This window comes from Bacillus sp. FSL M8-0277 (genome assembly GCF_037975305.1).
GTDB classification, from domain to species: Bacteria; Bacillota; Bacilli; order Bacillales; family Bacillaceae; genus Bacillus; species Bacillus pumilus.
The window spans coordinates 2,016,237-2,073,907 of the sequence record NZ_CP150255.1; the positions used below are offsets into that span (position 1 = coordinate 2,016,237).

General features: G+C 40.7%; 60 protein-coding genes, 1 other RNA gene, 1 pseudogene and 1 riboswitch (2 of these 63 cut by a window edge). Of the genes and pseudogenes, 10 read left to right on the forward strand and 52 right to left on the reverse strand.

Annotation, left to right across the window (positions count from 1 at the left end; genetic code table 11):
- The 6 genes and pseudogenes from MKZ05_RS09975 to MKZ05_RS10000 all read right to left on the reverse strand — a co-directional run.
- Nucleotides 1-1,561: the start of a dynamin family protein gene (locus MKZ05_RS09975; protein ID WP_339159973.1), read on the reverse strand. The gene continues 2,039 nt to the left of window position 1, outside the view; 1,561 of the gene's 3,600 nt are visible here — the first part of the coding sequence; the start codon lies at nt 1,559-1,561; the stop codon falls past the left edge of the window.
- A gap of 133 nt (nt 1,562-1,694) precedes the next feature.
- Entirely contained in the window at nt 1,695-1,802 is a 108-nt protein-coding gene (fbpC, locus tag MKZ05_RS09980; RefSeq protein WP_306172627.1) for a Fur-regulated basic protein FbpC, read from the reverse strand.
- Nucleotides 1,803-1,866: 64 nt separating this feature from the next.
- The gene (locus MKZ05_RS09985) at nt 1,867-2,376 is read right to left on the reverse strand and encodes an isoprenylcysteine carboxyl methyltransferase family protein (protein WP_285859399.1); all 510 of its coding nucleotides are present in this window, start codon (nt 2,374-2,376) and stop codon (nt 1,867-1,869) included.
- The gene (locus MKZ05_RS09990; RefSeq protein ID WP_327839382.1) at nt 2,373-3,473 is read right to left on the reverse strand and encodes a 3-oxoacyl-[acyl-carrier-protein] synthase III C-terminal domain-containing protein; all 1,101 of its coding nucleotides are present in this window, start codon (nt 3,471-3,473) and stop codon (nt 2,373-2,375) included. Before MKZ05_RS09990 ends, MKZ05_RS09985 begins: the two co-directional genes overlap by 4 nt.
- Nucleotides 3,474-3,775: 302 nt before the next feature.
- A complete protein-coding gene (locus tag MKZ05_RS09995) occupies nt 3,776-4,282 on the reverse strand; it encodes a GrpB family protein (RefSeq protein ID WP_106032571.1) in 507 nt (168 codons plus the stop codon).
- Nucleotides 4,283-4,674: 392 nt separating this feature from the next.
- Nucleotides 4,675-5,443 (reverse strand): annotated as a pseudogene (locus MKZ05_RS10000) (transposase); the annotation flags it as partial.
- Between the two features lie 364 nt (nt 5,444-5,807).
- Here MKZ05_RS10000 and MKZ05_RS10005 point away from each other — a divergent pair.
- A complete protein-coding gene (locus tag MKZ05_RS10005; RefSeq protein WP_212045976.1) occupies nt 5,808-6,662 on the forward strand; it encodes a polysaccharide deacetylase family protein in 855 nt (284 codons plus the stop codon).
- A 50-nt stretch (nt 6,663-6,712) separates the two neighbouring features.
- Here MKZ05_RS10005 and pbuX read toward each other — a convergent pair whose 3' ends face one another.
- The 14 genes from pbuX to MKZ05_RS10075 form a co-directional block, all read right to left on the reverse strand.
- On the reverse strand, nt 6,713-8,032 hold the full coding sequence (gene pbuX, locus MKZ05_RS10010; RefSeq protein ID WP_003215893.1) for a xanthine permease PbuX: 1,320 nt from the start codon (nt 8,030-8,032) through the stop codon (nt 6,713-6,715).
- Complete coding sequence (xpt, locus tag MKZ05_RS10015; RefSeq protein ID WP_003215672.1) at nt 8,029-8,613, reverse strand: xanthine phosphoribosyltransferase; 585 nt, start codon at nt 8,611-8,613, stop codon at nt 8,029-8,031. The genes pbuX and xpt overlap by 4 nt, the downstream gene beginning before the upstream one ends.
- Before the next feature lie 118 nt (nt 8,614-8,731).
- A riboswitch (purine riboswitch) is annotated at nt 8,732-8,831 on the reverse strand.
- 136 nt (nt 8,832-8,967) lie between these two features.
- Complete coding sequence (locus MKZ05_RS10020) at nt 8,968-10,473, reverse strand: carboxypeptidase M32 (protein ID WP_212045975.1); 1,506 nt, start codon at nt 10,471-10,473, stop codon at nt 8,968-8,970.
- A 128-nt stretch (nt 10,474-10,601) separates the two neighbouring features.
- A complete protein-coding gene (locus MKZ05_RS10025) occupies nt 10,602-12,539 on the reverse strand; it encodes an ATP-dependent DNA helicase (RefSeq protein WP_050943879.1) in 1,938 nt (645 codons plus the stop codon).
- Nucleotides 12,540-12,613: 74 nt separating this feature from the next.
- Entirely contained in the window at nt 12,614-12,811 is a 198-nt protein-coding gene (locus tag MKZ05_RS10030) for a hypothetical protein (protein WP_050943878.1), read from the reverse strand.
- 106 nt (nt 12,812-12,917) lie between these two features.
- Entirely contained in the window at nt 12,918-14,072 is a 1,155-nt protein-coding gene (locus MKZ05_RS10035; protein ID WP_253622482.1) for a class I SAM-dependent RNA methyltransferase, read from the reverse strand.
- Nucleotides 14,073-14,182: 110 nt separating this feature from the next.
- Nucleotides 14,183-14,566, reverse strand: an RNA gene (gene rnpB, locus MKZ05_RS10040) — RNase P RNA component class B.
- A 61-nt stretch (nt 14,567-14,627) separates the two neighbouring features.
- The gene (gpsB, locus tag MKZ05_RS10045) at nt 14,628-14,933 is read right to left on the reverse strand and encodes a cell division regulator GpsB (RefSeq protein ID WP_003215578.1); all 306 of its coding nucleotides are present in this window, start codon (nt 14,931-14,933) and stop codon (nt 14,628-14,630) included.
- A 75-nt stretch (nt 14,934-15,008) separates the two neighbouring features.
- The gene (locus MKZ05_RS10050; protein ID WP_199800961.1) at nt 15,009-15,551 is read right to left on the reverse strand and encodes a DUF1273 domain-containing protein; all 543 of its coding nucleotides are present in this window, start codon (nt 15,549-15,551) and stop codon (nt 15,009-15,011) included.
- 49 nt (nt 15,552-15,600) lie between these two features.
- Nucleotides 15,601-15,840 carry a spore coat protein CotD gene (gene cotD / locus MKZ05_RS10055; protein WP_034661015.1) on the reverse strand — a complete coding sequence of 80 codons (240 nt, stop codon included), beginning with the start codon at nt 15,838-15,840 and terminating at the stop codon, nt 15,601-15,603.
- 951 nt (nt 15,841-16,791) lie between these two features.
- The gene (locus tag MKZ05_RS10060) at nt 16,792-16,983 is read right to left on the reverse strand and encodes a hypothetical protein (protein WP_050943875.1); all 192 of its coding nucleotides are present in this window, start codon (nt 16,981-16,983) and stop codon (nt 16,792-16,794) included.
- A gap of 72 nt (nt 16,984-17,055) precedes the next feature.
- Entirely contained in the window at nt 17,056-18,480 is a 1,425-nt protein-coding gene (locus MKZ05_RS10065) for an NAD-dependent succinate-semialdehyde dehydrogenase (protein ID WP_050943980.1), read from the reverse strand.
- A gap of 137 nt (nt 18,481-18,617) precedes the next feature.
- The gene (locus MKZ05_RS10070; RefSeq protein ID WP_050943874.1) at nt 18,618-19,796 is read right to left on the reverse strand and encodes an iron-containing alcohol dehydrogenase; all 1,179 of its coding nucleotides are present in this window, start codon (nt 19,794-19,796) and stop codon (nt 18,618-18,620) included.
- Between the two features lie 84 nt (nt 19,797-19,880).
- Complete coding sequence (locus MKZ05_RS10075) at nt 19,881-21,212, reverse strand: MFS transporter (RefSeq protein ID WP_050943873.1); 1,332 nt, start codon at nt 21,210-21,212, stop codon at nt 19,881-19,883.
- Nucleotides 21,213-21,499: 287 nt separating this feature from the next.
- Here MKZ05_RS10075 and MKZ05_RS10080 point away from each other — a divergent pair, with 287 nt between their 5' ends.
- The 4 genes from MKZ05_RS10080 (at nt 21,500) to MKZ05_RS10095 (ending at nt 26,672) form a co-directional block, all read left to right on the forward strand.
- Entirely contained in the window at nt 21,500-22,207 is a 708-nt protein-coding gene (locus tag MKZ05_RS10080; protein WP_050943872.1) for a FadR/GntR family transcriptional regulator, read from the forward strand.
- Nucleotides 22,208-22,230: 23 nt separating this feature from the next.
- Nucleotides 22,231-23,640 carry an FAD-linked oxidase C-terminal domain-containing protein gene (locus MKZ05_RS10085; protein ID WP_050943871.1) on the forward strand — a complete coding sequence of 470 codons (1,410 nt, stop codon included), beginning with the start codon at nt 22,231-22,233 and terminating at the stop codon, nt 23,638-23,640.
- A 1-nt stretch (nt 23,641) separates the two neighbouring features.
- Entirely contained in the window at nt 23,642-24,946 is a 1,305-nt protein-coding gene (locus tag MKZ05_RS10090; protein ID WP_050943870.1) for a (Fe-S)-binding protein, read from the forward strand.
- 607 nt (nt 24,947-25,553) lie between these two features.
- Nucleotides 25,554-26,672, forward strand: coding sequence for an NADH-dependent flavin oxidoreductase (locus tag MKZ05_RS10095; protein WP_268458300.1), 1,119 nt, complete (start codon nt 25,554-25,556; stop codon nt 26,670-26,672).
- 52 nt (nt 26,673-26,724) lie between these two features.
- On the opposite strand, the gene MKZ05_RS10100 is transcribed toward MKZ05_RS10095, so the two are convergent.
- Nucleotides 26,725-27,231: a PTS glucose transporter subunit IIA gene (locus MKZ05_RS10100; protein WP_003216086.1), complete on the reverse strand. Its 507-nt coding sequence runs from the start codon at nt 27,229-27,231 to the stop codon at nt 26,725-26,727.
- 167 nt (nt 27,232-27,398) lie between these two features.
- On the opposite strand from MKZ05_RS10100, the gene MKZ05_RS10105 reads away from it, so the two are divergent.
- Complete coding sequence (locus tag MKZ05_RS10105; RefSeq protein ID WP_003215994.1) at nt 27,399-27,818, forward strand: Hsp20/alpha crystallin family protein; 420 nt, start codon at nt 27,399-27,401, stop codon at nt 27,816-27,818.
- Between the two features lie 20 nt (nt 27,819-27,838).
- Here the strand turns inward: MKZ05_RS10105 and MKZ05_RS10110 are convergent, their stop codons facing one another.
- From MKZ05_RS10110 to MKZ05_RS10120, 3 genes are all read right to left on the reverse strand, one after another.
- Complete coding sequence (locus tag MKZ05_RS10110; RefSeq protein WP_137055056.1) at nt 27,839-28,291, reverse strand: YppG family protein; 453 nt, start codon at nt 28,289-28,291, stop codon at nt 27,839-27,841.
- A gap of 106 nt (nt 28,292-28,397) precedes the next feature.
- Nucleotides 28,398-28,778: a YppE family protein gene (locus MKZ05_RS10115; RefSeq protein WP_339159990.1), complete on the reverse strand. Its 381-nt coding sequence runs from the start codon at nt 28,776-28,778 to the stop codon at nt 28,398-28,400.
- A 48-nt stretch (nt 28,779-28,826) separates the two neighbouring features.
- Nucleotides 28,827-29,060 carry a DUF5446 family protein gene (locus MKZ05_RS10120; RefSeq protein WP_223251159.1) on the reverse strand — a complete coding sequence of 78 codons (234 nt, stop codon included), beginning with the start codon at nt 29,058-29,060 and terminating at the stop codon, nt 28,827-28,829.
- Nucleotides 29,061-29,256: 196 nt separating this feature from the next.
- On the opposite strand from MKZ05_RS10120, the gene sspM reads away from it, so the two are divergent.
- Nucleotides 29,257-29,361 carry an acid-soluble spore protein SspM gene (gene sspM / locus MKZ05_RS10125; protein WP_012010346.1) on the forward strand — a complete coding sequence of 35 codons (105 nt, stop codon included), beginning with the start codon at nt 29,257-29,259 and terminating at the stop codon, nt 29,359-29,361.
- Nucleotides 29,362-29,384: 23 nt separating this feature from the next.
- Here the strand turns inward: sspM and MKZ05_RS10130 are convergent, their stop codons facing one another.
- Entirely contained in the window at nt 29,385-30,341 is a 957-nt protein-coding gene (locus MKZ05_RS10130; protein ID WP_050943865.1) for a DUF2515 domain-containing protein, read from the reverse strand.
- 46 nt (nt 30,342-30,387) lie between these two features.
- Between MKZ05_RS10130 and recU the strand changes: the two genes are divergently transcribed.
- Entirely contained in the window at nt 30,388-30,999 is a 612-nt protein-coding gene (gene recU, locus MKZ05_RS10135; protein WP_044141132.1) for a Holliday junction resolvase RecU, read from the forward strand.
- A gap of 43 nt (nt 31,000-31,042) precedes the next feature.
- Nucleotides 31,043-33,757: a PBP1A family penicillin-binding protein gene (locus MKZ05_RS10140; protein WP_137055053.1), complete on the forward strand. Its 2,715-nt coding sequence runs from the start codon at nt 31,043-31,045 to the stop codon at nt 33,755-33,757.
- A 234-nt stretch (nt 33,758-33,991) separates the two neighbouring features.
- Here the strand turns inward: MKZ05_RS10140 and MKZ05_RS10145 are convergent, their stop codons facing one another.
- From MKZ05_RS10145 to MKZ05_RS10225, 17 genes are all read right to left on the reverse strand, one after another.
- The gene (locus MKZ05_RS10145) at nt 33,992-34,501 is read right to left on the reverse strand and encodes a YpoC family protein (protein WP_003215857.1); all 510 of its coding nucleotides are present in this window, start codon (nt 34,499-34,501) and stop codon (nt 33,992-33,994) included.
- On the reverse strand, nt 34,498-35,160 hold the full coding sequence (nth, locus tag MKZ05_RS10150; RefSeq protein ID WP_012010351.1) for an endonuclease III: 663 nt from the start codon (nt 35,158-35,160) through the stop codon (nt 34,498-34,500). Before nth ends, MKZ05_RS10145 begins: the two co-directional genes overlap by 4 nt.
- Nucleotides 35,161-35,177: 17 nt before the next feature.
- Complete coding sequence (locus tag MKZ05_RS10155; protein ID WP_034661036.1) at nt 35,178-35,882, reverse strand: DnaD domain-containing protein; 705 nt, start codon at nt 35,880-35,882, stop codon at nt 35,178-35,180.
- Between the two features lie 98 nt (nt 35,883-35,980).
- Entirely contained in the window at nt 35,981-37,273 is a 1,293-nt protein-coding gene (gene asnS, locus MKZ05_RS10160) for an asparagine--tRNA ligase (protein WP_088001079.1), read from the reverse strand.
- 115 nt (nt 37,274-37,388) lie between these two features.
- On the reverse strand, nt 37,389-37,874 hold the full coding sequence (tseB, locus tag MKZ05_RS10165) for a cell wall elongation/penicillin-binding protein regulator TseB (protein ID WP_050943862.1): 486 nt from the start codon (nt 37,872-37,874) through the stop codon (nt 37,389-37,391).
- Between the two features lie 12 nt (nt 37,875-37,886).
- A complete protein-coding gene (locus MKZ05_RS10170) occupies nt 37,887-38,057 on the reverse strand; it encodes a YpmA family protein (RefSeq protein WP_003215469.1) in 171 nt (56 codons plus the stop codon).
- Nucleotides 38,058-38,189: 132 nt separating this feature from the next.
- Nucleotides 38,190-40,982: an ATP-dependent DNA helicase DinG gene (gene dinG / locus MKZ05_RS10175; RefSeq protein ID WP_137055052.1), complete on the reverse strand. Its 2,793-nt coding sequence runs from the start codon at nt 40,980-40,982 to the stop codon at nt 38,190-38,192.
- 113 nt (nt 40,983-41,095) lie between these two features.
- Nucleotides 41,096-41,479 (reverse strand): aspartate 1-decarboxylase, encoded by a 384-nt coding sequence (gene panD, locus MKZ05_RS10180; protein WP_034620444.1) that lies wholly within the window; start codon nt 41,477-41,479, stop codon nt 41,096-41,098.
- Nucleotides 41,472-42,338, reverse strand: a complete 867-nt coding sequence (gene panC / locus MKZ05_RS10185; protein ID WP_106028768.1) for a pantoate--beta-alanine ligase — start codon at nt 42,336-42,338, stop codon at nt 41,472-41,474. Before panC ends, panD begins: the two co-directional genes overlap by 8 nt.
- Nucleotides 42,335-43,174: a 3-methyl-2-oxobutanoate hydroxymethyltransferase gene (gene panB / locus MKZ05_RS10190; protein ID WP_050943859.1), complete on the reverse strand. Its 840-nt coding sequence runs from the start codon at nt 43,172-43,174 to the stop codon at nt 42,335-42,337. The genes panC and panB overlap by 4 nt, the downstream gene beginning before the upstream one ends.
- 197 nt (nt 43,175-43,371) lie before the next feature.
- Nucleotides 43,372-44,355, reverse strand: coding sequence for a biotin--[acetyl-CoA-carboxylase] ligase (locus MKZ05_RS10195; protein ID WP_339160002.1), 984 nt, complete (start codon nt 44,353-44,355; stop codon nt 43,372-43,374).
- Nucleotides 44,328-45,530 (reverse strand): CCA tRNA nucleotidyltransferase, encoded by a 1,203-nt coding sequence (locus MKZ05_RS10200; RefSeq protein ID WP_339160004.1) that lies wholly within the window; start codon nt 45,528-45,530, stop codon nt 44,328-44,330. The genes MKZ05_RS10195 and MKZ05_RS10200 overlap by 28 nt, the downstream gene beginning before the upstream one ends.
- The gene (bshA, locus tag MKZ05_RS10205; protein WP_050943857.1) at nt 45,523-46,668 is read right to left on the reverse strand and encodes an N-acetyl-alpha-D-glucosaminyl L-malate synthase BshA; all 1,146 of its coding nucleotides are present in this window, start codon (nt 46,666-46,668) and stop codon (nt 45,523-45,525) included. The genes MKZ05_RS10200 and bshA overlap by 8 nt, the downstream gene beginning before the upstream one ends.
- A complete protein-coding gene (gene bshB1, locus MKZ05_RS10210) occupies nt 46,665-47,375 on the reverse strand; it encodes a bacillithiol biosynthesis deacetylase BshB1 (RefSeq protein WP_137055047.1) in 711 nt (236 codons plus the stop codon). Before bshB1 ends, bshA begins: the two co-directional genes overlap by 4 nt.
- Complete coding sequence (mgsA, locus tag MKZ05_RS10215) at nt 47,362-47,781, reverse strand: methylglyoxal synthase (protein WP_050943855.1); 420 nt, start codon at nt 47,779-47,781, stop codon at nt 47,362-47,364. Before mgsA ends, bshB1 begins: the two co-directional genes overlap by 14 nt.
- A 17-nt stretch (nt 47,782-47,798) precedes the next feature.
- Complete coding sequence (gene dapB / locus MKZ05_RS10220) at nt 47,799-48,602, reverse strand: 4-hydroxy-tetrahydrodipicolinate reductase (RefSeq protein ID WP_226803632.1); 804 nt, start codon at nt 48,600-48,602, stop codon at nt 47,799-47,801.
- Nucleotides 48,603-48,607: 5 nt separating this feature from the next.
- Nucleotides 48,608-48,943 (reverse strand): nucleotide pyrophosphohydrolase, encoded by a 336-nt coding sequence (locus MKZ05_RS10225; RefSeq protein ID WP_003215805.1) that lies wholly within the window; start codon nt 48,941-48,943, stop codon nt 48,608-48,610.
- 137 nt (nt 48,944-49,080) lie between these two features.
- Here MKZ05_RS10225 and MKZ05_RS10230 point away from each other — a divergent pair, with 137 nt between their 5' ends.
- On the forward strand, nt 49,081-49,953 hold the full coding sequence (locus MKZ05_RS10230; protein WP_003215598.1) for a YitT family protein: 873 nt from the start codon (nt 49,081-49,083) through the stop codon (nt 49,951-49,953).
- Between the two features lie 31 nt (nt 49,954-49,984).
- Here MKZ05_RS10230 and ypjB read toward each other — a convergent pair whose 3' ends face one another.
- From ypjB to MKZ05_RS10280, 10 genes are all read right to left on the reverse strand, one after another.
- A complete protein-coding gene (ypjB, locus tag MKZ05_RS10235) occupies nt 49,985-50,788 on the reverse strand; it encodes a sporulation protein YpjB (RefSeq protein WP_044141118.1) in 804 nt (267 codons plus the stop codon).
- 65 nt (nt 50,789-50,853) lie between these two features.
- Complete coding sequence (locus MKZ05_RS10240) at nt 50,854-51,447, reverse strand: DUF1405 domain-containing protein (RefSeq protein WP_003215758.1); 594 nt, start codon at nt 51,445-51,447, stop codon at nt 50,854-50,856.
- A gap of 100 nt (nt 51,448-51,547) precedes the next feature.
- Entirely contained in the window at nt 51,548-52,315 is a 768-nt protein-coding gene (locus MKZ05_RS10245; protein ID WP_003215888.1) for a menaquinol-cytochrome c reductase cytochrome b/c subunit, read from the reverse strand.
- Nucleotides 52,316-52,357: 42 nt separating this feature from the next.
- Nucleotides 52,358-53,032 (reverse strand): menaquinol-cytochrome c reductase cytochrome b subunit, encoded by a 675-nt coding sequence (qcrB, locus tag MKZ05_RS10250; RefSeq protein WP_003215804.1) that lies wholly within the window; start codon nt 53,030-53,032, stop codon nt 52,358-52,360.
- Nucleotides 53,033-53,034: 2 nt separating this feature from the next.
- Nucleotides 53,035-53,541: a ubiquinol-cytochrome c reductase iron-sulfur subunit gene (locus tag MKZ05_RS10255; protein ID WP_007500911.1), complete on the reverse strand. Its 507-nt coding sequence runs from the start codon at nt 53,539-53,541 to the stop codon at nt 53,035-53,037.
- A gap of 144 nt (nt 53,542-53,685) precedes the next feature.
- Nucleotides 53,686-54,132, reverse strand: a complete 447-nt coding sequence (locus MKZ05_RS10260) for a YpiF family protein (RefSeq protein ID WP_050943852.1) — start codon at nt 54,130-54,132, stop codon at nt 53,686-53,688.
- A 61-nt stretch (nt 54,133-54,193) separates the two neighbouring features.
- Complete coding sequence (locus MKZ05_RS10265; protein ID WP_003215573.1) at nt 54,194-54,733, reverse strand: ReoY family proteolytic degradation factor; 540 nt, start codon at nt 54,731-54,733, stop codon at nt 54,194-54,196.
- A gap of 75 nt (nt 54,734-54,808) precedes the next feature.
- Nucleotides 54,809-56,080, reverse strand: coding sequence for a tetratricopeptide repeat protein (locus MKZ05_RS10270; protein WP_339160007.1), 1,272 nt, complete (start codon nt 56,078-56,080; stop codon nt 54,809-54,811).
- Nucleotides 56,081-56,371: 291 nt separating this feature from the next.
- Entirely contained in the window at nt 56,372-57,658 is a 1,287-nt protein-coding gene (aroA, locus tag MKZ05_RS10275; protein WP_339160009.1) for a 3-phosphoshikimate 1-carboxyvinyltransferase, read from the reverse strand.
- Between the two features lie 10 nt (nt 57,659-57,668).
- Nucleotides 57,669-57,671 carry the final stretch of a prephenate dehydrogenase gene (locus MKZ05_RS10280; protein ID WP_137055041.1) on the reverse strand. The gene runs 1,113 nt beyond the window's last position, so the window shows 3 of its 1,116 coding nt (coding positions 1,114-1,116); its start codon lies beyond the right edge, outside the window; the stop codon is at nt 57,669-57,671.

Consider the following 57,671-nt stretch of genomic DNA (forward strand, 5'->3'; position numbering starts at 1 on the left):
ATATATCCCATACATCCTGAATATCTCGCTTCATTTGTTCATTTTTTCTGGTGCATTGCTCGAGTGTTTGGAGCTCTTTTGCAGACTGAACCCATTTTTCTTGCTGCTCTGCTTGATCTTCCATAAGCTTGGCTTTGAGCGACTCCACCATTTGTTCAATCAGTGGCATCGCTTGCTGCTTAGCCTGTCTTCTCAAGGCTTCGCCAGCATCTTTTGCATATTGCAGTACGTATTCATTGGAGAACGTTGCTCCATGATGAATCACACTTTCAAGAAGTGATTCTTGTACAGGTGTTTCAAACGCCATCACTTGATTTAATAACTCTTCACCAAGCTGATGTTTCTTGACTTCTTTTTTTAGTAGCTCAGCAATATGCCAGTCCACTTCTGCCTTCATTCTCGCTTTGACATCTGTTAAGAGGTCAGTTGCCCGTTTTTCTTTTTCCTGCTCAGTTTTATTTTTAGCAAAAAGCAGTCCCACTTTAAAGCCAGGTGCTTTTGATTCAATATAGTCGCTTGCGAGTTCTCTCATTTTAAATGGAGTTAGGTTGGCATTTTTCAAAATGCTCTCGACTTCAGTAGATACTTCTTCTTCTAACTGCTTGGCTCCATTTTCAATGAAGTGATTTTTCGCTTCCAAATCCTTTACTTCTTTTCTTTTTTCTTGGAGCTGTGACTCAAGCTCCTCACCTTGCAACTCTTCTTTTATCGAGTCAATGTGTTCTTTTAAGACATGCTCAATTTTCTGCTCCGTATAAGCCCGAAGTGAGGCTTTCGGCAACGTCTGTAATTCTTGCAGTTTTTTGATTAAACGAATCATTTCATTTCTTGGATGCGTCTCATCGGTTACAGATGTAAAGTATAGATGATCTTCTTCAATGCCTTCTTTAAGGAGCATGTCAACCACTTGATTTTTGTAGTCTTCAAATGCTGTCTCATGCTCATCATGCCGGTCCACTTGATTCACGATGAAATAGAGATTTGGCACTTTTTCTTTGATGGAGCGAATGAAACGAATGTTTTCTTCAGAATGAACATGGTTGTAGTGAACGACATAAAAAAGAGCATCTGCTTGATGAAGAATAGACGCAGCAGATAAAAAGTGGGCATGATCCGTGGAATCAATTCCTGGCGTATCAATCAGTGCCACTTTTTCTTCAAGGCCTCTATAGTCACCGCTAATTTCCACCATCTCAATCTGTTCTCCATCCTTACAGAAACGCTGTACTGCTTCTTTATCATAGGAGCCGCTCATTTTTGCAAAACGGCCATCAGAGGTGTGAAGCTGCACTTCACTTTCCCCTTTCCTCACGACGACCAAGTTTGCACTTGTTGGGATTGGACTCGTTGGCAAAATGTGATCATGAAGCAGATGATTCACAAGTGATGACTTTCCAGCAGAATAGTGGCCGGTAAATGCGATATATACTTCTTCTTCTGCTTCCTTTTTGATAATCGATGCAAGTTTGGCAGCGCGCTCATGATCATCCCTTTTGAGAAAGCTTTGATATAAAGCTCCTGTAGTTTGAACGAGCGAATCTCGAATAGACAAGTCTTTCATGACGATAAACCCCTTTGTTTTTAGAAAAGTCAGTTATGTATGTGATACCATTTTACACAAAATAAAGAGATTTTTCTTCTGATCTGAGGAAATAAAAAAAATCTGCTGCCCGATCAGTCGCAGTTGACTGGAATCAGGAAGCAGATTTTTTGGAGACACCTTTTAATACGAAGCCAATTAATAGGCTGTACACACACACCGTACCGAGTAAGAAAATCATTGTCATGTGATCACCGTCCATCCTTCATGATTGAGAATGCTTATCATTAATGAAAGTGTAGCACAATTGATAATGATTTTCAATATTAATTTAGCAAATACTGATTTAATGCTTTCTCCTCTGTTTGAATTCGTACAGCCATCATCCATGCATTTAAACATGTAAACAAAATGGCAGTGACATACGCATCAAACAATAGCGGGATCAGTAAAAGCTCAATCGCCACGACTACATAGTTAGGATGTTTCAACCAGCGATACGGTCCTTTTTTTACAATCATCGCGTTTGGTACGACTAAAATTTTCGTATTCCAGTACGTCCCAAGGGAGCATAATGCCCAGTATCGAATGACCTGTGTAGCCATGAGAAAAAGGAGCAGCACAAGAAAATACCCGGACGGCCCCTTATGTAAAAGCCCTATCTCAACTATAAGTGAGAGAAAAAAAGCCGTATGCATAGCGACCATATAGGGATAATGACTAGCACCAAATTCAATGGCACCTAGTGCTTTTACTTTCTTTTCATTTCTTTTGGCCACAAGCATTTCAATGAGCCGTTGACAAACGAAGAAACCGATGACAAGCCAAATGATCATGACAAGACCTCCTCCCACTTCATAAGCAGCAGCTCTGAGGAAAAGCCCGGACCAAGCGCCCCGCAAAGTCCCATCTCCCCCTCTTCAGCTGATTGATGTTCCAGGAAATGCTTGATGACATACAAAACTGTGGCAGAGGACATATTTCCGTGTTGTTTGAGTACTTCTTTTGAAGAAAACAGCTGATCCTCTCGTAAAGATAGACTTTCAACATAGGCATCAATCACTTTTTTTCCTCCAGGATGGGCTAGAAATACGGATAAGTCATTAGTTGAATATCCTTGCTCCTCTAAAAATTGATCCACCTGCTCTTTTAACCAGCCGGAAATCAAACTCGGAATGTCACGGGAGAAAATAACCCGAAAGCCGTCACTTGTAAATTCCCAGCCCATCACATCCTCAGAATCCTTCATCGTGACGGATTGCGTGCTTAGTACTTTAGGGACCGTTTTTAAATGGGCATATTCAAGCGCAGCTTTTTCCCCAGCTAAAAGAACCGCTGCCGTCCCGTCTCCAAACAAGGAGGTGCCGATTAAATTGCTTTTTGATTGATCTTGCGGCTGAAAGGTTAAACTGCACAGCTCACAGGCAACGACAAGTACCTTTGCTTCTGGAAATGCCCTTATGTATTCATAAGCTCGCGACAGCCCTGCCGCACCGCCCCCACACCCTAGGCCCCAGATCGGTACTCGTTTCGTATAAGGAGAAAAAGGAAGGACGTTCATGAGCTTTGCGTCAAGACTTGGGGTCGATAAGCCGGTACTTGAAATAAAAAACAATGCATCGATCTCTTCAACCGGGACTGGTTTTTTTAGAAACGCCTTCTCTTGAAGACAATGTATGATCGCTTCCTTTGCATGAGCCAGTGCCTTTTCCAAATAGATATTGTTTTTCTCTTCAAAAGAGTGGTGCGTCTGATACCATTCAATGGGCTGCACAAACTGCCTGCTCTGAATTTCTCCATTTTGAAAAGCTCTCAGCAGCCGGTCAATATCTTTAAACGATCGTTTAAATTGAGACCTAGCAAAATCAGCAGCTGTTTTCTGATCCACGTGATGCTTCGGGTGACTCGTTCCAACTGAAAGAATGTACGCCATCGGCTTCACCTCTTTTTTCGGTTAATATCCCCTATCGAAAAAAGGATATACATGCCGAACCGTCACAATTCAGTCAAAACATTTTCCTCCATCTAACTTTTTGTCTTGACGACAATTGATAAATATTGGATAATATAGGTGAAAACATGATGTAGTTTTCCTCCTTCACAGGTTCGTTCCAAGCCAAGCGAACCTGCTTTTTTTATGTAAGCTATGTTCAAGAATAATATTGATTCAGTAAAAAATAAAAGGACTCTCTTTGAATTTCCTCTCTTATCAACACCTAAAGCGCAAAACTTCACCTAAATCTTTTCAAGGATTGACTTAATAAAATCAGTTTTTTCATCTGCGTATTTGTGTTTGTCATTTTCATGTAAACTTGATAATTTAAGTTTAAGCTGTTGGTATTCACTTCTAGCTTGCTCGTTATTGCTCAAGTAATCTCTGAAATTTAACTGTTCAAGTAAATACTTATTGTCTCTTTGGTACATATGGATTTGATGTGTTCTTGGTTCTCCTTTATTAAAGTAGTGTCTTTCAGGTAATACATTTGTTCCTTTATATGAGTAACCGAGTCCTTCCAAAGCTACTACACATTTTTCTCCATCAAAAAAATGATCTATTTCAATTGCAATATCAATAATTGGCTTAGCGCTTAAACCTTTTACTGCTGTACTTCCAATATGGTGTACATTGACTGTGTATTGACCAATATCACCTATTATCTTTCGCTTTTCTCTTTCAAATTCTTTTGTCCACTCAATAGACCAAGGGACTAAAAAGACTTCCCCTCTTGGTAATCCCAGCATTTGCTTATCCCACCTTTTTAATTTTAACGTCCATTTGGAAAATTTTAATAAACCAAGTTTATCATAGGTCTCATATGTAGAGAGCAGACAGATTTCAATAATCATCCTATTCGTTTAGATCTATTTCTTGGTTGATGTCATTCAATACGATTCTTAACAATTCACTCTCATCTTATTTTATATCTAAAGAACAAAAATTCTCTTCAACCGATTATTAATAGAGTTATTTAACATAGCTTTATGCAAAAAAACACCTCTCAAATGAGAGGTGTTAGACCGTAGACAAACCCCACCTTTACTTCAAGTAAAAGTGGGGTTTTCACTTATTTCGATAAAATCTATCTGATGTCTTACGCTGGACATGGTTCTTTCCATGTCCAGTTTGCTAATTTTTAAAGATTCATGGCAGCGAAAGTAAGCATCGCTTGCATTGAAACTTTTTTTAGTACACGAAGTTTCGCCCAACGCATACCATGCTTTTCTTTTGAATCTGCAAAGACGCGTTCTATTATTTCTCTCCGCTTTGCTTAGATGTTCTTATTCATTTCAGTGAGTCTTAGGTAGTTTGGTTCATTTAGTCTTGCCAAATATGCCGATGAATTTGTTTGGTATGATTTTGACTTTGTGTACAGTTATCTTGAAAAGAACAAGTTTTACATACCTCTGAATCGGACACATATTGCTTATATCCTTCTCTAGCCGTTGTACGGTAAGAGAGAATTTGCCGGTTTAGGCACATGTAACAATCAAAATATGCGTCCATACACGCATTCATTCTTTTTTTAAATAACCAGCTTCTGTTCTCGGACGAGTGTAAGGCTTGACAGGTCTTATCTCTTGATCCATTAAAAACTTAGCGATATATGGTGTTTTATATACAGCATCTACCGTGTCTACATTTCGTTTTCCGATTTTCTCTGTCACCTGTTATACGAGTGAATTTAACATACGAGTATCATGAACATTGCCACCTGTGACCAGTGATCCAAAAATAAATCCTGTTGAATCACAAGCTGTATGAAAGGAATAAGCACATGACTTTTCACATTCACCTTTTACATAGTAGCCAATCTCTGATTCAGTTGTACTGACTTTGATTTCTTTTGTTTCTTCTTTATTTTGTAGGGGTAAGAGCTTTTCTCTATGTATTTCGCGATTGATCGCCTCTATCTCCAATATCCACATGAGCATCCTTTTTTTCAATGAAATCGTCATTATACAACACTTTCATACGGAATCTCCCTTTCGCTTCGCATTAATGGTTAAATCTGATGCTATCTTAGCGTATAAATATCAACGTTTCGATCATTATTCAGAATGATTTCATTTAAACATGAATGGATCACCTTTTTTTCTGATCAATACAAAGCAATAACCATGAAATGCTAATTTATTTGATTATTATATATAAAAAGGTGTTTTTTTCCTGTATACTTAATCAATATGAACACCATGAAAAACAGTGAAAAAAGATAGAATCTACTACATGATTCGGCACAAAATTTAATTGACTGGAGTGATTGTAATGAAAAAGGTGTCCAAAAAACAGACACCCTACAACACGATACTTCTCTCGAAGATAATTGGTTTAGTGCTTCTTACACTGTTTCTCTTTTTTATCTGGGATATGTCTAAACCCCATTTGCAGGCGACAAATGGGCAAGCAAAAATTGTTGCCAGCAGTGACTTCCGAGACACAAGCATCAGTCTGAAAGCAAAAGATCATTCTACAAGAACATTGGATACACATGTTAAGACCAATCCAAACCAACAGACAACGAATAAAACGGTCTTTTTAACATTTGATGATGGTCCTACTGCTACATCAAATCAGCTGTTAAATGTATTAAAAGCACATCACGTGAAGGCGACATTCTTCATGCTTGGACCGCAAATCCAAGCACACCAAGCAGCTGTGAAAAGACTTTATCAAGAAGGACATCAATTAGGGCTTCATGGCATGACGCATGATATAAACCGCTTTTATCAGAACAGTGAGTCTCCCGCAAATGAAATGAGAGAAGCTCAGCGCATTCTTGCTTCTGTTACAGGCGTTTACACCCGTCTTGTGAGAACACCCTATGGCAGTGTTCCAAATTTAACATATCATCAAAAAGTACGTTTAAACCAAAATGGCTTTATTTACTGGGATTGGACGATTGATAGTCTTGACTGGAGATATAAAAACTCACAATATGTTCCAGAGGTATTGAATCAACTGCAATTGTTTGAGAAAACTAAACCATGGGAACCAAAAGTTATTTTAATGCATGATCAACCCTCTACCACAAACTATTTAGATAGCCTGATTACACAGCTAAAAGCAAGGGGCTATACATTTGCAGTCATTAACGAAACAATGCAGCCGGTACAACATTAATAGCGCTAATCACAACAAGCCCGTATCCAATAGATGCGGGCTTTCAGTGTTTACACAACAGATTTCTTAGGCTCTTCCATCAGGTCCTGCCCGGTTTCTTTTTTAAAAGGAATCATGTGATAAATAATATGAAGCAAAATAGCGGTAAAGCTACCGGCCACGATGCCATTACTTGTTAATAATTTGATTGATTCTGGCAGATGCTCAAACATTTGCGGCACGACGGTGACACCTAAGCCAATCCCCACTGAGCAAGCAACAATCAGTAGGTTTTCCTGTTTGGCAAAATCCACACGCGAGAGCATTTTAATACCGTAGGCAATGACCATCCCAAACATGGCAACCATTGCGCCGCCAAGAACTGACTTTGGAATAATCGTCGTAAATGCAGCAATTTTAGGAAAAAGTCCAAATAACATGAGCAATGCGCCTGTCACAACGATGACTTGATTTTTCTTGACCCCTGTCAACTGGATCAACCCAACGTTTTGCGAGTAGGCTGTGTAAGGAAAAGCATTAAAGATACCACCTAATAACACAGCAATCCCTTCTGCGCGATAGCCTTTCGCTAAGTCCTTCTCTTTTAATGAGCGGTTTGTTAAATCACCTAATGCGAAATAAACACCTGTTGATTCGACTAGTGACACAATGGCAACTAACGTCATCGTCATAATGGGTGCAAATTCAAAGGTAGGCATGCCAAAATAAAATGGTTCAATCATACGGAAAACTTGTGCGTTCGCCACCTCAGCTGTTTCCACTTTCCCCATAAATGCAGCAACGGCTGTCCCAAGGAGAATACCGATTAAAATGGCGATCGCCTTCATAAAGCCTTTTGTGAATCGATAGAGAAGCACAATGATAAACAGCACAAGGAAGGCGAGGCCTAGATTTTCAAAAGAACCATAATCAGCACTTCCTTCTCCCCCTGCCATATTGTTCATCGCTACTGGAATAAGGGTAATGCCAATAATGGTGACGACAGACCCTGTCACGACAGGCGGGAAAAATTTCACAAGCTTCCCAAAGAAAAAGGAAAGCAGAATGATGATACACCCCGAAGCGATAATACTTCCATAGATAGACGAAATCCCGTATTTAGAGCCAATCGCAATCATAGGAGAAACCGCAGTAAATGTACAGCCTAATACAACAGGCAAACCGATACCAAAGAAACGGTTTTTCCAAACTTGAAGGAGCGTGGCAGCCCCGCACATGAAAATATCTGCTGAGATTAAGTAAGTCAGTTGTGCAGGTGTGAGGCCGAGTGCATCTCCCACAATGAGCGGCACAAGAACGGCCCCTGCATACATCGCCAGCACATGCTGAATCCCTAGCGAGAGCGTTTTGGCTTTTTTAGCTGCACTCATGATTGTACCTCTCGTACAAACGTGACTTTCCCTTCCTCAAGTGATTCAATCCGTGCAAGGGATTCGACGCGGTAGCCCATTTGAACAAGTGCATCTCTTCCCGGCTGGAATGACTTTTCAATGACAATCCCAAATCCGGCTACTTTTGCCTTCGCCTGCTTTGCGATTGCGGCAAGTCCTTTAGCGGCTTCACCGTTCGCCAAAAAGTCATCAATGATTAATACACAATCCTTTTCACCGAGATGCGTATTTGAGACAGCGATCGTGCTTTCTACTTTTTTTGTAAAAGAATACACACTCGCTGTTAATAGGTTTTCTGTTAGTGTTAATGATTGACGTTTTCGAGCAAAAACAACGGGTACTTGAAGAGCTAGTCCTGCCATCACAGCAGGTGCAATGCCCGAAGATTCGATTGTGATAATTTTTGTAATGCCATCATGCTTGAATAATCTAGCAAACTCTTGCCCGATCTCATGCATTAACACAGGATCAATTTGATGATTTAAAAAGGCATCTACCTTTAACACTTGATTTGACAGAACGATTCCTTCGTTCTCAATTTTTTGACGTAACAATTCCATCATTCTTCCTCCCAGCATATTGGCAAACATTTTCATTTTTTTGCATAAAAAAAGCATTGCTGTCCATGAGGAGCAAGCAATGCGAAAACGATCCACGGATCTTCAGCTCAAACAAGAGCTGTTTCATTTGCTCACTCATAGTCGGACGGTATCGGTGTCCGGTAGAAACTTGCGTGCCATCATCACGCGATTATATGAGTGTTATAGTGTTCAAATTATAACAAGATTTCAGACGCTTGGAAAGCACTTTTCTAGAAAAATACCGAACTTAAATAATAGATCAGGTCAAAACGTTCGTTTTTAGAATATTCAAGCATCAAAAAAGCACCCTTCTAAGCAAAGGGTGCCTTTTATTTAAGATAAATACAGTTTCGTATATTTATCCGTTAAATAATCGATTAAATATTGTACATTTAATTCCTCACCAGTCGCATCTTGAATGATTTCAGAAGGCTTTTTGCGTTTTCCATGCTGGTGAACATGTGTTGTGAGCCATTCTTTTATCGGTGCAAAAGACCCATTTTGAATCAGCTCATCAAAATTCGGTAAATCTTTGATCATTTGGTGCTTTAGTTGCGCCGCATACATATAACCAAGGGCATATGAAGGGAAATATCCAAAGCTTCCATCAGACCAGTGAACATCCTGCAAGATGCCGAGTGCATCATTAGGAGGCGTAATGCCAAGATATGCTTTATATTTTTCATTCCACAGTGCAGGCAGGTCTTCGACTGCCACTTCTTCATTAAATATCGCTTTTTCAATTTCATAGCGGATGATAATGTGAAGCGGATATGTAAGCTCATCTGCTTCAATTCGAATATAAGTTGGCTTCGATTCATTCACTGCATGCACAAAGTCTTCTAAAGGGACATCTTTAAACTGCTCAGGAGACGCTTCTTGAAGCTTTTGATAATACGTTTTCCAGAAGTCTTCATGTCTGCCAATAAAGTTCTCAAAGAAAAGAGACTGTGATTCATGGATCCCCATTGATGTGCCATCACATAATAACGTTCCGCTCAGCGCCTCATCAATGTTTTGTTCATAGATGGCATGACCACACTCATGAATCGTGCCAAAGATCGCCATCCGAAAATCATGCTCATCATAACGGGTCGTCACACGAACGTCCCCTCTGCTCAATGTCACAGCAAACGGATGAACTGTTGTATCCAGACGTCCTGCGTCAAAGTCATACCCTAATTCTTTTAAGAAGAAAAGACTCAGTTCCTTTTGTTTGTCGATCGGAAAGCTTTTCGATAAAAATGAAGTATCCGGTTTATGAGGAGAGGCTTCGATTTTTTTCACGAGAGGAACAATGGCATCACGAAGTGCACCAAACTTTTGATCTAGCTGTTCAACCGTCATATCTGGTTCATAATTATTGAGCAGCACATCATATGGCGTTTGTTTCACGCCCCAATATTGAATAAAACGCTTGTTAAAATCAATGAGCTGTTTTAAGTATGGTGCAAAGAGTGAAAAGTCTGATTTCTCCCTTGCTTCTACCCAAACATGCTCTGCTTTTGATTGTAAAATCGAGTATTCTTTAAATTCTTCTTTCGGAATTTTGCTGTTTTCATCATACTCTTTTTGTGATAATTCGAGCGCCTTTTGTGTATCTTTTGACAGCTCATCTCGGTGTTTATTTAATGCGTGGAGAAGATCTCTCATTTCATCAGAAGTCTTCATATTAAAAATATCACTTGATAATTGACCGATCGTTTCAGCTCTGAAATCGGCGCTTTTTTTAGGCGCCTGTGTTCTAGAGTCCCAATAAAGTAAATGGAGCGCCTCCGTATAGTGGGCGATTTTTCCTAGTAATTGATAAAACGCTTTCTCTTTTGCTTCAAGACTCATACGTTTGTTCCCCCAATCGATAAAATATGTATGTACGTTTCAAGGCTACTTCAAGGAATGTTCTTTTGTCAATCAAAAAGGAGGATACGCAGATGGTATCCTCCTCTCTTTTCTCGTTCATATGTTATTTAAGATGTGATGATTGGCTTTACTGGCAGAACGGATTCAATTTTACTTTGAAGCTCTGTATCTTCCTTACGGTCAAAGTAAATATGAATGGTTCCTGCATCTTGGCTTGTCCGAATCAGTCTCCCAATTCCTTGTCGTAAGCGCAGCAGCATATACGGAAGGTCGACTTCAGCACGAGCATCCTTTGCTTCATTCCGTTTCGCCTCAAATACCGGATCACGAGGCGGGTAAGGAAGTCCCCAGATGATCACATTTGTTAATGATTGACCTGGAATATCTAATCCTTCCCAAAGGTGAACAGAGCATAACACAGACGTCTCATCTGCTTGGAACTTTTGAACAATTGTACTGATTTCCTCGTCTCCCTCAAAGTACACGTCGAAAGGCAGTGATTCATTCGATGCCTCAAGCTGCTTTCTAAAGAAATGAAGTTCATCAAATGAAGGGAACAAAATGAGAGACCGTCCTCCATTATCTTTCAGCTGAGTGATCACTTGCTGTCCTTTTACTTCTTGCTCTTGAAGCTGCTGAATCCCGTGGAAATAAATCTTCATTTGTTCATCGTAATCATACGGCGAAGCGACACTCATTGATAAGTAATCTTTAATCCCAAGACTTTCAGCTAAATAATCAAAGGATTGATTTTCAGACAATGTAGCAGAAGAGAAAATGTATGGTCTTTTTTGCGAGAATACCTTTTCACCAAGCACCTCTGCGACAGTCTTTGGCATCACAACAAATGTCGTATCTAATTCCTGCTTTTCAAGCCAGCTAATCGCATTTTTTTGATAAAGCGACAGAGAATACGCCATTTGTTCAATGTACTCTTCCACAACAGACAATTCGTATTGATCGATTGTATACATCTCTGATTCAAATACGAGTGCTTCTCCGATTTTTTCAAGTAAATCACACAATTCACTTGCTGAACGCTTCACCTCATCCACACGTCCAATTTCAAGTCGATGTGAGCCCTTGATTTCTTTGGCATGTGTTTTTAAGAGATAAAAGAACTCATCGTTTGTAGCAAGTGCATCTTCAACGAGCTCGGCAAACTCTTCGCGTATATCGTTTTGTAGCAGGCGCTCTAAAAAGGTTTCGAGCATTGATTGCTTCACGCGGTATGTCAGTGCTTTTTGTGCGGCAAATTCAAGAAGATGGCCTTCATCAAATACAACGGAGCTATGTTCTGGAAGCAGCGGAAGCTGACCCTCACGTTTGCGTGATTCCTTCGTCCACACATGCTCCATATAAAAATCATGAGAACAGATGATGAGGTCTGTTGCTTTCCGGTAATGATCTCTTGATAAATTAAGACCACAGCGATGACGCATATCGCACGTCAAGCAGTCCTGAAACGAGTCATAGCCAATGCGTGACCATTCATCATTGGATAGCTCTGGGTACTCTTTTCGATCACCATACGGATAAAAGTTTTGCATGCCATGTGATTCATGAACAAATGAAGGAAGCGATTCATAAATATCGAGCCACTTCTCATCATCTTCACGCTGCATGGTTTTCTCTAATTTCTTTAAGCATAAATATTGATCATGCGATTTACTTAATCTCGCATCTATTTGAATATCAAGGTGATTGGCAATTTTATAGATATCACCCTCTTGTTTCACTAGCTGTTCAATTAACGTTTCGTCTGCACATGCAATAATCGCAGGTTTCCCTGTATACCTTGCATATGTGACCGCAAATAATAGATAAACGATGGTTTTGCCTGTGCCTACCCCAGCTTCGGCAAACATCACACTTTTTTCTTTAAAGGCTCTTTCTAGTTGAAAAGCCATGAATATTTGTTCATCTCGAAGATCAAAGCCCTTTTCTGGTAAAATGTCATAGAACACATCACCAATCCAGTTGCCCAGTTCTTCGTAAAAATTATGTTCTTTTGATAATGAAAAAGGCAAACGAGATGCTGTCACCTGCTTCAACCCCCAACTTTTGAATCATTCAGACATTCTATAGTAACATTTATGCGGGGGAATGACAATCTTTTTTATGACCGCAAACGATGTTGATAGGTTTCCTTCATTAAAAATGCGTGCTCAGAACGCTCTATGTAAGCCTGAGCAAGCGCTAAATCTTCGATGGCTGCAGTGAGCTGAGCAGATTGTCCACCTTCTTGCCCTTCAATTTGTTGAGCAGTCGAAGCGAGTGCTTTTTGGATTAACTGAAATTGATCATATTGTATCATGGAGACACCTCTTTTTTTAAAATCAAGTTCAGTTTATTCCCTCCCGTGAAGGTTTATACCTTTCTGGGATAAAAAAAGCCACACCTTCTGTAGGTGTGACATTTTTTTATGATTCAGTTGTCTGTTTTCTAGGCGGGCGTTTTCCCCAATATTGGTAATAGTCTGTTTTAATAAAACCATTAAACAGTTTTCTCTTTTTCGTTGCTTTTCTACCAAAGCACTCTTCGAACTTTTCATGTGACGTTAAGATGTAAATGGACCATGTGTCTAGGATTTTAAATGCTTCGCCCATTCCTTGATACATTTTTTCAACCGCTGGTTTATCACTGAGTCGTTCTCCGTAAGGCGGATTTCCGACAATCACACCGTAATCTTCTTTTGTTTGAAAGTCTTTCACTTGCATTTGTTTAAACTCAATCAATTCACTTAGTCCCGCTTCTTCTGCATTCATTTTTGCAATGTCTATCATCCGGTGGTCGATATCACTTGCAATAATGTGGAGCGGCTGATCATAGTTTGCTTTTTCTTCCACTTCGTGACGCGCTTTGTTCCATACATCTTCACCAATCCATTCCCATGACTCAGACGCAAATTCCCGGTTAAATCCTGGGGCAATGTTTTGCCCAATCATGGCCGCTTCAATGGCGATTGTTCCTGATCCGCAGAAAGGATCAACAAACGGACGGTCAGGTGTCCAGTTCGTTAATAGCACGAGTGCAGCCGCAAGGGTTTCTTTAATAGGTGCTCCGCCTTGATCCATGCGGTACCCCCGTTTATGAAGACCTACACCAGATGTATCAAGCGTGAGCACAGCTTTATCTTTTAAAAGGGCAACCTCAATTTTATACTCAGGTCCTGTTTCTTCAAGCCATTCAGACTGTATGTTGTAAGAGGATATGAGCTTTTGCGCAATTGCCTTTTTGACGATACGCTGGCAATCCGGCACACTGGCAAGCTGTGATTTCACAGATTTACCGATGACTGGGAACGTGCTGTTTTTCGGTAAAAAAGAGGCCCAGTCAATCGCCTTTGTGCGTTCAAACAGCTCATCGAAGGTTTTTGCCGAAAATTCAGCAACTTGTACCTTTATGCGGTCTGCTGTACGCAGCCAAAGGTTCGCACGACAAATCGCAAGAGCGTCTCCTTCGAAAATCACTTTTCCGTTGTCTACTGTGCAGTCATAGCCAAGGTCTCTTACTTCTTTTGCAACAATCGCTTCAATTCCCATTGGAGCCGTTGCGATAAGTGTATAGGTTTTCATTGATTTATCACCTGTTTTCTCGTCCTTTTATGTATTCCAAGATAAAAGCTCTCCATATGTTGAAATAGGAGAGCTTTGTTTTCATCATGTTTATCATAACGGATATAACGTTCTGTAAGCCATGTTTTGTTCCATTGTACTGCAAACGGCAAATGCCTCGTACTCAGGTGGTAATCATCTATCTACAGAATTCTCTGTCCTTCTCTCCGTTTGGTTCCTTTGAGAAAGTTCCCCTACCAAGTTTGGGTTTCTCGCTCGAGGGGTTTACCGCGTTCCACTCTCACCATTTCTAGTGAGACTTCGTCACTGTGGCACTTTCAAGGATACTTTGCCATATCCTAAAAGGACGTAGGCATTTTTCCTGCCGTCAGCCTTTCCCAGGCTGCCCTGGCTTATTTTTTCGCCAGGCACGAACACTACGGGCATCTCAGCACCGTGCGAGCATGGACTTTCCTCTGCAATGTCTAAAAGCATTGCAGCGATTACCCGAACGTTAATCAACAAGCGTTATTATAAACGACAATGACATCAGGCACAAGCTTTTTTCAGCAAGGCTCAATCATAAAGTTTGCTGCCGAAAACGTGTTTCTCAAGGTTAGATAGTCTTTTTAAAATATCAGAGTTTGTTGTATTAGACTGTGCAGGCTGTCTTTTCCCTTGCTCAACGGCTTCCTCAAGCTGTTTAGACAAATGGAGGTTTTCTTGTTGAAGCTTTTCGATTTCTTGGTTGAAGGACTCATAGTCTTTAATGACCATATCTAAAAATTTATCGACTTCTTCTTGTTTGTATCCTCTGACACCTGTTTTAAATTCTTTTTCTAAAATTTCTTTTGCAGAAAGCTTTACTTTATCAGCAAGCATCTTTTTCACCTCATATCGTGAATTCATAGTATATTTTTTCAGAAATACGTGACGTTGTCAAATTTTCTCTTGCTTTTAGTCAAAAAACGGATCTTCCGCCTCAACTTGCGCTCTCAAATCATCCATTGTGATGTACATAATGGGGTAATCGGTATAGTTTTCCGCTTCTTTGATCATGTACTTTGGCGAGCCATCATGCTCCGGATCATAAAGGGCGAGGAGTCCATCTGTTTTTTCAATAAAAAAACGGTTCTTTTGTTTAAATTGTGCCGGACTTTCATACGGTCTATGCGTGACACTTTCTACAAAATCAGCCTGTGCAAGAATTCCTTCATACAACTCTTTGTTTTGTTCATTCCAGCGCTCTTCCTGTTCATAAAATGGCGTAATGACGGCAAGTTTTAACGCTGGATACTCCTCTTGAAGCTCAAATACTACTTCGGCCGTCCAGATTTCTGCCCCTAGCTGGCCTGATATGAGAACCCACTCGAGGCCATCTTCAATTAAAGCTGTCAGCCTTTTTTGAAGCTCCGCTTTTATGTATTGAAGTGCAGGCTCGTCTTGTTTGAATATCCCAAGCTCAAATGGCTTGTACCCTGTGACAGCAATAATTTTCATTTTTTCACCTGCTTTTAAAAAAAGGGACTTATAAAAGTCCCAGTTCACTTTATCTGTTACAGCAAGGTCCACCGCAGTTAAAGTGTTGATGTGTTGCTGGGTCCACCTGAGAAAACGTATGCGGGAAGTAGTGAACATGTTTGAAATTTTGATGGTGTACATTTGTCACATGTTGCGGATGGATATGCGGCACAATTGTTGTTGAATCACTGTGTGTACAGCAATGATTCGTCGGATGAACAATTGGCTGTGTAACATTCGGTTGGCAATGATGATGATGATGGTACATGTAGCATTCCCCTCTCCTTAATTTTCTTACATTAACAATGTATGAATTAAGAGGTGTACATGTACTAATGCATTAACCTATTTTAAAAGTTTGCAAGGAAAACATCCTTATAGTTTGAAAACACAAATGCGACCAAAATGACAACAAGAAAAAACAAGTAGAAAAGACCTTTATACATGCTCTACGCTCCTCATTCAATATCTAACGTTATTTTACAGGATTCATGACTTTTCTACAATAAAAGTGCTAAACAATTTTTATTTTCGGCCGAGAGCCGAACGTTGTCATGTTTTGCGCTTTCCCGGGCAATAATTTCATTGTCCAGCTTTCCGAAGTAGACGAATTATTCTTTTTCGAGCTCAACATATTTCGAGAGCTCAATACTTTTTTAACTGGTATGCTCAAAATCAACCGTTCTGAGCTCTTTTAAATGCCTTGTTGCGCTTTCTTGATCCCGATGAGGCAGAGTATCATGTAGCACAACTCAAAGAGGTTCTCCGTCAGCTATGACACGAAGCTCGTATTGTTGCTGTTGTACGCTGTACTGCCTCTATTATATGGCGAGAGTTTCATTGGACGAGCCGATATTATCGGGGAGAGAAAAACTGGAACACTCGTTGTTAAAAACATCTGGTCCGAGAACGGTATGAAGCAAATAAACAATTGCAACCAGCTGAACAGTTGTTTCCAAAAGTTTGAACAGGTGAGACAATTTGGCAGAGTCTACGAACTGATATTTCATGTATGTGTATAAGGATAATTAAGTTGCGCCCCTTATCCTAAATTTCAAAGCTACACTTATCGTGTAATTTTCTCTTCTGTTTGCCTACTCGTTCTTTTTGCCATGTTCACAATAAAAAACCGTATTTAAGATCATTATGATCTTAAATACGGTTACAATCAAAGAACTTTATTATCCGAAAACAGGAGAACTCTTTCGGATATCATCCATTAAAGAGTTTGACTTCTTTCCTCTAATTTATTAGAGGTTACTGCCAACTGATCCGTACTCTTTGTAACTGTTTGTAGCGCATTACTCGATTGATCTGCTGAAACCACCGTCTGCTTCACACGCGCAGCAGCCTGCTCAGTTCCTATTGCAATTTCCTCATTTATTTTGCTAACATTTTCACTATCATTCATAAGAATTTCTCAGAAGTATCTTGAATATTGATCGTTACAATGTTTTTTTATTATTCGTCATTACACCATTTTTTATTTAATACCCATGGAAATATATTTTTCTTCTAAGTATTCGTCCAGCCCTTGATGTCCGCCTTCACGCCCCATTCCACTCTCTTTAATTCCTCCAAATGGAGCTTGAGCAACTGCAGGAACTGCATCGTTCATACCAATAATCCCGAATTCTAGAGCTTCAGAAACTCTGACGGATCGACTAAAATTTTCTGTATAGAAATACGCAGCTAAACCATATTCTGTCGAATTTGCATATCGAACGACTTCTTCTTCTGTCTCGAATGGAATAATTGGAGCAACTGGCCCAAATGTTTCCTCACTCGTAATAAGCATGTTTGAATTTACTTCACCCAAAATGGTAGGTTCATAAAACAACCCCTCAGACAATTCACCTTTAAGGCGTTGTCCGCCATAAAGAAGGCGAGCTCCTTTAGAAACAGCATCATTTACATGCTCTTCCACTTTCTCTAAACTTTCGGGACTTACCAAGGGTCCAACTTGTACACTTGGATCAATACTATTCCCAACTTTAAGAGCTTTCACTTTTTCTACAAAAAGTTCTGAAAACTTATCTATAACAGAGCTTTGGACATAGATTCGATTTGCACATACGCACGTTTGCCCTGTATTTCTAAATTTACTTTCAACCGCACCTGTAGCAGCAGCTTCTAAATCAGCATCTTCAAAAACAATAAATGGTGCATGTCCACCAAGTTCCAATGACAACCGCTTCAATTGTGCAGCAGACTTGGTCACTAATAATTTCCCAACCTCAGTAGATCCTGTAAATGAAATCTTTCTAACTGTTGGGTTTTCAAAAATTTCATCAGAAATTGGGCCTGAAGCACCTGTTACGATGTTTACAACTCCTTTTGGCACTCCTGCCATTTCTACCAATTTTCCAAACGCAATCGCACTAATAGGAGATTGTCCAGCTGGTTTCACGACAGATGTACACCCAGCTGCCATCGCAGGACCTACTTTTCTAGTCATCATGGCTAAAGGGAAATTCCATGGAGTAATTGCTGCAACGACACCAATTGGCTGGCGGATAACCATTAACCTTTTGTTAACAGCAGAAGCAGGAATCGTTTCTCCATAAATCCTTCTTCCTTCTTCAGCAAACCATTGTAAATAACTAGCTGCAAAAGCTACTTCTCCTTTTGCCTCCGTAAAAGGTTTTCCCATTTCCAAACTGATGATTTCTGCTAATTGATCTTGATATTCATGCATAAGATCATACAACTTCAGTAAATAGTGAGCACGTTCGTTTGCCGTTAATTTGGACCAGGATTTAAAAGCATGATCTGCAGCTTCAATCGCCAGCTTTGTCTCTTGATGCCCCCCTTTTGGAGCTTGAGCAATAATTTGACCAGTTGATGGGTTTGTTATTGAAAATGTTTTTCCATCTAATGCAGCTGTCCATTCACCATTGACATACATTTTTAATTTCTCTAATTCAACTAAAGAATTGACTTTTAACAAAAAAATTCCCCCTTAAATAAATTATCTTCAAGCACTGATATAAAATCTAAATTTCAGGCGTCTAGTTTGTCATTACACTTGCAATCTTTTGTAGATTACATCTCATCTAACGCACCATAATATGCTTTTTCAATAATCAAGTGAATATCTTCAGCCTTTGTCAGTCTAGGGTTTCTTAATACATTACCACTTCTCATCGAATCGGTTACTAATTTTGGTAAATAATCAAGTGAAACACCCAAATCTTTTATATTAAGAGGGATATTCATCGACTGATTCATTTGGATAACAATTTCAATTGCTTTTTCTGCTGCCAATCGAGTAGATAATCCGCTAACATCTACTCCTAAAGCAATTGCGATATCTTTATACTGTTCTGCACACGCTGGTAAATTATATTTCATTACGAACGGCAATAATGCAGCATTTGCAATACCATGAGGAATATTAAAAACTCCACCAAACGTATGAGATATGGCATGGACATTTCCCAAAAGTGATTGAGAAAATGCCACCCCTGCTATCATTGAGCCAACAAGCATTTTCTCCCTGCTTTCTATATCTGTTCCAACAAAATAAGTCTTAGTTAAATTTTCACCAATCATTTTTATAGCCTGTATAGCAAATCCTTGACTAACAGGACTAGCAGATTTAGATGTATATGATTCTATCGCGTGTGTTAGCGCATCCATCCCTGTTGCTGCTGTAATCCCTTGTGGGAGATGCAATGTAAGAGCAGGGTCTAATATAGCTAAAATTGGAAATAACTTCGGACTAATCACTGCCAATTTAAATAATGTATCTTTATTCGTAACAACGGTCGAGGCTGTTACTTCGCTTCCTGTTCCTGCTGTAGTGGGAATGGCTATGATAGGTAGAGGCGGTATGGTGATTTTTCCTACCCCTTCATAATCAAAGATATGACCAGGGTTAGTAGCCATTGCGGCTATCCCCTTCGCTGTATCGATGCTACTACCACCACCGACAGCTAATACAGCCTCGCTTTTATGCTGTTTAAGACAGTTTGTTCCTTTATGAATCGTATCATCTGATGGATTTGGCTCTATCTCATCATATATTTCATATTCCAAATGAACAGCCTGAAGTGACTTCTCAATCCCTTCTAAAAGATTAGCTGAACGTATACCTTTATCTGTAACGATCAGTACTCTCTTAATCCCTAATTCACTAATCATTTCTCCCGTTTTATTTGAAATTCCGTTGCCACATTCTACTCGCGTGGGCATAAAATATGTGTATGGCATTAAAGACATTGTTAACAACTCCCCATAAGTAATCATTTTGAGTTTAGTAAAACTCATTCTTCAAATCTATTGAACTTGAATCAAACGAAAAGATTATTGATTTGTTGAGATATGTGAATTATCTTGTGAAACTTTTAATTGGCTTTTTCGCATTGCAAACAACAGAGCGCTAGCTACTAGCAAAGATCCACTTAAGAAGAACAATGCAACACTTACATTTCCTGTGGCATCTTGAATCATCCCAATACCATAAGGTCCAACGAATCCACTTAAATTTCCAATTGAATTAATAACAGCAATTCCTACAGCAGCAGCTGAAGTACTTAAAAATTGAGTTGCCAAAGACCAAAAAGGCCCATAGAAACTGTACATGCCTGATACAGCTATAACCATAAATGCAATTGAAAGAAACGGATTTGAGGTCATTCCAGATGCAAACAGTCCTAATGAGCCCACAATCAACGGAATAGCCGCATGAATACGTCTCTCTCCTGAACGGTCAGAACGACGAGACCAGATATTCATTACAATGGCTCCTGCGATATAAGGAATCATTGTAAGTAATCCAATTTGCACATTAGTTAGGACTTCCGAAAGAGATTTAATAATTTGAGGTAGCCAAAAGCCTACACCATATATACCAATGTTAAACATAAAGTAAATTATTGCTAGATACCATACTCGTGGATTAGTTAAGGTTTGTTTGTGTCCAACTAGTTTTTTGTCAGCATCTACCTTTGCTTTTTCTACTCTTTCTTTCTCCAATTCAGCTATTAACCATTGTTTCTCCTCGCTCGAAAGCCATTTTGCTTGGTCTGGTCTATTCGTTAAATAAAATAACGTCACAATCCCTAAAATAACAGCTGGTACGCCTTCAAGAACGAACATCCAACGCCATCCATCAAGCCCCATCCATTGGATGTTATCCATAATCCATGTAGAAAGTGGAGCCCCAATAATGTACGAAATAGCAATAGCTGTCATAAACATAGCAATTGTTTTTGCTCTCTCTTTTGCTCTAAACCAATAAGTTAAATACAAAATAACTCCCGGAAAGAATCCCGCTTCTAATGCACCGAGTACAAAACGTAAAATATACAAATGTGTAGCATTTTGAACGAATCCAGTTAAAACAACTACAATCCCCCAAGTTATAAGAATTCGTGCAATCCATTTTTTTGCTCCGAACTTCTCTAACATGATATTACTCGGCACTTCACACAAAAAATAACTTATAAAGAAGATACCAGAAGCAATTCCAAACATCTGACTCGTTAGTCCTAATGCTTGATTCATTTCTAAAGCAGCATAACCTAAATTTGCCCTATCAAGGAACGCAACAATATAGAGAATAATTAAAAATGGTACGAGTCGTCTAGTGACTTTTCGAGTTGTTTGCTTTTCTAATGAAACTGCATTGTTCATACCCATTCCTCCTAATGTATAAAAGCGTGTAAGTATTGAAATGATGAACTTCAATATATATAAAGTGGAGTAAGCCACGAACTTTAAAATATTCAGATTTGTAAGTGCTTTCATTTCAGTTCGAAAACATTGAAAGCAATGCTTAAATTGTCGCAATTTGAAAATTTGTATTACAACTATTGCAAAACCTAGTAAGTTTGTTTATCATTTTATACATAAATGAACGTTTTGTAAATTTAAAATTTAAAATTCATCATACAAATTAAAATTTTATGGAGGATGGTATCGTGTCTCAAAAAGAAAAAGTTTCGCAGATAATTGCTCGTAAATTATTAACTATGATTGAAAATGGAGAGTTTCCTCCAGGTTCAAAGCTGCCAACCGAAATGGAACTAACTGAACAATTTGGAGTAAGCAGAGTTCCAATTCGAGAAGCATTAAGCATGCTTCGTGCTGCAGGTGTCATTTATTCACGTCAAGGTGGGGGAAGTTACGTAGAAGATTCTGCCAATTCAACATTACTTCAAAGAATTCATATCGAAACTGATGATATTGACAATATTAAATATCTCTTTGAAATGAGAAAAGTGCTAGAGCCTGAAGTTGCTTACTTAGCTGCCCTCCGTCGCACGCCAAAACAACTTGAAAACATGAAAAGAATATTAGACGAATGGGAGAAAAAATCAATCGAGAATACTACAACTGCTAGAAAGGAAGATATAGATTTTCATAACTCTATTACTTTAGCTACACAAAATCCTATTATGATTCAAACACAAAATAACCTAGCTTCCCTTTATGAAAAAACATTACAAATTACTCTTCGCCCAAATACAGAGTTAAAACTTAAAAGAGAAGCTGTCTACAAAGAACATCGAGATATTTTGCTTGCAATCGAAGCAGAAGAGCCTGAGTTAGCTAAAGTTCTGTCTATGATTCATTTGAAAAATGCAGAAGAGAAAATAAGCTTGTTTATAAAAGATTACACTTTATAGCAAAACGAGAGGATGAGGATTAAATGAAAGTAGTGACCGATTATCATATAGAGAACATCGAAGCAATCATAAAAACGGGGAGAATACTCATAGATGAAAGTGATCGTTTTAGTTATTCATTCGATGGTTCTTTTGGAACCTATTTACCCGATATCGTCATTCAGACTAAAAGCGTAGACGAATTAGCCTCCCTTGTGAAGTTTGCTAATTGCGAAAAAATACCTGTTTGCCCACGAGGTCAGGCAACGAGCCTAAGTGGAGGTCCTCTTCCTGTTAAAGGAGGGATTGTCATAGATTTATCTATTATGAACGATTTGCTTGAAATTCATGAAGAAGATCTTATTGCAATTGTTTCTCCAGGTGTGTTGACATCAGACATTCATAAAGCTGCCGAACAAAAAGGACTCATGTATCCACCGGATCCAAGCAGTTCTCACGTTTCTACGATTGCTGGTAATTTAGCAGAAAATTCAGGTGGCCCAAGAGGACTGAAGTATGGCGTGACAAAAGATTATGTCATTGGTCTTGAAATCATTACCCCGGAAGGAGAAATCATCAAAACCGGCGGTAAAACAGTAAAGAATGTTACCGGTTACGATTTAACGAAACTCATTGTGGGTTCAGAAGGAACACTTGGTATTATAACAAAAGCAATATTGAGACTCATTCCTAAACCACAGGCCAGTGGGACCATCATGGCCATTTTTGATAACCTTGTTGATGCTGGAAGTGCCATTTCCAAAATTCTTTCTTCCGGTATTTTGCCATCTAAAATGGAGCTAATGGATCAGTCTTCTATTGTAGCAGTCGAGAATTTTGAACCTCTTGGTTTACCCACTGACGCAGCAGCACTTATATTAATTGAACTTGACGGCCACCCCCTCTCTCTGAAAGAAGAAATGGAACAAGCGGCTGTATTATGCCGTACTGTAGGGGCGAGAGAAGTAACAATTCCAAAGAATAAAGCCGAAGAAACAGAGCTTTGGAAAGCTCGTAAGCTTGTATCACCAGCCATCGCACGGATTAAGCCAACTAAAATCTCTGAGGATGCTACCGTCCCTCGAAGTAAAATACCTGAAATGTGTGAAAGATTACTGAACATACGTGATAAATACGGTATTCACCTTGTTGTGTTTGGTCATGCTGGTGATGGTAATCTTCATCCGAATATTATTTGTGATAAAACAGATCAGGAAGAAATGATTCGTGTTGAACAAGCTGTTGCAGAAATTTTTACGGCTGCTGTTGAGCTTGGTGGGACACTTTCAGGTGAGCATGGGATTGGAACGATGAAAGCACCGTTTATGGAAATGGAACTCGGTGCAGTTGGACTTGATATGATGAAACGTATAAAAAAAGCATGGGACCCGAACAATATTATGAATCCTGGTAAGATATTCCCTGAGCCAGGACAAAAATTGGAGTTGAGATAACATGACGGTACCACTTAATGAATTAAGAGAAGAACTTCAGTATGACAAAACAAAAAATTGTGTTCAGTGTGGCTATTGTTTACCTGTATGCCCAACATATGTAACTTTCGGTACAGAAACTCACTCACCTCGTGGTCGGATTAATCTAGTAAAGATGGTTGGTGAAGGAAAGATTACAGATTTATCCGTTCTTGAAGAACCACTTAATTTGTGTTTGGGCTGCCGGGCGTGTGAGACAGCTTGTCCCACAGGTGTAGAATATGGTTCGATCCTAGAAGCGGCACGTGCAGCAATTGTAAAACGTAAAAAATTTTCCTTACCAGTACGTCTATTACGAAAAGTGATGCTGAAAAAAGTCATTCCGAACAAAAAGATGATGAATGTAGCTGGTCATTCTATCTGGCTATACAAAACAAGTGGATTACAAAAAGCTGCCCGGGCGTCTGGCATTATGAAAAATACCCCATATAACTTAGGCGAATTTGAGTCGATTATTCCTACTCCTACTTCCCCTATAGAGCGTAGTCGAGCATCAACCGAAGTGAAGGCAAAGCTAAAAGCAAAATATACTGTTGCATTTTTTACTGGCTGTATTATGGACTCTATGTTCCACACTATAAATCAACTATCTATAAAGTTACTTTCAGAAGTAGGCTGTGATGTTGTGGTGGTTCCGAAACAAACCTGCTGCGGAGCACTACAAGCTCATACTGGAGAAATGGACGAAGCACGTCACCTAGCAAAGCAAAATATTCTCGCATTTGAACAAATAAATGCCGATTTTATAGTAAATAATGCAGGAGGTTGCGGCGCCCAGCTTTATGAGTACGGACATTTACTTTCGAATGACGAAGAGTGGGCCGAAAAAGCTGCTGCTTTCTCTGCTAAATCAAGAGATATAAGCCAGGTACTTGTCGCTTGCGGTGGTTTGCCAGACTTACAGCCCCGTCATGGCGAAAGGGTGACCTATCAGCACTCCTGTCATATGACCAATGTTCAGAAAGTAAATCAAGAACCTTTGGAATTATTGAAAAGTATCCCTGGAATACAATTTATCGAAATGGAGCAAGCAAATATGTGCTGCGGATCAGCAGGCATTTATAATATCGTAAATTATGATGCTTCCATGCAGATTCTTGATGAAAAAATGAAGCATACGAAAGCTACAAACGCAACCGTTGTCATCACAACCAATCCAGGTTGCCTATTGCAGATGAAACTTGGTATAGAACGTGAAGGTCTCTCTCATTCTATGCGTGCCCTGCATCTAATTGAATATTTAGCGGAAGCCTCTGGGATCTCATGAGCTTCTCTCTCACTATTTGATCATGATCAATTCCAAAAACAAAAGAAGATTGAAATGATTTCATCCCAAGCCCCTTCTAAGTTCTTTCTTTTTTAAAGAATGAACCTCTCTCTATTTCTTACTGTATGAAACCCACTTTTTGTGGGTTTCATTTCAGAATAAAGCCATGACGAATCAACAAACATAGGAAAGTTCTCCCTGCATGCTATGGGCATCTTCATCTCCTAATTGATTTCCGATCATCCCCACCCTGCCATGACACGCTCATTGGCTTCTTTTTGATGTATATAGAGCTCACTCACGTCCTTTTTTCTAACACGACTTTTATCTTTCAGCGACCTGCTGCGAAATTATCGATGTCTTTGCGGTGTTCTCATTTATTTCATGCCAATGTACAACTTGTTCATCTGCTTTTAATTCATCAATAAGATCAGTCATTATTTTCCTTTCCATTACGTTCCACCTCTTAATTCTAGTGCACCGATTATTTGTTTGCATGACCAGACGACAATTTTTGAAATGTTTTTCTGAGCAAATTATTTGTTTGCATGTAACCATATCAATTACACTTCAGAAGAGAAAACATTTCAAGAAAGAAGGAAATCGTATGAAAAAAGATTTTGAGCCATTATTTGAACCATTTACGTTTCCAGGAGGTGCGTCTATTAATGGCCGGTTAGTCGTTGCGCCAATGACACACTTCGGTTCTCACGAGGATGGCACTATTTCTAAAGAGGAAATTGATTTCATTACAGCTAGATCTAGTGATATGGGCATGGTGATCACAGCATGTGCAAACGTGACTCCAGATGGTAAGGCATTTGAAGGACAGCCTTCTATTGCAAGAGATGAAGATATACCCGGCCTGAAAAAACTAGCTTCTGCGATTCAGGCAAAGGGAACAAAAGCCATCATTCAAATTCATCACGGCGGCTCTCAGGCTCTCCCTCACTTAGTTCCAAATGGTGATGTGGTTGCGCCAAGTGACGTGTTTAAAGATGGAAAACAGATTGCACGCGCTTTAAAAGAAGAGGAAATTGTCCATATCATTGACTCTTTTAAAGAAGCGGCAAGACGAGCGGTCGAAGCAGGATTTGACGGCGTGGAAATCCACGGTGCAAACGGTTATCTATTACAGCAATTTTACTCTCCGCATAGCAACCAGCGGACAGATCAGTGGGGAGGAAATGAAGAAAAGCGGCTAGCTTTCCCTATCGCTGTTGTGGATGCAGTGAAAGAAGCAATTGAAAAGCATGCGAAAAAACCGTTTATCTTTGGATATCGATTATCCCCTGAAGAACCAGAAACGCCTGGTTTAACGATGACAGAGACGTTTACCTTAGTCGATGTTCTTAAAACTAAAAACCTTGATTATTTGCATATCTCTTTAATGGAGATTGACTCTAAAGCAAGACGCGGTGCAGATACGGATAAGACGCGTATGGAGCTGCTAAAAGATCGTTGCGGCGATAACCTTCCGCTCATCGGTGTAGGCAGCGTCATTACAGCCGAAGATGCACTAAGTGCCTATAACCAAGGAATTCCGCTTATCGCTGTCGCACGTGAGCTAATCGTCGACCCAGATTGGGCAAAGAAGATTAAAGAAGGCAGAGAAAGCGAGATTGAAACTGTTATTAAACGCAGCCAAAAAGATCAATATTTGATTCCAGAAGGATTGTGGTCTGTTATGGAAGCAAGTCAAGGCTGGGTTCCGATGGAAGATTAATGTCATCAAAAAAACTACCCTCAAACGATTGGGTAGTTTTTTTGTGTCCTGATTATTTTAATTTAACGGTAAAAAGCTTAGATGTCTGTTTTTCAACAGATCCCTTTGGTTCTTTATCGAGATGCTCGATCAAGTCACCATTCATAATGACAATCGGTGTCACTGTACTTGCCGCTTTCTCTTCAATCAGTTCTAAATCACACGTAATGAGAGGGTCACCGATCTTCACTTTATCGCCCTCTTTGATGTGCGCTTCAAATCCTTCACCATTTAATCCCACTGTTTCAAGTCCGATATGAATCAGAAGCTCAAGCCCTGAGAGTGTTCGAATGCCAATTGCATGTTTTGTATGGAAGAGCTGGATGATTTCACCCTCTACTGGTGACACAATCGTGCCACTATTTGGTTTGACTGCTACGCCGTCTCCCATCATCTTTTGAGAAAAAACAGGGTCTGGTACATCCGTCATATCCATTAACTCTCCATCAGCTGGAGAATAAATGATTTCTTCTTTTACATCATCTTGGTTTTTCCCGAAACCGAATAATTTTTTCAGCAATGTCAATTGCTCCCTTCAAGCTTTGCTTCTATATCTATTCCGTGTATGAAACGCTGCGCTCATACACCTTGCTTCATTCAACACTATTTAATCATAATTTTTTCCTCTCATCAATTGATAACCGCCTGAGTCCTTTCTGCATAGGCTGTAGATGAGAGGTGATTCAAATGGAACATGAAGGCGAAAAGAAACATGAATTGCTGGCAAATGAAGATATTCTCTATGAAGCGATTGAACAATTTTTCGCATCCTCCCCGTTTCATGAGATATTAAATAGTGCGGAGGCACTCATGACCACATCGCATTCACTTGCATCGATTACGACCGATGTGACAGAGGATGAGCAGTTTGTGTATATCGCAATCCAATTTCCCGACCATTTTGTCGAAGGCGATATCGCACTAGAAGTAAAAGCCCAATATTTACACTTATCCGTACAGGAAACAATTAAAACGGATACAACTTCCTCGTATTCGAGCTTTACAAAAACCATTTTAATGCCGGCAAAAATAGATGAAACGAACATGAAAAGCGTGTGGAAAGATCAAACGCTTCGTGTGACGGCACCAAAGCAAAGAGCCCAATAGATCCTTCTATTGGGTTTTAACTATGCTTTAAAAATGCTCGTAAATCCTTTCGCTAATGAGCCTACTTGATTCATCGTACTCATCATTTGCCCAGCTGTATCAAACATTTTGTTAAAGTCGAATTGTCCATTCGTTTTTTTGAATTGCGATAGCACACTTTTAAATTGAGATGATTGCTGTTTTTGCGGTCTTGGCAAAGGATAAGGGTTCATAGGCTGCTGCATGGGCATCATGCCTGGTGGCTGCATCTGGGGTTGATTGATCGCTTCGGGCGGCTGAAAAGGCGGCACATTTTCTTGATATCCATAAGGCGGCTGATAGACAGCAGGTGATGCCTGGCTCATTCCACCTTGATGTGGCGGCATGAAATATTCTGGAGGCTGCGGAGGCTGCTGCTGCATTTCTGGATACGGAAATGGCCCTTGATTGAATGGATTGAATTCATACGGCTGCTGGTTTGAATAAGGGATCATATATCTCGCTCCTCTCGCTCTCAGCGCATAGTCTTGTCACTCACATATTATGACGAAAAGCAGAAGATGTGCCTAAAGCAGCCATAAGAAAAACGCAGCGATGTCTTCAGCTGCGCTTGTTGATTTCTTCTATTAAAAGGTTCAGTGTGTAAACCACTGACTCAACTAAATTTTTCACACGGGGTGCATGCTGTTTGCCAAAATAAGATTGCAGGACAACCTCTTTCCCATTTTCTTTGACGGCTTCAAGCTGTTCTTCGTGTAAATATCTAGGCTTCGCCAGATGAATAAACGAGATTGCAGCAGTGAGCCACTCTTCCATTTTCTGATCAAATGACTCAACGGCCGGCTGAATTTCTGTGTGAAAATCATATGCGGGGTATTCCTCTTCAGCCTTTCCCTTTTGGTACTGCTCATACGCCTCTTCGATCCATATTCTCAGCTCTTGTGTATGTTCAAGTAATGTTTGATTATCCAAAGTGTTCACCTCTATGAACCATCCTATCAAACGTTTACTTATTGCTCAAATAGAAAGCTACCCTGCGTGGTATGCCGGTCTTGCCGCCAGTTGATACTCAGCTGCGTGAATCTTCACTTCACAGTCCTTTACTTCTGATTCAAGCCTGTCTATCATTTGTTCTTGCTCCTCTATGGCTGCACGTGTTGTTTCGTTCACAGCAAGAGACAGCTCTTCTTCCACCGCATCAATTTTTCGCTCGATTTCCTCTAATAACTGCAAAATGGATTCTTTTGATACAAATTCGCTCATCATCAGATTCCTCCTTTATCGTCTCTCGTTACATTCTCTTTTCTTTCACACCCTCCTTCACACATGACAAAACTAGAAGCAAATCGCCAATCTAAGTGTAGATGAGCGCTATTTCTTCCTTTTCGACATATGCTTGTCCTTCTTTGTATGATTGCGTCCGATTGTGTAAATTCTAAGGACAAAGGAGGTAGATTTCATGAAAAAGCAGCCAGCACCAAAAGAGCAAAAGCCAAAAGGGAAAGAAAACAGTACAGATCAGCTTGATAAAAAGCTCGGCGGTCCTAATCGACCATCCACGTAAAAAAAGCAGGTACCCCCTGCTTTTTATTTATGCAAAAAATAGTGCTCTAATGAGAAAAGAAAACGAAGCTGTCTTTTTTTATGAAAATACCAGTCGGTCAGCTCAATTTGTTTTGGCAATGTCTCTGCATCAAACAAAGATGAGCTCAATTTCTTTTGAAACCAATCTTCTCTTTGATCGTCTAATGAATGTGTCATCACTGGATAAACAGTTCGAAGAAAAGGTGTTGACCTTCTAGCGATCCCTAAAAACGGCTCAAAATCAAACCGTGATCCGGTATGCGGAACAGTATGCAAAAAATGATAAAAATCCGAAAATAAATCGGCCCGAAATAATAGTTTCGCTAGTTTTTTCCCTAATGAAATACGCTCCTTTACGTGGGAAAACTTCCGTATGGTTAACCCGTACAAATGCCCGTCCACCGTTGGAAAAACAACGGTTTGAAAATGTCCCCACTCACTAAACAGATATTGAATCGAGTGAAAAACATTCTTTTTCAGTAGAGGATTTTGTATAATAGGAGATTGTATAGTATATTGTTCATTTATGATGAGTGCATAAAGCAGGCGCTCTGTGTCACGCTTTAGCCAAAAACGTTCCCACTCAGTGCTCATAAAACGAGATACAGAAAAATACGGAAGCAGATGGAACAAGGGTTTGCCGCACCGCTTAGACCATTCATACAAAAGAAGCTGAGGGTAAGCATCCGAAAAGATCAGCCAATTCGCTCTTTCATATGCTGTGAAAAAAAGGTGCCCCTCTTGATCTGTTAAACCTGGATGGAAGAGCTCGCCCTTTAGATCCGTCATAGACCATCCAGCATTTCTCGAGACAAAGGAAGCAAGCAGCGACCATTTCATCTCTGGATGACGATCATAAAAGCGCTTGTAAGCATTTGTCCTCGTCAGGTTGTCTTTATTTTTCACTTTCGTTTCACGCAATATATGCTGAGTGATGATGTACTCTTCTTGTGACAACATAGGTATCTCTCCAATACAAAATGCATTAAAAGGAGGCTGAAACTTGATGATTCGGTATCCAAACGGAAAATCGTATCAGCCCATTCAACCAATTGGGACAAAAAAAAGAATCAGCGGCGAATCCTCTTATAGTAACCGCGGGATGACGCTTGAGGCTGACTTAAATGAAACCAACCAGTACTATTTGGTCAATGGGATCGCAGTCATTCATAAAAAGCCTACCCCCGTTCAGATTGTGAATGTGGATTATCCAAAAAGAAGCGCTGCTGTGATCAAAGAAGCCTATTTTAAGCAATCATCCACAACAGACTATAATGGAGTGTACAAAGGGCGCTATATCGATTTTGAAGCAAAGGAGACCAAAAGCACCACCTCGTTTCCGCTCAAAAATTTCCACGACCATCAAATTGAGCATATGAAACAGGTTGAAAAGCAAGGCGGTATTTGTTTCGTTATTATATCCGCATTTGGCTCCGTTTATTATTTGCCCGCTTCAGATCTCTTCTTCTTCTGGGAGCGGCAGAAGCTAAACGGCCGGAAATCCATTAGTAAAGATGAATTAATGGAAGCCGGCCACTTAATGACACTTGGATATTCGCCAAGAATTGATTATATTAAAGTAGTGGAGACACTTCATTTTTCGGATGAAAGTGAGTAGCAATGACGTTCGAAAAAGGTTTAACACGAAAGGTTGAGATGTGATGTCTGATCAATTTACAAGTCGTGAACAGCGACGTAAAGCAAGTCAAGAAAACAATAAGAAGCAAAAGAACAAAAAAGGCAAAAAGAAAGCAGGTCTATTTAAAAAAATATTTTTATCTTTACTCGTGATCGGTCTTCTTTGTGTAGTGGCCGGAATCACAACTTTTGCCGTTTTTGCATCGAGCGCTCCTTCAATTGATGATAGTAAGCTCAAAACACCGTATTCTTCAAAGCTTTATGACATAGACAAGAAAGTGTTTGCAGAAGTCGGTGCGGAAAAAAGAACGTATGTCTCGATTAAAGATATACCCGATGTGGTAAAAGAAGCATTTATCGCAACGGAAGATGCACGTTTTTATAAACACCACGGGATTGACCCAATCCGTATTGGCGGTGCCCTTGTCGCAAACGTCGAGGACGGTTTTGGAGCTGAAGGTGGAAGTACAATTACACAGCAAGTTGTGAAAAACACTCTACTTAACAATCAAAAAACGTTAAAACGTAAAGTACAGGAAGTATGGCTCTCGATTCAGCTTGAGCAAAAGTACTCTAAAGATGAAATTTTAGAAATGTATTTAAACCGCATTTTCTTCTCACCTTATGCTTACGGTGTTGGGAAAGCGGCTGAACAATTTTTCGGCGTGACAGATTTAAATAAACTAACGGTTGCACAGGCTGCCACACTTGCAGGTATGCCGCAGAGTCCTTCTGCTTATAACCCAGTGAAAAATCCTGAGGCAGCGGAAAAACGCCGCAATATCGTGCTAGGGCTCATGAAAAAACAAGGCTACATTTCAGAGAAAGACTATGAAGTTGCAAAAGCAACCCCTGTCAGCAAAACTGTCATCCCTGCTGATAAATATAAGAGCCAGAACTCAAGTAAGTATTCTGCTTATATTGAAGAAGTCATGGAAGAAGTACAGAAAAAAGCCAAAGTGGATGTATCAACTGATGGACTAAAAATCTATACATCACTTGATCGAAAAGCTCAGGATCACCTAGATGATATTATCAATGGAGATTCAGTTGGATTTACGAAAGGTATGCAGGCAGGTGTTACTCTGCTTGATACGAAAAATGGTGAAATTCGCGCTATTGGCGGTGGACGTGATGTACCAGCCGGCGGCTTTAACTATGCGACTGATGCAAAACGTCAGCCAGGTTCAACAATCAAACCAATTTTAGATTACGGTCCAGTCATTGAAAACAAAAAATGGTCAACGTACCAGCAAATTGATGATGCGCCGTATACGTACTCAAACGGTACACCAATTAATAACTTTGACAGAAGACATTTAGGGAAAATGTCGATGAGAAGTGCTTTGGCACAATCACGAAACATCCCTGCCCTAAAGGCTTTCCAAGAAGCTGGCACAGACAATGCCGTTCAATTCGCCAATAACTTAGGTATGGACTTACCGTCTGACATTCCTGAGTCTTACTCAATCGGTGGATTTGACGATGGCGTGTCCTCTCTAAAAATGGCTGGGGCCTTTAGTGCATTCGGTAATAATGGATATTATAACGAACCGCATGCTGTCAAGTCTGTTGAATTTAATGACGGTACAAAGCTTGACCTAACGCCAGATTCCAAAGCGGCTATGAGTGATTACACAGCCTTTATGGTCACAGATATGCTGAAAACTGCTGTCCAATCTGGAACTGGGACACTTGCACAAGTACCGAACGTTCAAGTAGCTGGTAAAACAGGTACAACGAACTTTACACAAGATGATATCAATAAATACAATATTCCTTCTGGCGGTGCGAAAGATTCGTGGTTTGTTGGTTATACGCCGCAATATACAGCAGCCGTTTGGACTGGGATCGGTAACTCAAAAGATGCGGACGGCAAAATGTGGCTCACAGATTATGAGCAACGTGTTGCCAAAATCGTCTTCCAGCGATTAATTTCTCAAATTGATGATGGAAGCGGCTCATTTGAAAAACCAGACAGTGTCGTAGAAGCTACGGTTGAAAAAGGATCGGATCCAGCGAAATTGGCCGGACCAAATACACCTAGTGAGAAGAAGACAACAGAATACTTTGTAAAAGGTACGGTTCCGACAAAAGTGTCTGACACATATGAGAAAAAAGAAGCTGATAAGCCTTCTGATTTAAAAGCAGTGTATGATGAAGAGAAAAAATCCATCACACTGACTTGGGGCTATGATAACGACGCAGATGCTACATTTAATGTAAAACAAGCGGTTGATAACGGCGGCTATAAAGAGATTCAAAACAGTTCTGCTAAAGAAGCGGTCATCTCTGATGTAAAGCCTGGCTCTACTTATAAATTCCAAGTGACAGCCACTGTAGAGGATGTCACAAGTAAAGCAGCTTCTACCTTCCTCACCATCAAAGATGATGAAGATAAGGAAGAAAAAGCAGATGATGAGAACAAAGAAGAAGAAGAACCGCAGCAGCCTGACGACGAGCAGACAGACCAGACTGACGATAACAAAAATCAACCCCCAGGCACTGATGAGCAAAAGCCAGATGATAAAAAAGATCCAGACAAAGATAAGGATCAGGATCAAGGCGGAAATACGGAAAACGGAAATAATGGTTCTTCCGATGATGGCTCAGACAGTACAAATGGGAACGGCAATTCACAAACTGACAATAAAGATAAAAAGAAAGATGATGCGAAAACGAACTCTCAAAACTCAAGTTCGCAATCAACTTCTCCTAATCGAAAAGAAAATGAATAATGAAAAAGCACTTGCCTATATGGCAAGTGCTTTTATTGTTGACAAAGTGCTAAAATGATGTTTATTTTAGCACTTTGTCTTCTTTTCAGCGTGATAGAAAACCTTTGAAGTCTAGGAAGGGCGAGCACTGGCGCGGAGCGAATTGAACATTCGTGAGCACTAGCGCGCAGACCTGACAACGAATGCGAGGGTTTGTCTACACGCTGAGCACTTGCCTATATGGCAAGTGCTTTTTTAACGGTTTTGTCTGATTTTTTTAAGTGCTTCATATTTTCCATACTGCTTTTTTAGTTCTGTGTATAGCTCGTCTAGTTGAATGAAGCAGTGATATTGAGTCGGTTTTACCAATATGAACTCTAAACGTTCTGTCCAATTAATAGGAGCAACAGGAAATGTCTCTTGCTTAATATGTTCCCAATCAAGCGTTTGCAGTCTCTCCCCTTTGATCCAGTAAAACATCGCAATCATACTGACAATCCCTTGAAGCATATCATCTTCTTCACACCGGGACTTTCTTGTTTGAAAACGAGGAAGCATTTTTTCTTTTAATTCATTCCACAGTTCGAACATCACAGGAACAAATTCTTCTGTTTTCTGCCATGGAAGTTCATCTCTTAAAGGTTCTGAAGATAGATCATATGCGAGTGGATGCTCTCTAAGGATGTCTACTCGATCGCCTTTCATCTCTACCTTTTTCCCTTTTAGTTTTTCGACATATGAGGAAAAAACAACTGCCCCGCTCATGCCAGCTTCACCAATCCTTTTTTCAGCCTCTTCTGCCCTTCTCTACACATATCAAGAAGCGGACAAGATTCGCACTGCGGACGTTGCGCTTTGCAGTGATATCTGCCAAAAAAGATCAGGCGGTGATGCGTCACAGACCAATCTTCTTCTGGCACTTTTTTCATTAAGGTTTGTTCTACTTCGAGAACAGAATCCTTCCAGCGGCAGATTCCCAGTCTCTTGCTAACACGTTCTACATGTGTATCCACTGCAATTGCCGGCACCCCAAAAGCGACCGAAACAACGACATTTGCTGTTTTCCGGCCCACCCCAGGAAGCTTCACAAGCTCGTCCCGATCCTTTGGCACTTCGCCGCCATATTCTTCAATCAGCATTTTGCTCAACTTTTGAATGTTTTTGGCTTTATTTCGATAAAGGCCAATCGAACGAATATCTTGCTGCAATTCTTCAAGCGGTACACTTAAATAGTCTTCTGGTGTTTTATATTTTTGAAATAACGTTTTGGTCACTTTGTTGACAAGCACGTCTGTACACTGCGCAGAGAGTGCTACAGCGATCACAAGTTCAAATGGATTCGAATGAACAAGCTCACACTCGGCCTCTGGAAACATATCTCCTATAATATCTAAACATTCATTGATTTGTTTTTTTGATAACATGACTTCTCCTTCATTGGTTATTGTTCCAGCCAATTATAAAAAGGAACTTGTCGCTTATATGTTGACGTCTCTTCTTTTGATGGTGGCGCTTTTTGCTGAGAACGGAAATGCTGGCTATGCTCTTTTGCTTCTTCCGCTGTTTTTAGCCCTTTCTTTTTCCACTCAAACAGAATTCGGTCGATATAACGGAAATTTAATTTTCCTGATAAAACCGCTTCTCTTAATGCTAGGCGAATCATTTCAGCATCATGATGGTCTTGATCCATCCAGATCGAGAGTGTTTCTCCTTCAAGAGGAGAGAGCGGTCTGCCAAATTCATCTTCAAATAAAGCATATAAAGACTTTTCAGCCTGTACGTGAAGTTTTTGACCTTCCTTCGCTTGTTTTGCCTCTAAAAAGTCATACAGCACGCCCCATAAAGGCTCTACTGAGTAACGGTCATGCTGAATACCAGACCCGTCTTCAAACGGCTGAATCGAAATAAATCCTTTTTGAATTAAATGCTGAACCATATACGCACACTCTTCAGCTGAAATGGTCATGCCATGGGATAGCTCTTCAAATGTTTGAAAGAACACACCTTGTTCTTCATTCATTTTAATCTTAAGCATCACCATCATTTGTGATTCATTCAGTCCTAACTGCTCATAATGAGCAATCAGCAAATTAGGCAAACTGGTCGAACCCATTTGCTGCATATTAATAAATTGCTGCCTATTCATCGGATACACCTCTTCACTTTAAGTATATCACGTTTTATTTCACGTGCCCCTTCAAAAAACGTTTGAAAAAGCCTCCATATGTTGGAGGCTTTCACGTCTTAAGGATATAAACGGTTTAATAATCTTGGGAAAGGAATGGTTTCACGCACATGCGGCGCTCCACTAATCCAAGCAACAGTACGTTCAAGTCCAAGACCAAAACCTGAATGCGGTACAGAACCATATTGTCTTAATTCTGTGTACCATTTGTATGTTTCTTGATCTAGCCCATGTTCTTTCAATCTTGCTTCAAGCAGCTCTAGATCATGGACACGCTCAGAACCGCCAATGATCTCTCCGTAGCCTTCTGGTGCAATCAAGTCTGCACAAAGAACAACATCATCACGATCTGGTGCAGGCTGCATGTAAAATGGTTTTAATGATGTTGGATAATGAGTGATAAACACTGGTTTATCGTAGCTTTCAGCGATCGCTGTTTCGTGAGGTGCGCCGAAGTCATCTCCCCATTCAATATCGTCAAAGCCTTTTTCTTGCAAGAATTTAATTGCTTCATCGTAAGTGATGCGCGGGAATGGTGCTTTGATATTTTCTAATTTTGCTGTATCACGGCCAAGTGTATGCAGTTCCACTTTACAGTTTTCAAGTACACTTTGAACCACATGAGTCACATAATTTTCTTGGTACTCAAGGTTTTCATTAAATTCGACAAAAGCCATCTCAGGCTCGATCATCCAAAACTCAATTAAATGACGTTTAGTTTTAGATTTTTCAGCTCTAAATGTTGGGCCGAATGAGAATACTTTTCCGAGTGCCATTGCCGCAGCTTCCATGTATAGTTGTCCACTTTGAGAAAGGTACGCATCTTCATCAAAATATTTCGTCGCAAACAGCTCCGTTGTGCCCTCAGGTGCACTTCCAGTTAAAATTGGCGGATCTACTTTCACGAAGCCTTCTTGATGGAAGAACTCATATGTAGCACGAATGATTTCGTTACGAATTTTCATAATGGCATGCTGCTTTTTAGAACGAAGCCATAAATGACGGTGATCCATTAAGAATTCTGTTCCATGCTCTTTTGGTGTAATTGGGTAGTCAGTTGCTTCGTGAATCACTTCAATGGATTTCACTTGCAATTCAAAACCAAGAGGTGAACGCTCGTCTTTTGTTACTTGTCCTGTCACATAGACAGATGTTTCTTGAGTGACCGATTTCGCAAGCTTAAAGACTTCCTCTTCCACTTCTGCTTTTACTACGACTCCTTGAATAAAGCCTGTCCCGTCACGCAGCTGCAAGAATGCAATTTTACCGCTTGAACGTTTATTGGCAATCCATGCGCCGATGGTTACATCTTCATCGACATGTTTGAACACTTGATTAATCGTTGTTTTCAACATAATTCCCTCCAAAGCCAGAAAGAAACTCACCTTTTCGATAGGTGTGATTCTTTTTTCATACATTTTATTATAACCGTTCTAAATCAGCATGGTCAACGCAAGACAGGAGAAACTATGGTGTTACATTTTTTTCCACATGTCCTGTTGAGAAGTCGACATAGCTAAAGCTGTATTGATTGTTTTCATTTAAGTACGTCACTTCCCAAAGGAGTACGTCACCTTCTCTTGCTAATTGAACGTCCTTTAGCTTAGAGACTGTGTTCTCCTTTTGAACAGCTTGTACTGCTTGATTTGAGGTAATACCGTCTTTTGCTTTTTTTGCAATCACTTTTTCTTTTTTGCTGGCAGGTACCCAAACATAGGTTGTTTCGTTTTGTTTGTTTTTCCCTTCAACAATAAATTGTTTTTCTTTTCCGACAAAGGTTTCTACTTGCTCCACTTGTACGATGTTTGCTTGTTTTTTTGCTCGTTCAATCGCCGCCTCATGACCTTGTTCCTTTTGCCCCATGGCAATCTGATAAATCCACGTAAAGCTGATGATGCCAATGAGCAAAACGAGAGCCACAACGGATGAAATGATCCAAACTATTTTTTTCATGTCAAGCTTCCCCTATGTGCGATATATTGTAAATATCGCTTGATTTTGATCTTCTTGATCTAATGCCAATCCAAACATGAGATCTTCTCTTTTAAGCGTTCTGTTCAATAAGTCAACAATTTTATACAGGTCCTCTGAATGCTTAATGTGAACAGTTGAAAGTACCTCTATTTTACTTTCCACTTCTAATTCCTCCTCGGTACGTAAATATTGTTAGTCATACTTTTCGGCGCAGGAACCGATACTATTTTTACAACGGAACACAAAAAGCCGTTACGATAAATTAACTCCAAACCCACACCAGCTAAAGGCCGCTTATGACAGCGGCTTTTCGTTGTTGAGTTTCTCTATATACGCCTCAAGTGATTCTTTTGACATCTCGTGGACTGGCGCATGAGGGAGTGATTCTAAAAATAGCTTTCCATATGACGCGGTTTTCACTCGGCGGTCTAAAATGAGCAATGTCCCTATGTCTTTTTCAGAGCGCAGCAAGCGTCCTGCACCTTGTTTAAAGGTTAACACAGCTTCTGGGAGTGCAACGGCTTTAAACGGGTTCTTTCCCTGTTTTTTAGCGGCATCACATTTTGCTTCAATGAGCGGTGAATCAGGCGGCCGAAACGGGAGGCGTGCCATAATGACTGTTGTCAGCTCTGATCCTGGAAAATCGACACCTTCCCAAAAACTACCCGTACCAAGTAAAATCGCATGTTTTGCTAATTTGAACATCTTCGTTAATTTAACAGGGCTACCGCCCGTCAGACCTTGAGCAAAAAGGGCGGCTTGCATCCCTTCTGTTTTCAGTTCATCATACACTGCTTTTAACATCTCATGTGAATTAAATAACACCAATATTTTCGCTTGATGCTGCTTTTCCATCATCTTAATGTACCGTACTGATTGCTTTACATAGTCGCGCTCATCACGGTTCGTAATCGGCGGCATATCAGCTGGTACGATAACCTTGAGCTGTTTTTCAAGTTCAAACGGTGACTCAATCTGTACAAGATGCGGATAAAAATCCTGCAGACCAAATCGTTCTAAGCAATAATCAAAGCGACCATTGATTGTGAGTGTCCCTGATGTGAGGACAACACTTTTTTTGTTCATAAAAAATCGATCCGCTAAAAGCTCTCCAGTATCTAGCGGCTGTGCATGCATAAAGACAGCATTTTTGGCACCTTTTGCATCAATCTCAATCCAAACCGTTTCATCGTTTTTCGGTTCAAAAATGAATCGGTACAGCGTACTGCAAAATGTGTGCATAAACGACATCACTTGATCGTATTCCTCTGCTTCAAACGCAAAGTGCTCTGTCAACTGATCACTTTTTTGAAGAAGCTCGCTTTTTTGCTGCTCATACAGCTTTTCACAAGCAATTAACAAAGAACAAAGCTTACTTGCCGTCTCTTTAATCCGTTTCCACTGCGCATGCTTCGAATGATGACGGACTCTATGAATGAGACGATTGATGTCTGCTTTTGGTTTTGTCCTTTTGACAAAAGAATGAACGGTACTAAAGAAGGCGTCACTTTCCATTTGAAGCTGATGAAGATACTCATCCATTTCGATAAAGGTGTCCGTCTGTAAGCCGGCACCGTGAAATCTCTTTTTGAGCTTCTTTAACAGACCGCCCTGCATGGAGCCAAGCTGCGTTAATTTCGCATGAAGCTGAATATACGACGCACTATCCCCTAGCGTTTCATTGGCTGTTTTCTCAAATTGGTGAGCCTCGTCAATCACATATACGTCAGCATGCTGAAAGATAGATGATGCTTCCGTTTGTGATAAGAGCAGGCGATGATTCGTTAAAATTAAATCAGCTGTTTTGGCCCTTCTTTTCGCACGCTCATAAAAGCAGTATTCTTTAAAGCGGCGCTTTTTCGATGTAAACGGCATGTGCACACACGAAATCCGGTCTTTTATATTGGCAGCTCCCGACGGTAAATTTAGTTCAGATAAATCACCCGTTTCTGTCACAAGGAGCCACATTAATATTTGCGCCTTCGTTAAGACCACATCATAATTATCATCTTCCTCATGCAGCACATGCTCAAACTTATCTAAGCAAATATAATGCGCCCGACCTTTGAATACACAGGCTGCTGGCTCAAATGGAAGCAATTGATTTAAAATAGGCACATCACGCTGAAGCATTTGCTGCTGCAAAAGAATGGAATATGTACTAATAATGACAGGTTTTCCTGATTTCTTTGCTTCTAATGCAGCTGGTATGAGGTATGCAAGCGTTTTTCCAATACCTGGTGCCGCTTCAATTAAAGCATAAGCTCTTTCATGAAACACATCTCTCACTTTATTCATCATCTTGAGCTGGCCTTCTCTTACTTCATAGCCTTCCACTGTGTGGGGAAGCTTCTTTTTGATCTCCTCAAATAGCTGTTCATCGTCTTCCCCTACTGAATCTGTCGTATCCTTTTCAGAATTGGTGACATCTTTAACAGCAAAAGAGCCGACTTCTACCAAAGAATCTTCGCGGCTAGCATCACTCGTTTCAAGCTGCTGGATTAAAAGTCCTATATCACTTAAGAGATAAGAGGATAATCTGCGCAGCTGCTTTAGCACATTTGGCGGTGTATGTGTTAATTGATGGAGTAAGGTTAAAAATAACATGGCAGTAACTTCCGCATCACTATCCGCCCTGTGCGGGTGGTCATGTGGAAGCATGAGCTCTTCGCTTAATTCAGTGAGCTTATAGCCTTCAAGCTCTGGATAAAGAATTCTAGAAATTTCAACTGTATCAATCGCTAGCACATCCAGCTCATTTTTCCCGCATGCTTTTAGTTCATCATTTAAAAAATTCAAGTCAAAATGAACATTGTGCGCAACAAAATAAGCGCCTTGAATGAGATCATACACCTCTTGGGCAATGTCCTCAAAAAACACTGCATCGTCTACCATATGCTGCTGAATGCCTGTCAGCTGTTCAATAAATCCAGGGATCACTTTTCCCGGGTTCACATATTTTGAATACCGTTCGACAATTTGTCCATTTTCAATGACCACCGCAGCAATTTGAATGATTTTATCACCCTTTTTAGGTGAATTTCCGGTGGTTTCAATATCAACGACAACAAACCTTTGATCGGCCATAAAATGGACACCTCAATTCCTCGTTCCACTCGAAGTGAAACACGCTCTGGGCAAAAATAGCTGAAACAGAACAGCTCCTTTTCTTAAACTGTTCTGTTTCATTGCAGCATGCGTTATAAAATCGTTCTCGCAGGCTCTTGCCCAATCATTTGTTCAATTTGATTTTCTTTATTTAACACGACCACTTTTGGTGTATGTGTCTTTGCTTCTTCTTCTGAAAGCATCCCATAAGCAATAATAATCACTTCATCACCCGGCTGAACCAATCTTGCTGCTGCGCCATTTAGACAAATGACACCGCTCTTTCTTTCACCGGGAATAATATATGTTTCAAGTCTCGCGCCATTATGATTATTGACAATCTGTACTTTCTCATTTGCCATCATACCTGCCGCATCAAGTAAATCTTCGTCAATGGTGATGCTTCCTACATAATGTAAGTTTGCTTCTGTTACTGTCGCTTTATGAAGTTTAGAAGTCATAAAGGTTCTATACATGCTTTTCACCGCTTTCAGGAACATGGAATATCACATTATCAATCAGTCTTGCCCGTGAGAATTTCACCGCAATCGCAATGATGACCTGACCTGCTAACTGCTGAAGCGGCTCAAGCTCTGGATAGGAGTAAATCTCAATATAATCAATTTCCCCGCTCGTTTGAAGAATTTCTTCTTCTACCAACTGATAAATGCGACTGACGTCACGTTCACCTTTTTCAACCGCTGACTGTCCTTTTTTCAATGCGCGGTACAAAGCAGGAGCTTCTTGTCTTTCTTTATCAGACAAGTACACATTTCTTGAACTTTTCGCTAAACCGTCTTCTTCCCTAACTGTCGGCACTGAGACAAGATGAAGATCAAAGAAGAAATCCTTGATCATCGCATCGATCACAGCGACTTGCTGTGCATCCTTTAAACCAAAGTATACATTTGTTGGTGCTACAAGATGAAATAGCTTTGTCAGCACAGTCACAACGCCGTCAAAATGTCCTGGACGTTTTTTCCCGCATAAGACATCAGTCCGCTTTTGAACCGTCATCGTGATTGATGGTTCATTTGGATACATTTCTTTCACATCAGGTGTAAATAAAATATCTACCCCTGCTTCTTCTGCAAGGCGCTGATCTCTTTCCATATCCCTTGGATAGGATTCAAAGTCTTCGTTCGGTCCAAACTGCAAAGGATTGACAAAGATGCTCATTACCACAATGTCATTTTGATCCCTTGCTTCTTTCGCAAGCGTCAGATGTCCTTCATGAAGAAAACCCATCGTTGGGACAAAGCCGATGGAATGCTGTTTTTCTTGATGCAGTTTGATCAATTCCTTCAACTCGTGAATATGGGTGACAATGTTCATTTTTTGATACCCCCATATAAACCATCAAGGACTTCTTCTTTGATATGAAATGTATGCTTGTCTTCTGGAAATGTGTGTCCTTTTACTTCTTTCGTATATTGAATAAGCGCTTCTTCTAATACAGTATCAATTTGCGCGTATTGTTTCACAAACTTAGGTGTTCTAGACACCCCGTATCCTACCACATCATGGTAAACGAGAACTTGTCCGTCTGCCTCAGCCCCTGCACCAATCCCGATCACAGGAATTTTCAGCATGTCGGTAATTCGTTTTGTCAGTTCGCCAGGTACGCATTCAAGCACAAGTGCAATCGCACCAGCTTCCTCACATTTTAAGCTGTCTTCAATCAATTTCTGCGCACTTTCGTGGTCTTTTCCTTGCACTTTATACCCGCCAAGTACTCCAACTGACTGAGGTGTGAGGCCTAAATGACTGACGACAGGAATCCCGCCTCTTGTGAGAGCTTGAATGGATTCAAATACGCCATCTCCACCTTCTAGCTTTAAGGCATCCGCACCGCTTTCTTGCATGATGCGTGCTGCGTTTTTCAATGTTTCTGCTAATGAATAATGGTAAGACATAAATGGCATATCCGTCACAATAAATGTGTCTTTTGCGCCTCTTTTCACTGCTTTTGTATGATGAATCATGTCATCGATCGTGACTTGTACTGTCGAATCGAGTCCAAGTACAACCATCCCAAGTGAATCACCGACTAAGATCATGTCGACTTCCGCTTTTTCTGCTTGCTTTGCAGATGGATAGTCGTATGCTGTCAGCATTACAATTGGTTCATTTTGTTCTTTCATTTTGAAAAAATCTAGCTTTGTCTTCATTTGTTCCTCCTCATTCTGGAGAGGAGATGGCTTGCCTCACATCACATGTTTTGATCTCTCATGCGCGGCGAATCATCCCTCTGTCCAAGTCCCTTAGGATCAAGGCAGAAATTTATCAAATTTTTGTTTCTAACAGGTACAGCTCTTTTCAGATACTGCCCACACGAAGTATATCAAAAATGTGCCGGGTGTTCCACTTAAGTTGACTTGATCTCGATGTCTGCGGAGTAGATTTTTTGGATCCCTTCCTCCGTTTCAAGCAATAAAACACCTTCTTCATTGATTCCGAGCGCTTTTCCAGTGTATTGCCCATTGACGGTGCGGGCCACAATATGCTGGCCGATCGTCATCGCAAACGATTCCCATAATTGTTTAATGGGCGCAAATCCTTGCTTCATATAATCAGCATACCTTTTTTCAAAGGTGGACATGATCTGTTGGATGAGCGCAGCACGGTCCACTTTTTCATTCAATTCCATTCGCAGGCTCGTGGCGACATCCTTTAGTTCATCCGGAAAGTCATCAGCCGTTTGGTTCACATTAATTCCCGGGCCAATAATCACCGCATGAACCTGGTCCGCCTCTGCTTTTAATTCAGTCAGAATGCCAACGACTTTTTTCCCGTTTAACAAAATATCATTTGGCCATTTAATAGATGGACTGAGTCCTGTTTGCTCTGCAATGGCTTCTGCGATGGCTACAGATGCTAAAAGCGTCATCTGCGGCGCTTTGTGCAGCGGAATTTCAGGCCGTAGAATGAGACTCATCCAGATGCCTGTCCCATTTGGTGAATGCCACGTTCTTTGAAGGCGGCCTTTCCCGTTTGTCTGATGATCACTGACAACGAGCGTGCCGTGGGGCGCACCTTCATTTACAAGATCATGGGCAATCAGCTGTGTGGAGGCGACTTCTTTCTGAAAATAAATGTGCCTGCCAAAGCTCTCTGTGTCGAGACCAAACAGAATTTCGTCCTCACTAATTTTGTCCGGTTTACGTAGCAGGCGATATCCCTTTCTTCTGACGGCTTCTACCTCATACCCCTCTTTTCTGAGGTCCTCTATATGCTTCCAGACAGCCGTTCGAGAACAGCCAAGCTCATCACAAATTTGCTGACTCGAGACAAAATCCTGGCTAGATGCTGTAAATAGTTCAATTAATCGTTTTCTAATTGCTGATCGCATGCTGTAAGCCACTCCTCTATGGCTTCTTTTCGGTTTTCTAAATGATTGTGCAGAACGGCTTTTTTCACCAAATCAAGCTCTTCTGCGATCCATTTTCCTGATGTCTTTTGCCGAAAGACCATTAAATCTTTTCCTGAAACAGCTAGGTCTTGAAGCGTTTTAATCGGCAGTGCATCATAAGAACGCTTCGCTGCCTCCAGCTCGTCAAAGAAAATGCGGCGCTCGTGTTTTAGCTGTGAGATCTTCAAGCTAGATAAGAGCACGTGTTCACCAGCCTCAAACATCTTCTCCGCATCCCAGTCACAATCGACGTATTGACTAATAGCCACAGCGTCTTTCAAAAGCTTTGTTGACAGCTTCCATTCTTTTAAGAAGAGCACAGCCTCCGCTTCATCTAAGCCAAGCAAATGGATAACAGCCCCCCATACCTCTTCCAGTCCATCCAGTAAGTAATACGGAAATGACTGAAAGGATTCTTGCAGACGATCCTTTTTGAGACCCGGCAATTCTTCATACAATTTGGTAGAAATGAGCACCTTGATCGCCCGCTCACAATAACGACCTTTTAAAAGCTTTTCCATTTCAATCTTTTTGCGTTCAACGGATATGTTGGCAAGGAGATGCTTATCTTTTTCCATTGCCTCAGCCGTTTCTGCAGCGAGCTCAAAACCAAGCTGGCTTAAAAAACGGACCGCTCTCATCATACGAAGCGCATCTTCCTGAAAGCGGCACGCAGGATCTCCTACGGTTTGAATTCGTTTCCGCTCAATATCCTTTTTTCCCTCTACATGGTCAATAATCTCCCCATTTATATCCATGGCCATCGCATTGATTGTTAAATCTCTTCTTAAAAGATCTTCCTTCAAGGATGTGATAAACGCCACTTCTTTCGGTCTGCGAAAATCTTCATATTCTGATTCAGTTCGAAACGTCGTCACCTCATAGCTGACCCCATCATGTAACACAATGACAGTGCCATGCTCCTTGCCAACATCAACTGTTTTTTCAAATAAAGACTCGACCGTATCAGGCGTTGCATCGGTTGCTATATCAATATCACCGATTTCCCTGCCTAACAGGACATCTCTCACTGCTCCGCCGACAAAGTAAGCCTGATGCCCATGTTCGTGCAGTGTATGTAAAATAGGGATCGCATGTGTGAATGGTTCATTCATCTTCATCATCACCTTCGATCAATTCTAGGTAAAGCTCTTCATATTCACTCACTATTTTTTCAGAAGAGAAATGGGCTTGAACGCTAGACTGGGCCGCCGCTGACACTTGCTCATGAAGCGCTTTGTTTTTGAGTATTGAGACTGCGTGTTTAGCTGCCGCTTCTATATCGCCGAGCGGGACAAGGAAACCTGTCTCTCCATGTTCAATGACCTCTGGTATTCCGCCAACATCTGTTGCAATACAAGGGACACCGCAGGCCATTGCTTCAAGAAGTACAAGCCCAAAGCTCTCCTTCTCAGAAAGCAGCAGCTTCAAATCACTAATTGAATAAAGCTCCTCTACCTTCTCTTGCTTTCCTAAAAACAACACACGATCAGTTAGTTCCAGCTTTTTCACAAGATCGCATACAACCGACTTTTCAGGACCATCACCAATCAGCAGCAGCTTTGCATGCACCTGGTCAGAAATCTTTTTAAAGACATGAATCACGTCATGCACGCGCTTTACCTTTCGGAAGTTCGATACATGGATGATGACCTTTTCGTCCTGCATGAGACCATAATGTTTCTTCAGCACTTCATGATCTTCACGCAAATACACACGCTCATCGACGAAATTATGGATCGTATCGATTTTTTTATCCGGTTTAATCAGATCATACGTCTGTGCAGCTAATGAATGCGACACAGCTGTTACCCGGTCTGATGATTCGATGGCAAACCGAATCACTTCCTTTAAAGATGGATCATAGCCTAAAACCGTAATATCCGTCCCGTGAAGCGTGGTAACGACTTTCACTGTGTGTCCCGTCATTTGCTTCGCTAAGAACGCACAGACGGCGTGAGGGACCGCATAATGCGCGTGAATAATATCGAGCTTCTCTCGTTTTGCGACTTCCGCCAATTTACTAGCTAGTGCAAGGTCATAAGGTGGATATTGAAAAACAGCATATTGATTGACATCCACCTCATGAAAATAAATATTCGGATACACTTTATTGAGCCTAAACGGAATACTTGAGGTAATGAAATGAACATCGTGCCCTTTTTCAGCTAAACGTTTTCCAAGTTCCGTCGCAATAATGCCCGATCCGCCGACACTTGGATAACAAGTGATTCCGACCTTTAGTTTTTTCATAATTCCCCCCCAAGTAAGTCGTCATCGATCAAAAGTGGTTTCTTTGTGATAAACCCTTCTGCATAAGCTTTATTGACTTCTCTTCCATACATAGACTCTCTCATTTTCACAAAATCAATATACCCGTTCACAAGAGGTGTCTCCACTGAATGCGCCGATTTTACAAATTGGCTTTGATACGCATGCAAGCTATCAATCTTTTGGTGCATTTCCTCAGAAATATCAATCACAAAATCTGGACGATGATGGCCGTTAATCATGTAATAATACATCTGACTTATTTTATGCGCTGGCTGCTTGTATGAATCTTCAAATTTATGTATACCTGCCGAAAAAGCAGCCTCTTCTACAAGTGAACCCGCATGACCATGATCTGGATGCCGATCTTGGTGATGCGGAGCAAAAATTAGCTTCGGTTTGTATGTACGAATCACGCCCGCAATGTCCTTCATTGCTTCGTCATTCAAATAAAGACCTCTGTCTGGCAGCGTGAGCTGGATTCGCGTTGACACGCCTAAAATGGCGGCAGCCGCTTTCGCTTCCTCTTTACGGCTCTCTACCGTTCCATTCGAGGATAATTCAGCCTGGGTCAAGTCGCAAATTCCGACACGCGCCCCTTTTTTTACGTATTTTGCAATCGTTCCGCCCATACCGATCTCTACATCATCGCTATGGGCTCCGAATGCAAGGATATCAAGTCGTTTCATTTGTTCCTCCGTTTTTTGCTACATCTCGAAAATCAAACGTACCTTTATTTAAATTCCTGACTAAAATCTCTGCGGTCCCCATATTGGTGGCAAGTGGAATGGTATACACATCGCATAGCCGAATAAGTGCAGATACATCCGGTTCATGCGGCTGCGCGGTAAGCGGGTCTCTAAAAAAGAGCACAAGATCCATTGCATTATCAGCAATTAAAGCACCAATCTGCTGATCTCCTCCAAGTGGTCCTGACTGAAAACGATGAATGGGAAGCCCCGTCGCTTCTTTCACTCTCAAACCTGTTGTCCCTGTTGCGTAAAGTGTATGATTTGCCAATATATCACGGTACGCAATGGCAAATTGGATCATGTCACTTTTTTTCTTATCGTGAGCGATTAAAGCAATGTTCATCAGGAATCCACTCCTTATTAGTCGATGATATTTTCTAAACCATAGACAAGCTGATCAATGTGCATAACCTGTTCAACTGAAAGCTTTACACCTGACATAAATGAGGCACGGTTATAAGAATCATGACGAATGGTGAGCGTCTGTCCGTCCATTCCAAACAGTACTTCTTGATGTGCGATCATACCCGGAAGTCTTACGCTGTGCAGACGGATACCGTCATAATCTGCGCCTCGTGCACCTTCGATTAATTCTTTCTCTTCTGGATGTCCTTGCTTTTTGCTTTCTCTGACTTCTGCAATCATTTCAGCTGTTTTAAGCCCAGTACCGCTCGGAGCATCAAGTTTTTTATCATGATGAAGCTCAATGATTTCAACGTCAGGAAAGTAATTCGCTGCCATTTTGGCAAACTTCATCATTAAGACCGCACCGACAGCAAAGTTTGGCGCAATAATACAGCCTATGCCCTTTTCTTCTGTTAATTGCTGGAGCTCTTTCAGGTCAGCTTCAGAAAAACCAGTGGTTCCGACGACTGGACGCACGCCATGTTCAAGCGCCTTTTTTGTATGTACTTTCCCGATTTCTGGTGTCGTCAAATCAATTAATACATCAGGTGCTGTCTCTGAAAGACACACATCAATATCTGTATAAATCGGCGCCTCAGATGTCGTATGAATCACATCAGCTAATTTTTTTCCTTCGTGCGCGTGATCAAGGGCTGCCACAAGCTCAAAATGGCTCGTTTCTTCTGCCAGCTTCACAGCTTCTATCCCCATTCTTCCTCTTGCTCCAGCGATTACTACTTTGATGGTTTGGTTCGTCATCGTCTCTACTTCCCTTCTTTTTTCGTCCAGCGGTCTTTGTCTCTTGTATTGAATTTATGCATCACACGATCATGTGCTTCCTCTAGTGATATATCTAGTGAATTAGCGAGACATGTTAACACAAACAAAACATCGCCAATTTCTTCTTCCATGCTTTTTTCTGTTTCCGTTGTTTTTTTCGGCTTTTCTCCATAGTAATGGTTAACCTCTCTTGCCAGCTCGCCTAATTCTTCTGTCAGACGGGCCATCATGGCAAGCGGGCTGAAATAGCCTTCTTTAAATTGTCCTATGTAATCATCTACTTCTTGCTGCACGTGACGCAGCGTTTTTTCATTCGTCATCAAGCTCATCCTCCTATCCATCTCTTACATGTTAGCGAAATCATAAATATTTGACAAATGTTTAAAACTCAGTTTGCTTGTTTCTCTCCCATACCATATAATATTATCGCTGTCTAAGCAAAAAAAGGAGTGGTCTCTTGCTAAAAGAAATTCGTCTTAAAAATATCGTCTTTATTTTAATAGGATCTGCGATTTTTTCTTTCGGTCTTGTTCATTTTAATATGCAGAACAATTTGGCGGAAGGCGGATTTACAGGTATTACACTGCTTTTATATTTTCTATTCCACATTGACCCATCCATTTCAAACCTTGTCTTAAACATTCCGATCTTTTTTATCGGCTGGAAAATGCTCGGCAGAACGATGTTTACTTATACAATTGTAGGTACTGTCAGTCTTTCTGTCTTTCTTGCCATCTTCCAGCGCTTTCAAATACATATGCCTCTCCAGCACGATTTGGCCCTAGCCGCACTCTTTGCAGGTGTGTTTATCGGAACAGGCCTCGGGATCATCTTTAAGTTCGGCGGTACTACCGGCGGTGTGGACATCATCGCAAGACTCATCAACAAGCATTATCAGGTAGCTATGGGACGAACAATGTTCATCTTCGACGCTTGCGTCATTACGATTTCTCTTACTTATTTAAATTACAAAGAAGCCATGTATACACTCGTCGCAGTATTTGTTGCTGCGAAGGTCATTGACTTCATGCAAGAAGGCGCTTACGCAGCCAAAGGTGCCATGATCATATCTGAAAAAGATGACATCATTCAAAAGAAAATCACAGAGGAAATGGAGCGGGGTGTGACCATTTTAAAAGGGGTCGGTTCCTATACAAAACAGGAGCGCAACGTTCTTTATTGCGTCGTCCCAAAAAACGAGCTTGTCCATCTCAAAAGCGTCGTGACCTCAGTCGATCCTCATGCGTTTGTATCCGTCAGTGACGTGCATGATGTGCTTGGTGAAGGCTTCACATTAGATGAACACAAAAAGCCGCTCAATCCGCATTAAAAAAAGAAGCCCAAAAATGGTGCTTCTTTTTTTATGATTTCGGATAATCAGCTTGTCGCTTTTGCTTCTTTTCTTTTTCAGCACGGTATTTCCGAAATCCAACATACGTTAACGTTAATAAAATGATGCTTCCCGTTGTTAAAATGACCCATAAAAGCGATGGGTCAGCCTCATCTTGATCAACGTGGGCAAATACACTCGATAAATCCTCTTCAAGCTTCGTGAGGCGCTCAAGCTTTGTCCCACTTGATGCTTTTAAAAATTCACCTTGCTCAATCACTTCCATATGCTGCTTAATCGTTTGCAGCTTTTCAGGCGAAACATCAATGGTTAAACTCGGATAGATCATATCGTATAAAGAAACCAGCTCATTCCAAGTTTCATAAAACGTTGTTGATTCCGGATCCTTCACTTCTTTTTTCAACGTAGGAAAAGACCCCATAATGGGCTTCTCCAGCGAACCCCAAAGTGGCTCAGAGTCTGACTGGATCGCATCGAGCAGCATTCTAAACTGAGAGGCATAACGAAGCTTTTCGCGCTCATTCAATTCTTCTTGTGGCAGCCCTTTTATGATATCTTGATAGCCAACTGTAATTTGCCGAATCTGCGTATTTGTCAGCGTTCCGCGCCAATTCTCAGCTTTAAATGTCTTTTCAACATACAATGCGACCTGTAACGCCTCATCATATTTAGCTTGTCTCGTTAATTGAAAGATTGAATCTGATAGTTCCGTTAATTCTTGCAGCACACTAGCGGCTGTTTCCTCGCCTTTGGCAACAGATGGCTGTAATACGAGAAAAAATAATAGAATCATCGCGATTGGCTTTCGTTTCATGCAAGTCCCTCCTAGCCCTTCTCCATACAGCGTATGAAGGAAAGGACAAGGTTAGACCAATATTGTTAAGGGAGTTCGAGCTTGACCGATTTTTTCGATAGGACGAAATAATACGAAACAAGAAGAACGGCAATGCTTAACCAAAACGTGACGTAGCCGATCTCGTTTGTATAGGCAGACAGCATAGAATAACGCGGCATCATACCAAATACATAATCAATCACATCATTATGTAAAATCCATATGCCAGCTACCACCAAATGACGCATTTTAAAACGATAATACGGTGCAAACAATACGGCTTGAACCGCCATCGCAAAGTGGGACCCAATCAGCATGTACCCTTCCCACGGAAAATCATCCACAGATAAAAGGACAAAGATATTCATTCCTACAGCCCATAACCCGTACTTCATTAAGGTCACGAGGGCAAGTGCTTCAAAATAAGGAGCGTTTCGTTTCATCAAAAACGCAAGTAGAACAAATAAAAAGAAAAAGCTTGCCGTTGGACTGTCTGGAACAAAAGCTAAAAAGATAGCCGGCGTCTCTACAAGCTGTGGAATATACCAATAGTAGCCGTACACAGTGCCAAGGAAATTGATTATCAAGACTAGCACAAGCATATAGCGCGTGGCTAGCAGATATTGAATCCATCTCATACGTCTCTTCACTCACGATCTATTAAAATCAGAAAAAAGCTGACAGCGCCAGCTTTTTCTCTTTTGAGTATATCCTTGTACTTGCATTTAAACAACTGAATTATTTAGATTTGACCTCAGATAAATATTTAGACAGCTTTTCAAGTTCTTCATCGCTGCCTTTAAAGATACCCTTAGGCATGTTACCTTTTCCTTCAACAGCGATTTTAGCGATCTCCTCAGGTGCAAGACCATTGTCAACAAGTGACGGTCCGGCTGCTCCGCCCTGCATGTTATCCCCGTGACAGGAGATACATGTCTGCTCCTGATAAATTTTATACTCTTCCGCTGAGGTATCAATCTCTGCTTCTTTCTTAATTTCACCTTGCTTTGCCGCTGCTTCCCAATCATGAGTAGCAACAGACTCCCACGTTAAATATGTTGCTGCGCCGACTGCAAGGATCATCATCCCCACTGCAACCGGTCTTCTATACGGTCTGCGTTCAGGACCAGAATCAAGAAATGGTGCGAGCAACAGTGCACCAAACGCAATCCCAGGCATAATCATCGCACCAACTACCGTATAGCCACCTGCAGCAAATTCATATTTTAATAACTGGTACAAGAATAAGAAATACCAGTCTGGCAGCGGAATATAGCCGGTATCTGTTGGATCAGCCATCCGCTCAAGCGGAGGTGCATGAACCACAGTTAGGACAAGAAATCCAATTAAAAAAACGGCACCTACAAGCCATTCCTTTAAAAGAAAGTTCGGCCAAAAGGCTTCTGTTTTTCCCGGATATTCGGAATAGTCTTTAGGTATGTTAGGTTTTCTTTCTGCCGGAATTCTAGAGTCTCCGACAAACTTCATCCCTTTTCCCCTATGCAAAGTCATCCCCTCCTCATTGAACATTCATCAAACGCAAATTTTTTATAGCGGTCCAGAAATTCCTTGCTTACGAATCATAATAAAGTGGGCAGCCATCAGCCCAAATAATGCCGCTGGCAAGAAAAAGACATGGATAGCGAAAAATCTCGTCAGCGTTTGTGCCCCTACAATGTCAGGATGACCTGCAAGCAGCGTTTTGATCTCTTTACCAATGAAAGGCGTCGCTTCTGCAATTTGAAGACCAACCTTCGTTGCAAATAGCGCCTTCATATCCCATGGCAAGAGATAACCTGTAAAACCAAGTCCAAGCATCACAAAGAAAATGAGCACACCAACAATCCAGTTGAGCTCTCTAGGCTTTTTATACGCCCCTTGGAAAAAGACCCTTAGCGTATGTAAAAACATCATGACAATAACTAAACTCGCACCCCAGTGGTGCATCCCTCTGACAATCTGACCAAATGCCACTTCATTTTGTAAATAATAGACAGATTCCCAGGCGTTTTTAATATCCGGCACGTAATACATCGTTAAAAACATGCCCGAAAGGACTTGAATGACTGTCACAAAAAACGTTAAACCGCCAAAACAGTACACAAAAGCGGAGAAATGATGTGCTGGATTGACATGCTCTGGCACCTCATGATCCGCAATATCTCTCCATATTGGTGTAATGTCTAGCCGCTCATCTACCCAATCATAAATCTTGTTAAGCATCGTTACCCTTCCCCTTTCGGCACAGCTTTTCCAAGATAGAGGTATCCGTCCTTCACTTGCTGCTTATAATGATCAAGCGGTGCAAGTGGCGGAGTTCCGGGTACGTTTGTACCATCCTTGTCGTACAGCCCATAGTGGCATGGACAGAAAAATTTGTTTGGATTTTTCGGATCACTGTTCCAGTTCACTGTACAGCCTAAATGTTTACAGATAGGCGATAAAGCGACAATTTCATCCCCTTCTTTGTACACCCATGCTGACCTAGATTCCTTTGACTCATACCATGCATCTACTTGATCAATTTTAAAGTCAAAGCGCTTCGGTTCCTTCGTCAGTTCATCTACACTGACAACTTGAACCATATCCTGATCCTCTGTTCCTTTTAGCACAGGGTCAAGCGCAAAGCGAACCATAGGCATGAGCATTCCAGCGGCCATAAATCCCCCCACGCCGGTCAACGTGTAATTCAAAAATTGACGCCTGGACACTCCATGTCTCTTCTCGCTCATTTTTTTCTCCCCCCCTCAGGTCGTCAGCTACTTTATAACTGAATTAGAAAAAATTTCATAAAACTAGGACACCCTCATAATATATCAATCTATTCACAAGGTCAACATCCTAAAAAGCTATGTACAATGCAAATGTAAGGGTTTTTATGAAGGGTTCCACTTTTGTAACAAAAAGTTCAAAATTTGTTCTACACTGTCTTGAACAATTTTTTGCTTTAATTCTACCTTTAAATGCTCGAGCGGAACCGGCTTTAACAAAAATAGTGATTCACTAACCACCGCATGCTCTTTCCATTGGTGATCAGATGAGATCAACACAACATGCTGAAAATGATCTTCTAGCGACTGCTTCATCGTGAAGATGTCTTCTAGTTTTCGGTCATTGGCTTCTACATATGTATGTGGTGGAAAAAGAAAGACCCGCCCTTTCAGCTGTCTTTCAAGTTCCTCTGTTACAAGAATGGTAAACTCCCCTAAAGATACGGTTTGTTTGATTTGATTCACATCTATTCCAACTAATGGAATGATAGCGGTATCAATGTAATCTCTAGATTGCAAAAAGCGATCTGCATCCTCCGCTTGAAACTTCATCAATTTCCCCTCTTTCATGACATAAGCCCTGCCTGGATAGGGCAAGGCTTATTCGTTCAGTTTATGACAATAGGCTTAATTCTCTTGCTAACTTATTAAATGTTTCTTGATCATGACGGTCAAGTGCTTCATCTATCTCTTTCATAAGCCGTTCTTTTTGGAAAGTTGCGATCGAGTGTTCAAGCACTTTCTCCGCAAGATCCTTATCTTTTTCATTCTCATAAAGATCCTTTGGAATATGAGGATTTGTTTCAAGCACAGCTGCATATTCCGGCGAACGATAAGCAGAACGGAAATTCAATTGAATAAACAAATCTTGCTGTTTATTCAAACGAATATCATGAAATGACTTTTCAGCATCTGTCGTCATGATATTCTCTTTATAAAATCTAAAGGGAACTTCATCCACACAGTGTGTTGACATAATGATTCCCCTTGGGCAAAATTCTGCTTGCTCTACAAAATGAACCTTTTCCATCAAAGAGTCGTGACTCATTAAATAATTTAATATCCAAACGCACTCTCTTCGCTTTAACTGATAATGGTTTAAAAACCACCGGATGAATTCCTTCTTTTCATTGACAGAAACAGGGGTCTGCATGTTATTCCCTCCTCTATCGTAAATTAAATTGCTATACATGAATTATTCAACAAACCAGTTCTTCATTCCTGCAAACTATAAGGAAATTTCGTCTTCAATTCTTAAAATCGTTTCTTCGATTTCTTCATTCGTGCCATCTTTCTGAAGAACTTTACGTAATAGCGGCAATGCTTCTTTTTGTCTGCCTTCTTCTAAAAGGAACGATGCGTATTCATATAAAAAGTCACGTTCCTCATCAAAATCAGGCAGAGCCAGCTTGAAGTACTCAGCTGCTTCTTTGTATTCTTCTCGTCCAACAGATGCAGATGCAGCATACCAATTCCATTTTGGATCATCTTCCCCAAAGCTTTTAACCTCTTTTATGACATCCAGAATTTCATCAAAAAGCTCTTCATTTAAATAGATCGCGAGCAATGTTTGGACCGCTTCAATATATCCCGGATCAAGAGCAAGTGCTTCTTGAAGCAGCTTTTTCGCATCTTCTGAATCCCCATTTTTCAAGTCAATCTTTGCACCATATAAATATAATTCTTTGTTATACTCATCAATTTTAATACCCTCTTTTACTACCTCTAAAGCCTCGTGATATAGTCCTTCTTCCTCATAACTTTTCGCTAAAGGCATATATAGAGACGAATAAGATGGATCAATATTTTTTAGTTCTGAAAGCTGCTGAATGGCTGTTTTCGTTCGTCCAGCCCTCATCGCTGTAAATCCGTAGCCAAAAAGTGTATTCGGATCTGTTTGATCTTTCACTGCCTTTTCATACCATTCAAGCGCATCTTCGAATTCTCCAGCTGTGCTGAGTGATTCAGCGAGCCTCTGATAAACATTGACGCCGCCAACCTCATGTTGTTGATCTGCGACCTTGTAGAAATAGTCGGCCGCTTTCTTTGAAAGACCTTGCGAAAAATACAATTCACCTAACGCAAAATCAATAATGGCTTCATTTGGAAGCAGCTTTTTTGCTTTTAAGAGCTTTTGTTCACTGACTTCAAATAGTCCTTGCATTTGATACAAATCTGCCATTAACAGTAGGCTCTCTGGATAGGCATCATCATCTTCAGGAATCGTCTCTAATACCGAAATCGCCTTTTCTTCTTCATCAGAGTCAATCAGCAGTTCTGCATAAAAACATGTTAACCCCGTTTCCTCTGGATATAAATCATGTAAATCACTGATGAGATTTCTCGCTTTATCGATATCTCCCCAATCATAATATAACTGAGCTGCCTGCGCCTTTTCTTCATCATGCAAATGCTTTTCTGCCTGAGCAAGTGTTTGAAGTCCTTTTTCAGTCTCACCCGCCTCAACTAATTTTATGGCTTCTTGTAATGAACTATTCAAATCAAACCGTTCCTTTCTGTTTTCCAAAAACCTAAACTATTGTTACTTCATATCATAATCGACAGGTACTCATCCAGCAAATATGTTGCACTTTTAAAATGAACCCATTTTTGTGTTTTAAAGACTGGTTTTCATTTCATCCTTTACGAAACGGAAGTTTTGTAAACTGAAAACACCTGAAATTCATTTTTTGATCAGATAAAATGATTTTTTTCCAGGTTTCATCTTGAGACAAGCTATGCTATATTCCTTACAAATATGCATAAGGAAAGAAAAAGCCTGAGGACATCCTCAGACTGTTTTGGTTAAGTATTCAATGTGTTCAAAGAAATTCGGGTATGAGACGCGTACAGCATCTGTATCTTCAATCTCAACCGCTTGCTTTGTGATGCAAGCAGCAATCCCTAGCATCATACCAATTCGGTGATCTCCGTAGCTTGACACGGCTGCGCCGCCTTGAAGCGTGGTTTTACCATGAATCTTCATACCATCATCTGTTGCTTCAATATCAGCACCGAGTTTTTTAAGTTCTGACACGACTGTATCAATTCGATTGGTCTCTTTTACTTTTAACTCAGCAGCATCTTTAATGATCGTTGTTCCCTCTGCTTGTGTCGCTAGAAGCGCTATAATTGGAATCTCGTCGATAAGTCTTGAAATCATATCACCAGAAATTTCGATGCCTTTTAATGAAGAGGTAGAGATCGTTAAATCTCCATATGGCTCTCCGCCTTTTGCATCTACTTCATTGATCTCGAGATTCGCACCCATTTGTTTCAGAACATCAATAATACCCGTTCTTGTTTTGTTTAGCCCGACATTTTTTAAAACAATTTGGCTGTTAGGAACAATAGATCCAGCAACAAGGAAAAATGCAGCTGAGGAGATGTCTCCAGGAACAAATATATCTGTTGCTTTTAATGTTTGACCACCTTCAATAGAAACACTTTGTTCATCTTCGTCTAGTTTCACACCAAACATAGAGAGCATTCTTTCTGTATGATCTCTTGATTTATGCGGTTCAGTTAATGTTGTTGTTCCTTCTGCTTGAAGACCTGCTAAAAGGACAGCGGACTTAATTTGGGCGCTTGCCACCGGAGACTCATATGAGACACCTTTTAAATGGCCGCCACGAATAGAAAGCGGCGTATACTCGCCGTTTGCTCTGCCATCTATTTTCGCTCCTAGTTGTTTAAGTGGACCTGTTACTCGCTGCATTGGTCTTTTAGCAATACTCTCATCACCGATCAGTGTACTGTGAAACTCACAACCAGCTAATATTCCCATCATTAATCGAATGGTTGTACCAGAATTCCCGACATCGAGGACGTCAGACGGCTCCTTGAGCTCTTTCAGTCCCTTCCCACGGATCACAACATCTGTCCCTTTTTGTTCAATTTCAACGCCCATTTTTCTAAAACAATCAATCGTACTTAAACAATCGGCTCCAGGGAGAAAGTTTTTCACCACTGTCGTCCCATTAGCAATTGCACCAAACATCACTGATCTATGAGAAATGGATTTATCACCTGGAATATGAATGACTCCATTCATAGGAGCATGTTTATGAATTTTCATATTTGTCACCTCA

Excerpts from the sequence above, each read along its gene's own strand:
- fbpC (WP_306172627.1), bottom strand. The coding sequence starts at position 1,802 with ATGGACGGTGATCACATGACAATGATTTTCTTACTCGGTACGGTGTGT.
- MKZ05_RS09985 (WP_285859399.1), bottom strand. The coding sequence starts at position 2,376 with ATGATCATTTGGCTTGTCATCGGTTTCTTCGTTTGTCAACGGCTCATT.
- MKZ05_RS09990 (WP_327839382.1), bottom strand. The coding sequence starts at position 3,473 with ATGGCGTACATTCTTTCAGTTGGAACGAGTCACCCGAAGCATCACGTG.
- MKZ05_RS09995 (WP_106032571.1), bottom strand. The coding sequence starts at position 4,282 with ATGCTGGGATTACCAAGAGGGGAAGTCTTTTTAGTCCCTTGGTCTATT.
- MKZ05_RS10005 (WP_212045976.1), top strand. The coding sequence starts at position 5,808 with ATGAAAAAGGTGTCCAAAAAACAGACACCCTACAACACGATACTTCTC.
- pbuX (WP_003215893.1), bottom strand. The coding sequence starts at position 8,032 with ATGAGTGCAGCTAAAAAAGCCAAAACGCTCTCGCTAGGGATTCAGCAT.
- xpt (WP_003215672.1), bottom strand. The coding sequence starts at position 8,613 with ATGGAATTGTTACGTCAAAAAATTGAGAACGAAGGAATCGTTCTGTCA.
- MKZ05_RS10020 (WP_212045975.1), bottom strand. The coding sequence starts at position 10,473 with ATGAGTCTTGAAGCAAAAGAGAAAGCGTTTTATCAATTACTAGGAAAA.
- MKZ05_RS10030 (WP_050943878.1), bottom strand. The coding sequence starts at position 12,811 with ATGATACAATATGATCAATTTCAGTTAATCCAAAAAGCACTCGCTTCG.
- MKZ05_RS10035 (WP_253622482.1), bottom strand. The coding sequence starts at position 14,072 with ATGAAAACCTATACACTTATCGCAACGGCTCCAATGGGAATTGAAGCG.
- gpsB (WP_003215578.1), bottom strand. The coding sequence starts at position 14,933 with ATGCTTGCTGATAAAGTAAAGCTTTCTGCAAAAGAAATTTTAGAAAAA.
- MKZ05_RS10050 (WP_199800961.1), bottom strand. The coding sequence starts at position 15,551 with ATGAAAATTATTGCTGTCACAGGGTACAAGCCATTTGAGCTTGGGATA.
- cotD (WP_034661015.1), bottom strand. The coding sequence starts at position 15,840 with ATGTACCATCATCATCATCATTGCCAACCGAATGTTACACAGCCAATT.
- MKZ05_RS10060 (WP_050943875.1), bottom strand. The coding sequence starts at position 16,983 with ATGAATGATAGTGAAAATGTTAGCAAAATAAATGAGGAAATTGCAATA.
- MKZ05_RS10065 (WP_050943980.1), bottom strand. The coding sequence starts at position 18,480 with ATGTATGTCAATGGTGAATGGACAGCTGCATTAGATGGAAAAACATTT.
- MKZ05_RS10070 (WP_050943874.1), bottom strand. The coding sequence starts at position 19,796 with ATGTCTTTAATGCCATACACATATTTTATGCCCACGCGAGTAGAATGT.
- MKZ05_RS10075 (WP_050943873.1), bottom strand. The coding sequence starts at position 21,212 with ATGAACAATGCAGTTTCATTAGAAAAGCAAACAACTCGAAAAGTCACT.
- MKZ05_RS10085 (WP_050943871.1), top strand. The coding sequence starts at position 22,231 with ATGAAAGTAGTGACCGATTATCATATAGAGAACATCGAAGCAATCATA.
- MKZ05_RS10090 (WP_050943870.1), top strand. The coding sequence starts at position 23,642 with ATGACGGTACCACTTAATGAATTAAGAGAAGAACTTCAGTATGACAAA.
- MKZ05_RS10095 (WP_268458300.1), top strand. The coding sequence starts at position 25,554 with ATGAAAAAAGATTTTGAGCCATTATTTGAACCATTTACGTTTCCAGGA.
- MKZ05_RS10105 (WP_003215994.1), top strand. The coding sequence starts at position 27,399 with ATGGAACATGAAGGCGAAAAGAAACATGAATTGCTGGCAAATGAAGAT.
- MKZ05_RS10110 (WP_137055056.1), bottom strand. The coding sequence starts at position 28,291 with ATGATCCCTTATTCAAACCAGCAGCCGTATGAATTCAATCCATTCAAT.
- MKZ05_RS10120 (WP_223251159.1), bottom strand. The coding sequence starts at position 29,060 with ATGAGCGAATTTGTATCAAAAGAATCCATTTTGCAGTTATTAGAGGAA.
- sspM (WP_012010346.1), top strand. The coding sequence starts at position 29,257 with ATGAAAAAGCAGCCAGCACCAAAAGAGCAAAAGCCAAAAGGGAAAGAA.
- MKZ05_RS10130 (WP_050943865.1), bottom strand. The coding sequence starts at position 30,341 with ATGTTGTCACAAGAAGAGTACATCATCACTCAGCATATATTGCGTGAA.
- recU (WP_044141132.1), top strand. The coding sequence starts at position 30,388 with ATGATTCGGTATCCAAACGGAAAATCGTATCAGCCCATTCAACCAATT.
- MKZ05_RS10140 (WP_137055053.1), top strand. The coding sequence starts at position 31,043 with ATGTCTGATCAATTTACAAGTCGTGAACAGCGACGTAAAGCAAGTCAA.
- MKZ05_RS10145 (WP_003215857.1), bottom strand. The coding sequence starts at position 34,501 with ATGAGCGGGGCAGTTGTTTTTTCCTCATATGTCGAAAAACTAAAAGGG.
- nth (WP_012010351.1), bottom strand. The coding sequence starts at position 35,160 with ATGTTATCAAAAAAACAAATCAATGAATGTTTAGATATTATAGGAGAT.
- MKZ05_RS10155 (WP_034661036.1), bottom strand. The coding sequence starts at position 35,882 with ATGAATAGGCAGCAATTTATTAATATGCAGCAAATGGGTTCGACCAGT.
- tseB (WP_050943862.1), bottom strand. The coding sequence starts at position 37,874 with ATGAAAAAAATAGTTTGGATCATTTCATCCGTTGTGGCTCTCGTTTTG.
- dinG (WP_137055052.1), bottom strand. The coding sequence starts at position 40,982 with ATGGCCGATCAAAGGTTTGTTGTCGTTGATATTGAAACCACCGGAAAT.
- panD (WP_034620444.1), bottom strand. The coding sequence starts at position 41,479 with ATGTATAGAACCTTTATGACTTCTAAACTTCATAAAGCGACAGTAACA.
- panC (WP_106028768.1), bottom strand. The coding sequence starts at position 42,338 with ATGAACATTGTCACCCATATTCACGAGTTGAAGGAATTGATCAAACTG.
- panB (WP_050943859.1), bottom strand. The coding sequence starts at position 43,174 with ATGAAGACAAAGCTAGATTTTTTCAAAATGAAAGAACAAAATGAACCA.
- MKZ05_RS10195 (WP_339160002.1), bottom strand. The coding sequence starts at position 44,355 with ATGCGATCAGCAATTAGAAAACGATTAATTGAACTATTTACAGCATCT.
- MKZ05_RS10200 (WP_339160004.1), bottom strand. The coding sequence starts at position 45,530 with ATGAATGAACCATTCACACATGCGATCCCTATTTTACATACACTGCAC.
- bshA (WP_050943857.1), bottom strand. The coding sequence starts at position 46,668 with ATGAAAAAACTAAAGGTCGGAATCACTTGTTATCCAAGTGTCGGCGGA.
- bshB1 (WP_137055047.1), bottom strand. The coding sequence starts at position 47,375 with ATGAAACGACTTGATATCCTTGCATTCGGAGCCCATAGCGATGATGTA.
- mgsA (WP_050943855.1), bottom strand. The coding sequence starts at position 47,781 with ATGAACATTGCTTTAATCGCTCACGATAAGAAAAAAAGTGACATGATC.
- dapB (WP_226803632.1), bottom strand. The coding sequence starts at position 48,602 with ATGACGAACCAAACCATCAAAGTAGTAATCGCTGGAGCAAGAGGAAGA.
- MKZ05_RS10225 (WP_003215805.1), bottom strand. The coding sequence starts at position 48,943 with ATGACGAATGAAAAAACGCTGCGTCACGTGCAGCAAGAAGTAGATGAT.
- ypjB (WP_044141118.1), bottom strand. The coding sequence starts at position 50,788 with ATGAAACGAAAGCCAATCGCGATGATTCTATTATTTTTTCTCGTATTA.
- MKZ05_RS10240 (WP_003215758.1), bottom strand. The coding sequence starts at position 51,447 with ATGAGATGGATTCAATATCTGCTAGCCACGCGCTATATGCTTGTGCTA.
- qcrB (WP_003215804.1), bottom strand. The coding sequence starts at position 53,032 with ATGCTTAACAAGATTTATGATTGGGTAGATGAGCGGCTAGACATTACA.
- MKZ05_RS10255 (WP_007500911.1), bottom strand. The coding sequence starts at position 53,541 with ATGAGCGAGAAGAGACATGGAGTGTCCAGGCGTCAATTTTTGAATTAC.
- MKZ05_RS10260 (WP_050943852.1), bottom strand. The coding sequence starts at position 54,132 with ATGAAGTTTCAAGCGGAGGATGCAGATCGCTTTTTGCAATCTAGAGAT.
- MKZ05_RS10265 (WP_003215573.1), bottom strand. The coding sequence starts at position 54,733 with ATGCAGACCCCTGTTTCTGTCAATGAAAAGAAGGAATTCATCCGGTGG.
- aroA (WP_339160009.1), bottom strand. The coding sequence starts at position 57,658 with ATGAAAATTCATAAACATGCTCCTATGAATGGAGTCATTCATATTCCA.